Here is a 50980-nt window from a genome sequence, read left to right on the forward strand (position 1 = left end):
GACTGGATTAAAATGCCTCATGAAACCTAACACCCGAATGCCCAACTATCTGGCCTGCCTGCCCTCATATGTAGGGCGTCATGATCTGATTTTAAGCCCTTCATCGACACTTGCAACCGAGACTTATTGCAAGGTGCTGCATTGGCACAGTTATCTCAGTCACTTTTACGAGTAGGCAACCATCGAAAGATGTTCAAAATCAAAAATAGCTATCAATAAGACGAATGAGCACCCGAAACCGCTGGGCACATTTTTTGAAAATTTATGAATATTGTAGTTACCATAAACGGATTGGTAACGCTGATGACAGTAAGGTTACGGAATTAGACAGCTGTGTGCCCTTTGCGCCGCAGTTCAAAAAAACCGGAATACAGGCAGGTCATCATCGTGCGTACCGCATTCAGCAAAGTAGCATATGCCTTGAAAAGAGCGGCGCAAGCCACACTTCTTCTCGCTGTTGTAACAGGCTGCTCTACGGCCTCAACGACAGTTCCTGCTGTGGCAAATGACAGATATGCCGCTATTGTGATCGATGCGAACACCGGAAAAACGCTGTTTGCATCCAACGCAGACGCTAAACGCTATCCGGCATCGCTGACCAAGATGATGACCATGTACATGCTATTTGAAGGCATGAAGTCAGGTCGTATCAATAAAGATACCCGTATTCCTATCTCTTCTTATGCAGCAGCGCGTCCACCGACAAAGATTGGCTTCAAGCCAGGTCAGACCATCCGTGTTGAAGATGCTATTCTCGCCATGGTGACCAAGTCAGCCAACGACGTTGCAACTGCTTCGGGCGAATTCCTTGGCGGCTCGGAAGAGCGTTTTGCACAGATGATGACGGCCAAAGCCCGTCGTCTGGGCATGGCAAACACCACTTTCCGCAACGCGTCGGGCCTCCCGAACATGTCGCAGGTTACGACTGCACGCGACATGGCAATCCTCAGCATTGCGCTTCGTCAGCACTTCCCGCAGGAGTTTTCATACTTCTCGCGTCGTAGCTTCGTGTTCCGTGGTCAGACAATCAATGGTCACAACCGCCTGCTCGGTCGTGTTGAAGGCGTTGACGGTATTAAAACCGGTTACACCAATGCATCGGGCTACAACCTCGCTTCATCGGTCAACTATGACGGTCGTCGTCTCGTTGCCGTTGTCATGGGCGGCAACACCGGCGCCAGCCGCGATGCACACATGACCCAGCTGATCCGCAAGTATCTTCCTGCAGCCACTCGTGGCCGCGTTTCGGAACCGCTTGTTGCAATGCGTGGTGAAGTTCCACAGGTTGTCGCATCGGTTGATCTGCCAAAGGCACGTAATGCACCGGTTCCGGTTGCTCGTCAGACCACTGAAGTTGCTGACGTCATCAACAACGAAAGCGGCGAAGGCGATATTGACCAGCCACAGGTTCTGGCTCTCGCCGCACCGACACAGCGCCCAGCTGTAATGGCAGCGCAGGCAGCTGTGCGCCCAACGCCAAAGGCCGCAGTTCCATCGGCTCCAGCACACGATATCGACCCTGTAACGACAGCATCAGCACCCGCTTCCGGTGGTTGGGCCATTCAGGTTGGCTCGCTGCCAAGCGAAGGCCAGGCACGCGATATGTTGACCAAGGTCTCTTCATCAGTCGGTGCGCCACTTCGTTCCGCATCGCCTTACACTGAAACATTCGTGAAGGGTAACTCCACTTTCTACCGTGCTCGCTTTGTAGGCTTCTCCTCGAAGCAGGCTGCATGGGATGCATGCGCATCGCTCAAGAAGAAGAACTTTGGCTGCTACGCAGTCGCCAATTAATCCGAGCGAGAGGGGAAGCTCTCTCGTAACCGCTTTAAACCCGGAAATAGTATTGCGTAGAGGGTTTCGAGATGTCGAATATGAATGAAACGATCGGACAATATGCTCTGAAGTCCAGCATATGGACTGAACAAGCGCCTCGCCCATCCGGACTTGGTTCACTGTTCTCCGTTCAGGCTCTTAAGCAGGCTGCGATTCGTCTTGCCGATGTGCGTCATGGAAAAGGTTTCCATACGCGTGATCTGGTTGGATTGCTGGTTGGCCACGCCGCTCGCAATCGCCGCATGGTGCAGCCGCGCACTATGATGCGTATGACCCTGCCGGTTACGTCCGACAAAGTGGCAGTACGCATCACGATTGAGAGCTGAAATATCTCACCTACAAAAAAGGCCCGTCATTTCGACGGGCCTTTTTTGTTTGTAAACTAAAGCAATCCCAGCGCTGCAAGTTCCTGCCGAAGCTCTGGCGGCAATGCTGCCCTGCCCGACTTACCAGCGGCTTCATCAAGCGGAACCTCGTTTTCACTGAGATAACGCCAGCCCTGAAAAGCGCGACGTGGTTGCCACTGAGTCGGATGGATTTTCGGCTCCAGTACCAGAAGGCAGCGATTGATGCCCTGCTCATCCGTAAACGGGCGAATATCGAGCAAGCGCTGGCGGCATTGAACATTGCTTTTGATCACCCAGTAAAGCGATCCGCCTTCAAGCAGTTCATCAGTACGTTTGGGAACCATGCGTGTCGTGTGAAACTGTTCCGGGACAAGCCCGGCAGCGCGCTGCTCCGCAAGCCTGAAATCGATCCAGGCTGCGAGATCTTCGATGCTATCGCAGCCGACGCAAAGTTTGACGAGATTAAGTGCCATGAGGCTGATTTAGCCAAGCTGAATGCAGGCTTCAAGTGATAAGAATGTTATCCTCAGCAGGCAACCACATTGACGGCCAGTCCGCCCTGACTGGTTTCCTTGTAGCGCTCGCTCATATCGTGACCCGTCTGACGCATTGTTTCGATACAGGCATCAAGCGGCACGAAATGCTGGCCATCCCCCTTAACAGCGAGCGATGCAGCCGTAACAGCCTTCACAGCGCCAAGCGCATTGCGTTCAATACAAGGCACCTGCACGAGACCGGCTACCGGATCGCAGGTCATGCCCAGATGATGCTCAAGCGCTATTTCAGCTGCATTCTCAATCTGCTCAGGCGTGCCGCCCATAACAGCCGCAAGACCGGCAGCGGCCATAGCTGATGCAGAACCGACCTCACCCTGACAACCGACTTCTGCGCCTGAGATCGAAGCATTGTGCTTGATCACGCCACCAATTGCCGCTGACGTCAGCAAGAAGTCTCGAATGCCCTTTGCATCGGCATCGTCGTGGAAATGAAGGTAATATCGCAGAACAGCAGGCACGACACCCGCCGCACCATTGGTCGGTGCGGTTACAACACGCCCGCCCGAAGCATTCTCTTCGTTGACGGCCATCGCATAGACGGACAGCCAGTCATTTGCGAGCAGCGGATTCAGCTTGTTGTTGCGCCAATCGTCTTCCAGACGCTCAAATAGCTGACGCGCACGGCGACGGACCTTCAAGCCCCCCGGCATGATACCATCGCGGCTCAGGCCACGTTCGATACAACCGCGCATCGCACCCCAGATGCGATCAAGACCTTCGTCGAGATCAAGGCACGACATATGGCACTCTTCATTGGCGCGCTTCATGTCGGCAATGGAAAGCCCACTTGAACGTGCCATAGCGAGCATTTCAGCTGCATTGTTGAACGGATAAGGCACATTGGCCTTTTCCTCGCGCTTTCCACCACTGGTCTGCACGCGGCTCAATTCTTCCGCAGTCACAACAAAGCCGCCGCCAATCGAAAAGTACACACGGCGGAGCAGCAATCGGTCACTTTTGTCGTATGCCTCGAAAGCCATGCCATTCGCATGGCCGGGCAAAGGCGTCTTACGATCAAGAACCAAATCGGTCTTAGGATCAAACTGATATGCCGGATGCCCAGCGGGCTGAACCGTCCTGGCACGCGAAACCTTCTCGACTTCGCTATCCATAATATCCGGATCAATCGAATCAGGTGTGAAACCACAAAGGCCCAAAATCACAGCGCGATCCGTGGCGTGGCCGACGCCGGTATAGGCGAGTGAGCCATGCAGGCTCGCCTTCAATCGATAAACCTTGGCATTGGCGGGCTTCGGCCAATTGCCGCTGACCAGTTCATCGAGGAACATATGGGCAGCCGTCATCGGACCCATCGTGTGCGAACTCGAAGGCCCAATACCAATTTTATACAGATCGAATACCGACAGAAACATTCTACACCTATTTCGCCCCGCAAACGGGCAGCGCAATGTCACGCGCCAATGCGCAATAATATTACACCATTAACAGATAGTGTAGGAGAGGAACAACGCCAACAGAATGCCGAAATGCGGCATTAAATTTCCGGTTTACGCAACTCCATAGCACGTCGAACCTCAATTAAGATACGAACGCACGTTCTGTCCATTTTCAATGCAAAGCCATATCCGAAAAGCCATTCAACTTTTCGGGACCGAATGCATCTGCATCAAGCGGAGAAAAGATAAGCCATGAGAATGATTGTAGCGAGGCCAACGACTGCCCAGAGCGTCACGCCCCAGCAGGATTTTTGAACGGTTTCGTCCATGGAGATTTTTTTACAACCTTGTTGTGCAACTCTTATAAGCAGCGTCCTTCACAACGCTGTTACCGGAGATATAATCCTGACGCAGATGAAACGCAACTGTGAAAAATGGCGGAAATGCGGCGCATTTCATCATCTCGCAACAGCACGATTCAAAAACTGATTTAGTATCAGAACCTTAACAACAGCTATGCTTAACAAAAGCTTTAAAGTCACGGCAGAAATGGGGCATCAGGGTTGAGGCAGCAGCATATCTGTCTTGCCGGTCATCCAATAGGCTGTAAGCCCTACCCATTCACGCATTGCTACACTAAAGCGCGACAAGGCTTCGTTCGGCGATTCAAGATAGATTGAAAGGCCCTGCTTTGCTGGTGTCTTATAATCAACCGGCCATGCAACAACGTCAAAGCCTGCTTTGCGGAAGCACCCGATAGACCGCGGCATATGATAGGCCGACGTCACCAGAAGCCATGTTTCACTGGGCTTTGGTTCAGCGAGCGCCTTGGAAAACTCCGCATTTTCTACTGTATTGCGGGATTTGTTCTCAAAAATGAAGCGATCACCTGAAAAGCCCAGATCAGACAACATTGTGCGTGTGCTATCGGCTTCGGGCTTGGCGTCTTCAAAGAAAGCACCGTCCCCACCGGACACGATGACTTTCGCGTCGGGATAAAGTCGTGCAAGCCGCATCGTCTCAAAAATTCGATCGGCAGCGCTGTTCAATTCAAATCCGGGACGCCCCTCATTGATGTCACCATTCATGTAGCCGCCCAGAACCACAATGCCATCAACACGTTGCGGGAGCTCGGTCTGTTTTGCAAAGCGATCTTCCAGCGGCGCAAGCAACACGGTGCCAAGCGTTGTATAAGCGCTGATAAACAACACCAATACAGCGGCAATAAGCGTTGTAAGCCCGAGTTTTCTAAAGCCGGTCCAGATCAGCAAAAGTGCGATCAACAGAAATACGAGGATGATTGTCAGCGGCTGAAAAAACAGCCAGAAAAGCTTGGAAACACTGAAAAACAACGCGATCTCCACCGATAAGCTGCACGATATAACTCGAACCGAACGAATCCGGTCCTTTGACATAGTTCAATTCGGTGCATCGCGCTTTCCAAAAATCATTCTGATTTTCGTGCCAGTGCTACAGCCATGCAATCGCATGTGATAGGAATCGGCTCGACTCTTAGTGTCACAGCTCAGGAAATAACATGCAGAGCAATGCTGAAATGACTGTAACGCCCGCAAGCCGTCCTCGCCTGACGCGCATTGATATTGCGCGCGGCGTCGCGCTTATTGCGATGGCGATCTATCATTTCGGCTGGGATCTTGAGTTCTTCGGCTACATGGCACCGGCAACGACAGCACATGGCGGATGGAAGCTCTTTGCGCGCTGCATCGCATCAAGCTTCCTGTTTCTGGTCGGTTTTAGTCTTGTGCTCGCGCATGGCAGAGCCATCCGCTGGGAAGCAATGGGAAAGCGTCTGTTGCAGATCGGAGCGGCAGCAGCAGCCATTTCCGCTGTGACATTCTATATGTCACCCGATAACTTCATTTTCTTCGGCATTCTGCATCAGATCGCACTGGCAAGCGTGCTGGGTCTACTGTTCTTGCGCCTGCCACCTGTTGTTACACTGATCGTGGCAGCTTTCGTCATAACCGCACCGTTTTATGCGCAGTCAGATATTTTCAACCAGATGTGGCTTGCATGGATCGGGCTTTCGACAGTCCCGCCTCGCTCCAACGATTACGTGCCGCTGTTTCCATGGTTTGGCGCTGTGCTGATTGGTATAGCGGCGGCACGTATCTTCAAGCGCTTTAACTGGCTCCCGATACTATCCGGCGACATTAAGCCCGCCTTTCTGCAAAAGCCGCTCACCTTTATCGGTCGCCACAGTCTTGCATTCTATCTGATCCATCAGCCTGTACTGATCGCGCTTGTCTATCTGTTCTCGCAGATCATGCCGCCAGCACAGCCAGCGCCACGCCAAGCCTTTATGCAATCCTGCGTCGCATCCTGCATTCAGAATGGAAGTGAAACGCTATGCACGCAGTTCTGCGGCTGTGTTGTGAGCGAACTCGACAAGGCAAAACTGTTCGACGACGTCTTTAACGGCAAGGCTGACCAGAACAATAACAGCACGGTTCAGCAGATCGCCGAGATGTGCTCACCAGTGCCGGATAATCAGCCTTAAATCAGGTAGAAACACCAAGTTCTGCAAGACGTTCAATGCAGGCTTCTTCAACCTGATCGAGTTCGGAAAGCGTTTCGTCAATGTCGCGACGCTTCTGGCGCAGATCGGCACGCTTTTCCTCAACGCGCTTCATCAATAGCTTGAGCTGGCCGGTTTCACCCGGCGGCTCGCGATACATCTGTACGATTTCGTGTATCTCGGCGATTGAAAAACCAAGACGCTTTCCACGCATAATCTGCTTCAGAAGATGCCGATCAGAAGGCCTGAACAAGCGTGTGCGACCACGCCTTACCGGCGAGATCAGCCCCTCATCCTCATAAAAACGCAATGTCCGGGTCGATATCCCGAATTCCCGCGTCAGTTCTGTGATCGTATAATATTCGCGCACCACAATATTCCAATCTTGCAATATGCAGGCGAATGTTGTGCAACCGCATTTACGTAAAAGTCAATATTAAACCGTCACAATCCCGCACATTGGCTAATACAAGCCACTACATTTAACGTATGACCTTGCCATCATAGTGCCACCCATGCGTTATGAAATGACAATAGGATCAATAACTGACGGCGATTCATGCGGCGCTCTATCAAATTTACCCTTATTGGACTGGTTATTGTTGCGCTTGCCGGGGCAACTCCCTTTGCCGTCGAACCAATCGTCCAGAAGATCGGCAAAGGCTCAATCCGTCAACTGGCAAAAGATGGCAATTTCTGCACAACTGAGAATTGCGAAGAAGGTATAAACTATGCCATTGGCTTCCTTGAAACCAATTACGGTCTCTCACCGCAGAACGTAAAATGGTGCATGGGCGTCGATGTCATCGCTCATTATGAATTGCCATTTGCGAACGGGCTGAAAAAAGCAATAACCGATCGCATGTATCAGCGCTGCGGCGACCCTAGTCAGGACGAACCTGTCGGCAACTATACGGCAGAATAGAAGGCCTTTATTTAATGACGCGACTTTTGCGTATCGCTGCCTGGTCGATTCTGGTTTTAATCCTCGTGGTAACGATCAGCCCAATCCAGTTCCGTCCGATCACCGGCGAGCCTGCTGATCTGGAACGTTTTGCTGCTTTTTTTCTGGTCGGTTTTCTCTTTGCACTGGCCTACCCCCGCCAATGGCTGGCAGTCCTGCTACTGACGGTCGGTTGCGCAGGCATGTTTGAGCTGCTTCAGCGGCTCGCACCCGGACGGCACGGTGAATTTGCCGATTTCCTTTTCAAAGCGGTTGGTGCCCTTGCGGGCGTTTGTATAGGCCGAGGCTTGAGCCTCCTGCCTTTCTTTGAAAGCAAATTGAAGAGGTAAAATCTCTTTCCTCTAATGGAACCAATTGGTTGTCGGTACGTTTTATCCGCATCAATTCCAATGGAGGTTTCAAATGGCCGACAATAAGACTGCTAGCGACGTTCAACAGGCTCTGGAACAGCAGATTTCTGATCTTCGTGGTGAACTGAAGCGCCTGTCGAAATCCTTGGCATCCCGCTCAAGCGATCTGAGGGATTCTGCCGAAGATGCGTTTGATGATGCATCCGGACGTTTTCGCCACGCGGCACAGGTTGTTCGTGAGCGTGGTCAGGCTGTCGCGGAAACAGTCAAGGAAAACCCTGGTACGGCAACGACGCTTTTCGGCACCGCTGGTGTACTCGGAATTTTGATCGGCGTTGCAATTGGTTGCGTGATCTCCTCCGATCGCCGCTGATCAAAAAAAATCCTCCCGACTAACCCGCGCCCTCCCAGCGCGGGTTTTTCTATGGGCTTTACCTGCTTGTACAAGACTGCTACTCGAAGCCATTGGCAATCTGCCACCGGTCGCAGCCTACCCGGTCAAAACAAGGACAAACGCTTGATATGCAAGCGTGAAGACTGCACCGTGGCTTTTAAAAAGGCACGCAAATGTCTGAAAAGACGATATATTCCGATCTCAAGCAACTTGGATCGAACAGCACGATACCACAATCTCCCGAAGAGGCCATCCTTGAAAGGGTTGCAAACCCGCAAGCAGGAACGCCGTACTGCGTTCGCTTCACAGCACCAGAATTCACCTCTCTATGTCCTATGACCGGACAGCCGGATTTCGCTCATCTGATGATAGATTACGTTCCGGGCAAGTGGCTGGTCGAAAGCAAGTCGCTCAAGCTTTTCCTGTTCTCATTCCGCAATCATGGTGCTTTCCATGAGGATTGCACGGTTACAATCGGCAAGCGACTTGTTGAACTGTTGGACCCGGAATGGCTGCGCATTGGCGGCTATTGGTATCCGCGTGGCGGCATCCCGATTGATGTGTTTTATCAGACGGGCGAAACACCAAAGAATGTCTGGATCCCTGAACAGTCTGTACCCAATTATCGCGGTCGCGGCTGATCACAAATCCCTGTAACTATTGCCGCTCGAAGTCACGATGCTTATTATTAAGTCCCGTGATTGGCATCATTTCGAAACCGGAAACGCTCCAGATGAACAAAGTCGTCCTACTGATCTCGCTGGCCGTTCTTTCCGGCTGTGGTGCCGGAAAAGCGGCAATGGATGCAGGCAAAGGCTTTGATCGATTCGCTTGCATGTCTCGTAACATGAAGGGCGAGACGCCCTGCCCGCAGCCCGACAGTCCAAACCAAAATCCATAACCTGAAAAGAGGCAGTAATGGCCATTCAACCCCAAGATGTCCTCGATTTCTGGTTTTCTGCAAAGATGCGCGAAAACTGGTTCAGCAAAAGCGATGACATCGATGCGGAAATTCGCGAAAAATTTCTGGCAGCTTATGAAGATGCTCGCGCTGACAAGCTGGAAGACTGGAAACAGCAGCCGGAAAGTGCACTCGCGCTGACCATCCTGTTCGACCAGTTCCCGCGTAATATGTTCCGCGGCTCTCCACGCTCATTTGAAAGTGACGGCCTCGCCCGTGATGTTGCAGCGCAGGCGCTCGATCATGACTTCGACCGCAAACTTTCAGCTGAGCAACGTCAGTTCTTCTACCTGCCATTCATGCACAGCGAACATCTCAGTGATCAGAAACGCTGTGTCGATCTTTACGAAAAGCTGGGTGATGAGTTCTCGTTGGGCTTTGCCCGTCAGCATCACGATATTATCGAGCGTTTTGGTCGTTTTCCCCATCGCAATAATGTTCTGGGTCGCGAAACGACCAGCGAGGAAGCCGAATTCCTCAAGGAACATGCTGGTTTTTAAAGCATGTCTCCCAAAAGTGGGAACCGGTTTTGGATTAAGACATGCGTAAAAACAAAGCCTAAAGAAGTTTGTAAGGCAAGATACCACGGCGGTCGTGATCGACCGCCAGTTGGCTTTTCAGAGGCGGGACCGCACGCTGCACACATTCAGCTCGGTCACAGATACGGCAGGAAACACCAATCGGATCAAATGCCGAGCGTGTCGCAATATCCAGCCCATCCGCATAGACAAAATCCTGCGCGTGTGTGACTTCACATCCCAAAGCGATAGCATAACGACGCTGTGGTGCGTGAAACCCGCCCTCGCTCTTGGTTAGCTCGGTGGCAACGCAGAGGTAACGCGCGCCGTCTGGGGTTTCGGCCAACTGACGAATGATCCGCCCCGGCGTCTCGAATGCCTGATGAACATTCCACAACGGACAAGCCGCACCATAACGCGCAAATTGCAGCTTGGCCGCACTATGTCGCTTGGTGATGTTTCCGGCACGGTCGATTCGCGCAAAAAACACCGGCACGCCGCGCTGGCCTGAACGTTGTAAGGTGCTGAGACGATGCGCGACCTGCTCCAGACTTGCCCCAAAGCGCGAGGCTAGCAATTCCAGATCGTGCCGCAGCTCTTTGGCGGCTGAAAGAAACGTCTGATAGGGCAAGACCAGCGCACCAGCGAAATAATTGCGTAAACCAATTTTGCAAATCTCGACCGCTTCCAATGAGCGAAAATCCGCACGCTTAGCAATTGCAGTCACAAGCTCTTCCATCTCCAGTTCGGCAATTTGAAACGCTATTTGGAAATTGCGGGTCGACGCTGGCGAATAGGGATTAAGATAAAGAACGCGAGCAATTGGATCGAAGCGACGCAGAATAGCTTCATCGGGATCAGCGCGTGCAACACGAACACGATAGCGCTCCTCCATATATTGCGGTAGGGCAACACCGATATCGCGCGCCGGTATCTTCAGCTCATCCGCGAGCTTTTCTGCTGCAATATCAAGCTCATGAACATAGTTATCGATAAAATGAAAGAAGTCTCGCACTTCTTCATATGGCGCGGGCTCGGCGATAGAAGGCGCGCGACCGAGCTGGTTATCGAGACTTGCAAGCTGCTCACTGTTGCGCCGATAGGCCTGATGACAAGCAATCAGCGCATGAGCCAAACCCGGCGCATTTTGCGTGATGAGCTTCAGCTCCTGCAAATTCGGCTTGTAATTATCGAACACCGGATCGGCCAGCGCCTCGGATACTGCCGATAACAGCCGATCATCATCACCAAGCGAAATCGCACCAATATCGATCTGATAGTTTTCGGCCAATGCCAACAGCACAGCCGCCGAAACCGGACGCTGATTGTTCTCGATTTGATTCAGATAACTCGTTGAAATACCTAAGCGTTCAGCAAAGCCCGACTGTGTCGTCTTGTGCTGCTCACGTATTTCACGGATCTTCCTGCCAACATAGAGTTTTTTTGGTGCCATATTTGCAAATTCGCATTTCGCTATTTGCAAATTTATAAATTACACAATCGCACCTTTTCAAGCTTTCAGAATGCGGCATACTGGCTCTAAGCAGTTAGACAAATTCATAGCTTTCAAGGTTATAGCGAATGCAAGAACTTCTCGAACAGCTTGAAGCCCGTCGCGCCGAAGCCCGTCTTGGCGGCGGACAAAAGCGTATCGATGCGCAACACGGCAAAGGCAAGCTCACCGCCCGCGAAAGAATCGAAGTGCTTCTCGACGAAGGTTCGTTCGAAGAGTTCGATATGTATGTCACGCATCGCTGTACCGACTTCGGCATGGAAAAACAGAAAGTGGCAGGCGACGGCGTTGTGACCGGCTGGGGCACGATCAACGGTCGGCAGGTCTATGTCTTCAGTCAGGACTTCACGGTTCTTGGTGGCTCTCTGTCTGAGACGCACGCGCAGAAAATCTGCAAGATCATGGATATGGCCATGCAGAATGGTGCCCCTGTGATCGGCCTTAATGATTCCGGCGGCGCGCGCATTCAGGAAGGCGTTGCTTCGCTCGCAGGCTATGCCGATGTTTTCAAACGCAATGCCGATGCATCAGGTGTTATTCCGCAGATTTCCGTGATCATGGGGCCATGCGCCGGTGGCGCGGTCTATTCGCCCGCCATGACAGACTTCATCTTCATGGTGCGCGACAGCTCTTATATGTTCGTGACCGGCCCTGATGTGGTCAAAACAGTCACCAACGAAATTGTTACGGCGGAAGAACTCGGCGGCGCTTCGACCCATACGAAGAAATCTTCCGTTGCCGATGGTGCATTTGAAAACGACATCGAAGCGCTGGAACAGGTACGCATCCTGTTTGACTTCCTGCCGCTCAACAATCGCGAAAAGCCGCCCACTCGCCCTGTCTTCGATGACCCGGCGCGTCTTGAAATGCGGCTTGATACGCTGATCCCGGATAGCGCCAACAAGCCTTACGACATGAAGGAACTAATCCTCGCACTGGCGGATGAAGGCGATTTCTTTGAGATTCAGGAAGCCTTCGCCAAAAATATCATCACCGGCTTCATCCGTATGGAAGGCCAGACAATCGGCGTAGTCGCCAACCAGCCGATGGTATTGGCTGGCTGTCTCGATATTGATTCATCACGCAAGGCAGCGCGGTTCGTGCGTTTCTGCGATGCTTTCAGCATTCCGATCCTCACGCTGGTCGATGTTCCGGGCTTCCTCCCCGGCACAAGCCAGGAATATGGCGGCGTGATCAAGCACGGCGCGAAGCTTCTATTCGCGTATTCACAAGCGACCGTCCCAATGGTCACTCTCATTACCCGCAAGGCCTACGGCGGCGCATATGACGTGATGGCATCAAAGCATATCGGCGCTGACATCAATTATGCATGGCCGACTGCCGAAATCGCCGTGATGGGTGCCAAGGGTGCCACCGAAATCCTCTATCGCTCAGAACTGGGCGATACGGAAAAGATCGCCGCCCGCACCAAGGAATACGAAGAGCGTTTCGCCAATCCTTTCGTTGCCGCCGAGCGTGGCTTCATCGACGAAGTAATCATGCCGCATTCTTCCCGCCGCCGTATCGCCCGTGCGTTTTCTGCGCTTCGTAACAAAAGCCAGAACACGCCATGGAAGAAACACGACACTATTCCGCTCTGATAGCCACGGGTACGATACAGATGATCAAGAAAATCCTCATTGCCAATCGCGGCGAAATCGCGTGTCGGGTTATCAAAACCGCAAAGAAAATGGGCATTGCCACGGTCGCTGTCTATTCCGATGCGGACCGCAATGCGCTGCATGTCAAAATGGCCGACGAGGCCGTGCATATTGGACCAGCGCCCTCAAACCAGTCCTATATCGTGATCGATAAGATACTGGCGGCGATCAAAGAGACGGGTGCTGATGCGGTGCATCCGGGTTACGGCTTCCTGTCCGAAAACCCACGTTTTGCGGAAGCACTGAAAGCGGCCAATGTCACTTTCATCGGCCCGCCAGTGAATGCCATCGAGGCCATGGGTGACAAAATCACGTCCAAGAAGCTCGCGTCCGACGCTGGTGTATCCACCGTTCCCGGCCATATGGGACTGATCGAGGATGCAGACGAGGCGGTAAAAATCGCAAGTACAGTCGGCTATCCCGTGATGATCAAGGCTTCCGCTGGCGGCGGCGGCAAGGGAATGCGTATTGCATGGAATGATGACGAGGCGCGAGAAGGCTTCCAGCTTTCACGCAACGAAGCCAAAGCATCGTTTGGTGATGATCGCATTTTTATCGAAAAGTTCGTCACCCAACCACGCCATATCGAAATTCAGGTACTCGGCGACCAGCACGGCAATGTCACCTATCTGGGCGAACGCGAATGCTCCATTCAACGCCGCAATCAGAAGGTGATTGAAGAAGCGCCCTCGCCGTTCCTCGATGAAGCAACCCGCAAGGCTATGGGCGAACAGGCCGTGGCTCTCGCCAAGGCTGTTGGCTATTATTCTGCCGGTACGGTCGAGTTCATCGTTGATGGCGAGCGCAATTTCTACTTCCTTGAAATGAACACGCGCTTGCAGGTCGAGCATCCGGTTACGGAACTCATCACGGGCATCGATCTGGTTGAGGAAATGATCCGCGTGGCGTCGGGCGAAAAGCTGCGGATCAATCAAGCCGATGTAAAGCTCAACGGCTGGGCCATCGAAAGCCGTCTTTATGCCGAAGACCCGTATCGCAGCTTCCTGCCCTCTATTGGCAGGCTGACCCATTATCGTCCACCGGTCGAAGGTCGGCGCGATAATGGCTCTGTCATCCGCAACGATACCGGCGTCTTTGAGGGTGGCGAAATCTCAATGTATTATGACCCCATGATTGCAAAACTTTGCAGCTGGGGACCGGACCGGACCAGCGCTGTTGAAGCCATGGGCGACGCACTGGATGCGTTTGAAGTGGAAGGCATCGGTCACAACCTGCCATTTCTTTCCGCCGTTATGGAGCATCCGCGTTTTTGCGCAGGCGCGCTGACCACAGCCTTCATCGCTGAGGAATATCCCGACGGCTTTGCGGGCGTTACCGTGTCTGAAGAAGACGCGCATGTGCTGGCCGCGGTTTCAGCGCAGATCAACATGGCGATTGAACAGCGCAATGGCCTGATTTCCGGCCGTATCTCTTCACAGGCTCAGTCTGTATCAACCGATTGGGTCGTCACCCTGGGCGGCTTCAATTTGCCCATCAGGATCGCTGAAGGTGAAGGCGGCACAATAATCAACTTCGCTGACGGTAACAGCCTCCCCGTCGCCAGTGACTGGCATCCGGGGAAACAGCTCGGCTCGTTCACGGTCGGCGGCAAGTCAATTGCTGTCAAGGTTTTGCGCTCCGGCACCGGCTGGCGTTTGCGCTGGCGCGGCATTGATGTGATCGCTCATGTTCGTAAGCCACGCGTGGCAGAGCTCGCAAAGCTGATGCCTGTCAAGCTGCCACCAGATACGTCGAAGATGCTGCTCTGCCCTATGCCGGGCGTGATCACCTCAGTTCTCGTCAAAGATGGTGATACGGTCGAGGCAGGCCAGCCACTGGCAACAGTTGAAGCCATGAAAATGGAAAATGTTCTGCGTGCGGAACGCCGCGCCACCGTCAAACGAATTACCACGGAAGCAGGTGCGAGCCTCGCAGTCGACGAACTGATCATGGAATTTGAATAAGCTTTGAGGAGGCGCGCTTGCGCCTCTTGGAGGCAAAGCTTTATGGGATGGAGAATAAGCCAATGACGCAGAAAACCCGCGCGGATTGGGAGGCGTTGGCCGAGAAGGAACTGAAGCGTCCTGCCGATAGCCTCGTCTGGCACACGCCCGAAGGCATTGATGTGAAGCCGCTCTATACCGCCGACGATTTGGAACAGGTAGACCACTTAGGCACCCTGCCCGGCTTCGAGCCATTCCTGCGTGGCCCGCGTGCAACCATGTATGCGGGCCGTCCGTGGACCATCCGCCAATATGCGGGCTTTTCGACTGCCGAAGAGTCCAACAACTTTTACCGGAAGGCACTTGCGGCTGGTCAGCAAGGCGTATCGGTTGCTTTTGATCTTGCAACCCATCGCGGTTATGACAGCGATCATCCGCGCGTTGAAGGCGACGTCGGCAAGGCGGGCGTGGCAATTGACTCCGTCGAAGATATGAAAATCCTGTTCGACGGTATCCCGCTTGAGAAAATCTCCGTCTCCATGACGATGAACGGCGCTGTGATCCCGATCCTCGCCAATTTTATCGTCGCTGGTGAAGAACAGGGCGTTTCGCGCGATCTGCTGTCTGGCACCATTCAGAATGACATTCTGAAAGAGTTCATGGTCCGCAACACCTATATCTATCCGCCGGAACCATCGATGCGGATCATTGCGGATATTATCGCCTATACGGCGACAGAAATGCCGAAATTCAACTCGATTTCCATTTCCGGCTACCACATGCAGGAAGCCGGTGCGACGCTAGTGCAGGAACTGGCTTTCACGCTGGCTGACGGCCGCGAATATGTGCGCGCAGCTTTGAACAAAGGCCTCAATGTCGATGAATTCGCAGGGCGTCTGTCGTTCTTCTTCGCCATTGGCATGAACTTCTTTATGGAAATCGCCAAGCTACGAGCAGCGCGCCTACTCTGGTCGCGCATCATGAAGGAATTCGACCCGAAGAAGCCCGGCTCGCTGATGCTGCGCACCCATTGCCAGACATCGGGCGTCTCATTGCAGGAACAGGACCCGTATAACAATATCGTCCGCACCGCTTTTGAAGCAATGTCGGCAGCCCTTGGAGGTACGCAGTCCCTGCACACCAATTCTTTTGACGAAGCCATTGCTTTACCGACAGAATTTTCCGCCCGTATCGCCCGTAATACACAGCTCATTCTACAAAACGAAACCGGCGTCACCAAAGTCGTAGATCCACTCGCAGGCTCCTATTACATCGAAAGCCTGACGAATGAACTGGCAGAAAAAGCATGGGCTTTGATCGAAGAGATTGAAGGTCTTGGCGGCATGACCAAAGCCGTTGAAAGCGGCTTGCCCAAGCGGCTGATTGAGGAAGCAGCCACGCGCCGACAGGCGGCAGTCGACAAGGGCGAGGAAGTCATCGTCGGCGTCAACAAGTTTCGTCTGGAACAGGAAGACAATATCGACATTCTTGAAATCGATAACACCGCCGTCCGCAATTCACAGATCGCACGCCTCAACCGGATCAAGGAAACCCGCAACAAGGACAAAGTCGAAGCAGCGCTTTCTGAACTGGAAAAGGTCGCGAAAACCGGAGAAGGCAACATCCTTGCGGCGGCAGTCGAAGCTTCACGCGCCCGCGCAACCGTTGGAGAAATCTCCGATGCCATGCGTAGCGCCTTCGGTGATCATGCAGCTGTGCCGAAGGTCGTTAGCAAGGTTTATGGCACCGCCTACGAAAATGAGCCGGAATATCTGACCCTTGTAGAGCGTCTCGAAGAGTTCTCCAGACATAGCGGCGACAACCCCCGTCTGATGGTAGCCAAGCTCGGTCAGGACGGCCATGATCGTGGTGCGAAAATCATCGCTTCCGCCTTTGGCGATATCGGCTTTGAAGTGCTGGCTGGACCTCTGTTCCAAACGCCAGATGAAGCCGCAGACATGGCAATCAAGGCCAAGGTACATGTACTTGGCGTGTCTTCGCTCGCAGCCGGACACAAGACACTGTTGCCGCAGCTAGTCGAAACACTTCGCAAAAAAGGTGCCGAAAATATCATCGTTGTATGTGGCGGGGTCGTACCGCGCCAAGACTATCAATATCTTTTCGACCATGGCGTATCAGCAGTATTCGGCCCCGGCAGCAATGTACTTGATTGCGCGCGCGCCGTGCTTGACCTCATGGAAGGCAAGCGGCGCAATTTATAATATTATCAATAATATACGGGCACTATGAGACTCATTTTATGAGCCGTTTCAGAAGCCGGATGAATTGTCCGGCTTCTCATTGTCTAGATCCAATCAGTTCTTCGGCCCCGCGAAACCTGCAATGGCAGAACTTGTCACGGACACTGGATCACTAGCCGGAAAAGTATCTTCCAAACCCTCGTCCAGCTGTCGTTCAAGCTCGGTACGATCACCGGCGCGACGCGCACTTGGAATGGTGATCTGGCTTGCCGGTTCAATACCACATTCAATACAGGCAACGCTTAGAGCTTCACCGAGCTTGAGTGCTGCTTTGCGGATCACAGCATCGCGTGAAAGCTCGGCACCTGTGTCGTTCTCGACCTTGACGGTAATGCGTTCTTCGCTCTCGGTTACAAATTCGACCATATAGGTCGCGAAACCGCCAAGCGAACTGACACGGGTTTCAACGATATCCATGGCTTTTACCTCCGTGTTTCACCTGCTGAAACAACGGCAAACGACCACGATAGTTCCCGAAAAGGAACCTGTGTCATGCTGAAACGTTTTCTGGCAAATTGTGGGAGGAAGCGATGTCTCAATTTTTCACGCGAGTGAGTGAGAAAGCCGCAGAACTTGCCGGGCACTATGCTGCATTTATTCTGGCAACAATGTTCATTGTCGTTTGGGGTATCAGCGGGCCATTTTTCGATTTTTCTGACACCTGGCAGCTGGTGATAAACACATCGACCACGATCATCACTTTTCTGATGGTGTTTCTTATCCAAAATTCGCAGGACCGCGAAGCCAGCGCCACCCAGGCAAAGCTCGATGAAATCCTAAACCTCGTTTCCAAAACACGAAGCGAGACGATTGGTGCAGAGCATCTCCCACTCGATAAGCTCAAGTTGATCTTAAAACATCTCGAACAGGAAGGCGAAAAACGCGCAACTGCCGCCGCCGTGCAGGAAGAGAATGAATGAAACGACGTAGCCGCCTTTTCCTGAAACAACTCGTGCCTATATCCAAAATGTGGACGAATTAATCAAAAACAGAAAGGACGTCTTATGGCCATTACAAGAAAGGAAGAAGCCCGCGCCCTCAATGCTGAAGAGAAGGAGCTGGTCGAGAAATCTCATCACCCTCACCTTCAGGACGTACCAGACTCCGAGCTATCACAATTGGCAAAGCTATTGCGCGACCGTCGCAGCAAGGCGCGCGATCAGGCCCACCAGCGGCGTCGCGAAATGCGTGGAAAAACTGCCGCAAGAGGCGCTTCTGCATCCAAGGCTGATGAAGGTTCGCATGTGAAGGTGTCTGTGCTGGCAATGGCAATGCGCCGCATCAATGCAGAAGTTGATCGCCGCCGCAGCATGTCAGCCAGCAACGAACTTATAGCAAATGCGCAAAAAGCATTGGCAACAAAGAAAGCCAATGAAAAGCCGGATAAGTCATTCAACACGCGTCATGCGCGCCATGGGATGCGCAACATACCGAATGAAAAGACCGATAGCTTGATCCGACCCATGGAGCGTGGCCGTCTGAAAAAGGCTGCAAGTGTCGCTCAGGCTAAGCGCGATTCCAGACAGGAAGCCGCCAGCTGATCCTGTTCTTATCCATGCCTCTCTCGAGCGGAGTCGTATTGAGAGAGGCAATTAAAACAATATATTGAAGTCTTTTCTTGTAAAATTACCTACAGCATTTCCAATGCCGTTTTCCGGGTTGGTGGCGCGAAAGTCCGATCCAGCAAAGTTACCTGCTCTTCCGTTAACTTGATATCTGCAGCATTTCGATTTTCGCGAACATGACTGAGCTTCGACGTTTTTGGAATAGCAATGACATTGCCATTTCGCATGGTCCATGCAAGCGCGACTGCAGCAGGCGATACGCCGATTTCATCCGCAACTTCATGAAGAACGCTGTTGCCCAAAAGCCTCCCCTGTTCGATCGGAGAATAGGCCATCAATGGCACTTCGCGAGCGGCACACCATGGCAACAAATCGAATTCTGGTCCGCGCCGGATAAGATTATACAAAATCTGATTGGTCGCGACCGCCTTGCCGCCAGCAATATTGGTCAGCTCCTGCATGTCATCCGTGTCGAAATTGCTGACACCCCATGCGCCGATTTTGCCGGCCCGCTGTAGCTCTTCAAATGCAGAAAGGGTTTCTTCCAATGGATAGCGACCACGCCAATGCAACAGGTAAAGATCAATCTTTTCTGTGCCAAGGCGCTTAAGGCTGCGCTCACAGGATTCAATCGTTCCCTGAGCAGAGGCGTTATAGGGAAGCACTTTGCTGACGAGAAATACATCATCGCGACGGCCTCCGATCGCCTCGCCGACGACCTCTTCCGCTCCACCGTCTGCGTACATTTCTGCGGTGTCGATAAGGGTCATGCCAAGTTCGATACCGCATTGCAGCGCCTCAACTTCAAGCCGTCGCTGCCGCGCATCCTCACCCATATACCATGTGCCCTGCCCAAGCGCTGGCACATGGGTGCCCGACACCATTTTCACTTGCGGAATTTGTCCGGTCATGGTTCGCCTCTTGATGCTTCAGTAAGCGCATAAAATCGCGACTACGAAAAACATAGGCTAGATCAGGCGAACTGCAAGCCAAAGCCTTGCATCAAGCGGCGGATGGCATAATCCGGCTTCTGCGATGTAAATACCGCCAGATCATCGTGATGGTGCAATTCCTCATCAATCTGTCTTGGCTGCAATAGCGATACAGTACGGCGCGCTATGGCTTCTGCCGGATCAAGCCAATCCACCGGCCATGGCGCCAGTCTGCGGAAAACATTTGCGAGGAATGGGTAATGCGTGCAGGCCAACACGACGATATCCGTCCGTTCACCATCTTTTTCGACAAAACATGGCGCGATCTGCTCAACGACCAGCGCCTCATCGATCTTTTCACCGCGAATATGGGCTTCCGCAACGCCTGCAAGCCTGTCAGCTCCCACCAGGCGCACATGGCATTGGGTGGCGAATGACTGGATAAGGTCGCGTGTATAAGCGCGCTTGACCGTGCCCGGCGTTGCCAGAACCGAAACAAGCCCCGACGACGTACGTTCAGCGGCAGGCTTGATTGCAGGCACCGTACCAACAAATGGCACAGCAGGATAAGCGCAACGCAAATCGTCGAGCACCAGTGTAGAGGCCGTATTGCACGCAATAACCGCGATTTCAGGATCATACTCGGCGATAAACCCGCCAAAGAGCTCGACAATGCGTGCGCGCAGTGCTTCCTCTTCCCAATCGCCGTAAGGGAAACCGGCATCGTCGGCGATATAGACAAATCGCCGGTCCGGCATCATCACCCGCAACTCGCGCAGAACGGTCAATCCGCCAATACCGCTATCGAAGACCAGAACGGGTCTTTCATCTGTCACCAGCGGTTTGGCAGAAACGTCTGCTGCGGGCGCGTGTTTCATTCAGCCTTGTCCTCTGTTGCAGGCTTGCGGGCCCGGCTTTCCGGTGCGCCTGAGCCGCGCGGCTTTTTTGGTGTGAAAACATCAAGCGAAGTGATGACGCCACGCAGAAGCTTGAGCTCTGCGGATGCAAAACCTGCGCGCGTCAGCACCGAGCGCAGATTGTTGACCATGATTTCTTTCTTCGCCTCGGGGCGGAAATAACCCCGAATATCAAGCGCTTCTTCCAGATGATTGAAAAGACTCTGCAATTCCAGCTTGGGCGCTGCTTCCATTTCCGGACCACGGAAAACCGTATCGGTATCGCTCTCAAGGCCCGACTTCATCCACTCATAAGACATAAGCAGTACAGCCTGCGCGATGTTGAGCGATGCAAAGGCCGGATTAACCGGAAATGTCACCAGTTCATCTGCGAGGCCAACTTCCTCATTGCTGAGACCAAAACGCTCGCGTCCGAACATGATGCCAGTCTTTTCACCAGCGGTAAAACGACGACGCAATTCGCCATTTGCTTCGACAGGGCTGCGCACCTGTTTAAAACCATCGCGCTCGCGTGCTGTGGTGGCATAAACGAAATTGAGGTCAGCAAGCGCTGATGGAAGATCGTCATAAACAACGGCATTGTCGATGATGTGATCGGCCTTGCTTGCGGCTGCGCGTGCCTTTTCACTCGGAAATTCTTCGCGCGGCTCAACCAGACGCAATTCGGCAAGACCAAAATTCGCCATAGCGCGCGCCACCATGCCGATATTCTCCGGCAATTGCGGGTTCACCAGAATGATCGCCGGTCCCTCGGTGATCAAAGGGCGCTGTTTGTCTGTTCCTGCCATGGTAATTTCCGTCACTACTTTATAAACACGGCGCTTCCCTGACATAATTGACGAAAAATCGCAAAGATTCCCCTTACATTCCATATCGAAAATCGCGTGTAGTAGCGGAATAACACCAGTCTTCTTCCCATCCATGTCAGACTGTCGGCACCGACATTGACGTTTACAGGGAGGAAAATCATGTCCGGCAAAAAGATTCTCATGATTTGCGGCGACTTCTGCGAAGATTACGAAACCATGGTTCCGTTTCAGACGCTGCTCGCTGTGGGCCACAAAGTCCATGCCGTCTGCCCCGGGAAAAAGGCAGGCGATGCCATTGCTACCGCTATCCACGACTTTGAAGGCCATCAAACCTACACCGAAAAGCCAGGCCATAATTTCACGCTCAACGCTACTTTCGCGGACGTCAAAGCCGACAGCTATGACGCACTCGTCATTCCCGGTGGTCGTGGCCCTGAGTATCTGCGCCTTGATGAAAAGGTCATCGCCATCGTCAGACACTTCTTTGAAGCTGGCAAACCCGTTGCAGCCGTCTGCCACGGCGCACAGTTGCTCGCGGCTGCACGCGTTCTGGAAGGTCGCACCTGCTCGGCATATCCCGCCTGCCGCCCTGAGGTAGAGCTGGCTGGCGGCACTTATGCTGATATTCCGGTGGATCAGGCAGTCACTGATGGCAATCTGGTAACAGCGCCCGCATGGCCGGCCCATCCGGAATGGTTGTCACAATTCCTCGCCGTTCTCGGCACCAAAATCACACACGCCTGATTGTAAGCTGCCTGCAATGCTAAGCTGGTTGCAGGCAGCTCCAAACTGCGCGACATTGGGACGGGAGATATTTCGGGAGGAACATATGTGCAGATTGTTCATTGGGGCGGATACCGAACTCTGGCAAAGCGTCACGCGCTCACTGCGCATTGATGGCGTCGTAACCAGTGTGCGGCTCGAAAATTTCTTCTGGTGGACGCTGGAAGATATAGCCACGCATGACGATCTGACCGTCAATCGCCTTCTCGGTCGCCTCTATGAGGAATCCCGCACGGAAGGCCACGACCTCGATAATTTCGCATCGTTTCTGCGCGTTTGCTGCGGGCGCTATCTGGCACTACAGGTCAATGGTTTGATACCTACAGAAAAATCGACTGCGATCTCGACGCTGGATGCAGATGCCATTCTGCTGCTTGAGCAGGAAACTTATCGTGATCAGCGCTCAGAATGGCGAAAATCCACCCATCACGCCGCCTGAAAATGTGCCTATAGGCCAAAGAATAAGCCTCTTACGCTTTGCCTTCGCGTTTACCGATGCTATACGAGCGCGACGCATTAAATGAGAGGCATTATCAATGGCAAAAATCAAGGTTGCAAACCCGGTCGTTGAACTCGACGGCGATGAGATGACCCGCATCATCTGGCAGTTCATCAAGGACAAGCTGATCCATCCATACCTCGACATCGATCTGAAATATTACGATCTGTCGGTCGAGCACCGTGATGCTACCAATGACCAGGTTACCATTGATGCTGCAAACGCCATCAAGGAACACGGCGTTGGCGTCAAGTGCGCAACCATCACGCCGGACGAAGCCCGTGTTGAAGAATTCAAGCTCAAGAAGATGTGGAAGTCGCCTAACGGCACCATCCGTAACATCCTCGGCGGCGTTATCTTCCGCGAGCCAATCATCTGCAAGAACGTTCCTCGCCTGGTTCCAGGCTGGACCCAGCCAATCATCGTTGGCCGTCACGCTTTTGGTGACCAGTACCGCGCGACCGATTTCAAGTTCCCTGGCAAGGGCACGCTGTCGATCAAGTTCGTCGGTGAAGACGGCGAAACCATCGAGCACGAAGTCTATCAGGCTCCGGCTGCTGGCGTGGCAATGGCCATGTACAATCTCGACGAATCGATCCGCGAATTTGCACGCGCTTCGCTGAACTACGGCCTGCAGCGCAACTATCCGGTCTATCTCTCGACCAAGAACACCATTCTCAAGGCCTATGACGGCCGCTTCAAGGACATCTTCGAAGAAGTCTATCAGGCTGAATTCGCTGAGAAGTTCAAGGAAGCAAAGATCTGGTACGAACATCGCCTGATCGACGATATGGTTGCTTCGGCCCTCAAGTGGTCTGGCGGTTATGTCTGGGCTTGTAAGAACTACGACGGCGACGTTCAGTCCGACATCGTGGCACAGGGCTTCGGCTCGCTCGGTCTGATGACCTCGGTTCTGATGACGCCAGATGGCAAGACCGTTGAAGCGGAAGCTGCACACGGCACCGTGACCCGTCACTATCGCCAGCATCAGAAGGGGGAAGAAACTTCGACCAACTCGATTGCTTCGATCTTCGCATGGACCCGCGGCCTCGCACATCGTGCAAAGCTCGACAACAATGCCGAGCTGAAGCGCTTTGCCGACACGCTGGAAAAGGTCTGCGTCGATACTGTCGAAAGCGGCTACATGACCAAGGATCTGGCGCTGCTCATCGGTCCAGATCAGCCTTGGCTCTCTACCACTGGCTTCCTCGACAAGATCGACGAAAACCTTCAGAAGGCAATGGCTGCGTAAACGCAAGCAAAGTCACATAAAAACGGCGGGATTTTCCCGCCGTTTTTTGTTCGCACAAGACTATTTATCGCTCGTAAGCGCAAATGCTCCCCGATAGTCTGTTGATTCAGAAAAAGGGAGAACTGATATGTCGACAATTCGGGCGTTAACGCCGCAAGACCGGACTGCGTGGGAGCCATTATGGAAAGCCTATCAGGTCTTTTACGAAGTCGACATTCCCGTAGAGACAACTGACATTACATGGGGTCGCTTTCACGATGCGTCTGAGCCCATGCACGCACTGGGCGCGTTTGATGACGATGGACGCCTTGTTGGCATCGTCCATGTGATCTTTCACCGCTCCTGCTGGTTGCCAAAATGGACCTGCTATCTCCAGGATCTCTATGTCGAAAACTCTCAGCGTGGAAAAGGCACAGGTGCCGCACTGATTGAGGCTGTGGCCAGTCTTGCTCGTGAAGAAGGTGCTGGCCGCCTCTATTGGCTTACGCATGAAAGCAATGCGAAAGCGCGTCGTCTTTATGACAGCATCGCGCAAGAGTCTGGTTTCATTCAATATCGCAAGGCGCTCTAAAAAAGCTGGTTTCCCGTTTCTTTTTGCTGCAAGAAAGAGCATCCTTGCTCAGAGTTTGCAGGGAGGATCAGCAATGAGCGATCTGAAGCTTTACACCAATCCCATGTCACGCGGACGCATTGCACGCTGGATGCTCGAAGAGATCGGGCAACCCTATGATGTTGAAATACTGGATTACGGCCCACCCATGAAAGGGCCAGACTATTGCGCCATCAATCCGATGGGCAAAGTGCCTGCCCTTCGTCATGGCAACGACATCGTCACGGAAGTAGCAGCCATCTGTGCCTATCTTGCGACCACCTTCCCTGAATCTGGTCTTGCCCCGCATCCGGACGAGCGCGCCGATTTCTATCGCTGGCTTTTCTTCACATCTGGCCCGGTCGAAGCCGCTCTGTCCAACCACGCGCTGGGTTATGAAGTGCCAGCCGACAAGCAGGGTATGGTCGGCTATGGCAATTACGATACGGTTGTTAGTACGCTTGAAAATGCAGTGTCACGCCATACCTACATCACCGGATCACGCTTTAATGCGGCTGATGTCTATGTCGGCTCACATATCGGATGGGGTTTGCGCTTTGGCACCTTGCCAGCGAAGCCTGCCTTTAAGGCTTATTGGGATCGTCTGAAAGATCGCCCTGCGATGAAACGTGCCAATGACCTGGATGATGCCGCCGCAGCCGCAGCGGCTTCAAAACATTAGTTAAAGCATTTCCACCAAAAGGGCGAAGCGGCTTTGCGCGGGATAATGCTATAAAAACAAATAGATAGAGAGGTTTCAATGATTCAATATTAACTGGAACCGCTCTAAAGCTGAAAAGCCTTAGCAAAGGCCTGGGCGCCATTGAGTGAGAAGGCAATAACACGACCTTCCTCCCGACGCGCCCAACCTTTATCGATGAAGTTTTTCAGAAGCGCTGCACCGAGCGCACCGCCCAAGTGGTTGCGTCTCTCACTCCAGTCTAGACAATGACGGCACAGTGGCCGTTTGCCCTTTTGCAGCGTATCAACATCGATGCCCATGCAAGAGAAGAATGACTTTCCTTCATCAGTAAGCAGTGGCTCGTTGGCATCATTGATCATACCGAGCTTATACGATGCATCAAGCATTTCCACGCCGCGCTCGCCCGCCAGATGATCGTAACAAATCCGCGCCTTACGCAGCGCATGATCTTTCGGGCCAGTGCGAACACGCACGGCGCCGGTTCGCTGTGCAAGCCCCATAAGCCCTTCGAGCACCTGCGCCACATCCGTACCTGATAGCCTGAAATAACGATGCCTGCCCTGCTTCTCAGCCACCAGCAAATTGGCAGCATCAAGCTTGGAAAGATGACCGCTAGCTGTCTGAAGTGTCACGCCTGCGGCGGCGGCAAGTTCGCTTACCGTCAAAGCACGACCGTCCATCAGCGCAGTCAGCATGTTTGCGCGCGCCGGATCACCCAAAAGTGCTGCAACAGAAGCTATGATCGGTCCGTCTTTCATACTTCGATGCTAACCGAAGCATGGATGAAGTTCAATACGCTAAAACATCTCCAGCAAATCAGCCAATTTCAGGAGATAAGAATGATTACCTGCTTCATCCGCTATCAAATCGACCCGTTCAAAGCCGATGCTTTCGCGGAATATGCACGCAATTGGGGACAGGCAAGCCCACGTTGTGGCGCGAAGCTGATTGGCTATTTCGGCCCGCATGAGGGCTCCACCACAACCGCTTATGGTGTTTATTCAGTCGAAGACCTTGCTGCCTATGAACAGTTTCGCGCACGTCTGGCCGCAGACCCAATCGGCCGGGCAAACTATGAATTCGCGAAGCGAGAGCAATTCATCCGGTCTGAAGAGCGCATATTTCTTAAGCTTCAATCAGCTCCACATGCGGAGTTTATCAAGCCATGATCGCTGTCATCTTTGAAGTCTGGCCAGCAGATGATGAAAGGCGCGAGCAGTATCTCGATATCGCCGCAAGCCTGCGCGCCGATTTGGCAAAAATTGACGGCTTCATATCCATTGAACGCTTTCAAAGCCTGGTTGAGCCAGAAAAGCTGCTGTCTCTCTCCTTCTGGCGTGACGAAGATGCCGTAAAGCAGTGGCGTAATCTGCCAACACATCGGATCGCACAGACGAAAGGGCGCGGCGGTGTGTTTGAAAACTACCGTCTACGTGTTGCGAATGTCGCTCGCGATTACGGGCTCGATCAACGCGAAGAAGCTCCTGACGATAGCCGCAAGATTCACGCAGCATAAAATAGGCCGGGAAAATCCCGGCCTTTTCATTCTTATAAGAAATTTATCAGACGATAAGCGCTTTAACCGCTGCGATTGCATCATTTGCCTTGGTGCCATCGGGACCACCGGCCTGAGCCATATCCGGACGACCGCCGCCGCCAGCGCCACCGAGCGCACCAGAAGCAGCGCGAACCAGATCAACTGCACTGAACCTACCAACCAGATCTTCGGTCACAGCAGCAACTGCGCTTGCCTTGCCATCTTCACCAACACCGATGAAGAGGACAACACCAGAGCCAACCTGCTTCTTGCCTTCGTCGGCAAGCGGCTTGAGATCACGCGGCGAGACACCTGTCACAACCTTGCCAAGGAAATTGACACCGTTGACGGTTTCCACAGCGCTACCACCGTCCGAAGAACCACCGCTCAACGCAAGCTGTCTGCGTGCTTCGGTAAGTTCTCGTTCGAGTTTCTTGCGCTCATCAACCAGAGCATTGACGCGCTCCAGTGCTTCCGATGGCGTGGTTTTCAGCACGCCGGCGATTGCCTTGACGCGCTCGTCCTGTTCTTCGAGGTAAAGGCGAGCCGCCTCACCCGTCAGAGCTTCCATACGACGGACACCGGCGGCAACACCGCTATCAGATAGAATGCGAACGAGACCTATATCACCGGTCTGGCGCACATGCGTACCACCACAAAGCTCAACCGAGTAAGCCTTACCGGCCTTTTCGCCGTGCTTCGCCGTGCCCATGGAAACGACGCGGACTTCATCGCCGTATTTTTCGCCAAAAAGCGCCATCGCACCTTCGGCAATCGCATCATCCACAGCCATCAAGCGCGTGGTGACTTGTGCATTCTGCAGAATGATCTCGTTGGCGAGATTTTCAACAGCTGTCAGTTCCTCAGCCGAAATCGGCTTTGGGTGCGAGAAGTCAAAGCGCAGACGATCAGGCGCGACGAGCGAACCCTTCTGTGCAACGTGAGAACCCAAAGTTTCACGCAGCGCTTCATGCAAGAGGTGAGTGGCCGAGTGATTGGAACGGATGCGCGTGCGACGCTCTCCATCAACCTTTAACTCAACCGGTTCACCAACCTTTGCCGAACCCTTGGTAACTTCGCCGGTGTGAACGAAGAGGCCTTCACCCTTCTTCTGGGTGTCTTTGATCGTGATGACAAAGCCTTCGCCGGAGATTGTTCCGGTATCGCCCTGCTGACCACCAGATTCACCGTAGAATGGCGTCTGGTTGACTACGACGGACACGGTTTCGCCTTCGGCAGCCGATGCCACTTCTGCGCCATCACGCACGAGGGCAGCAATAACACCTTCCGCACTTTCGGTTTCATAGCCGAGGAACTCGGTCGCGCCGACCTTATCCTTGATGCCGAACCAGATGGTTTCGGTTGCAGCCTCGCCCGAACCGGTCCAGTTGGCACGAGCTTCGGCCTTTTGGCGCTGCATAGCGGAATTGAAACCATCAGTATCGACCGTCACGCCGCGCTGGCGCAAAGCGTCCTGCGTCAGATCAAGCGGGAAACCATAGGTATCGTAAAGTTTGAACGCGGTTTCGCCATCAAGACGATCACCTTCAACCAAGTTTTCCGAAGCATCGGAAAGCAGGCCGAGGCCGCGTTCCAACGTCTTGCGGAAACGGGTTTCCTCCAGCTTGAGCGTTTCGGAAATAAGCGCTTCTGCGCGGATGAGTTCCGGGTAGGCCTGGCCCATTTCGCGGATCAGCGCTGGCAGCAGACGCCACATCAATGGCTGGCTCGCGCCAAGCAGCTGCGCATGGCGCATAGCGCGACGCATGATGCGGCGCAGAACATAACCGCGACCTTCATTAGACGGCAGAACGCCGTCGGCAATCAAGAAGCTCGATGCACGCAGATGATCGGCAATCACGCGATGGCTGGCGCGGAAATCGCCTTCAGCCTTAACGCCTGTTGCTTCTTCCGAAGCACGGATAAGCGCCTTAAACAGATCGATATCGTAGTTATCGTGCACGCCCTGAAGGACGGCCGCAACACGCTCAAGGCCCATGCCTGTGTCAATCGACGGGCGTGGAAGATCAATGCGCTGATCAGGAGTAACCTGCTCGAACTGCATGAAAACGAGGTTCCAGATTTCAATGAAACGATCGCCGTCTTCATCAGCTGATCCGGGAGGTCCACCCCAAATATGATCGCCATGATCATAGAAGATTTCCGAGCAAGGACCGCAAGGCCCGGTATCACCCATAGCCCAGAAGTTGTCATTCGTTGCAATGCGGATGATACGATCATCCGAAAGACCGGCAATCTTCTTCCAGAAATTCGCAGCATCATCATCCGTGTGATAGACGGTGACGAGCAGCTTGTCCTTGTTAAGGCCAAATTCCTTGGTGATCAGGTTCCAGGCATGGCTGATCGCTTCTTCCTTGAAGTAATCACCAAACGAGAAATTGCCGAGCATTTCAAAGAAAGTGTGGTGGCGTGCTGTATAGCCCACATTATCCAGATCGTTATGCTTGCCGCCAGCGCGTACGCATTTCTGCGAAGTGGTCGCGCGGCTGTAAGGGCGCTGCTCAAGACAAGTAAAAACGTTCTTGAACTGCACCATACCCGCATTGGTGAACATCAGCGTCGGGTCGTTACGAGGAACGAGCGGGCTTGATGAAACGACTTCATGTCCGTTTTTGCGGAAATAGTCGAGGAATGTGGACCTTATCTCGTTGACGCCAGCCATAATTCACCCTTGGACATTTTCTGCCCTGCATGAGATGCGCAAAAAAATACGCATCAATTATATAATCTCCACCCGCAGGAATGCGGCGATATACGGCACATTTTGCCGCCACGCTTCGACTACCCGATAATGGAAAGCCCGTAAGGTAGAGTTTCGGTTGTCCGCTTTTAGCGGCGTGCTGCTTTTCTGTCCAGATAAGCAGTGTGCGCTATAAAAGCAATTTCGCCCGGAAACCTAGAAAACGGCATCTATGCAACAGTGTTGAACCATAGGAGAACCAATAATTCGGCTTCACCGTAAATGCTGCGCGTAATGTCTGACGCGATGCGCCCCAGCTCAAAAACAAAAGCCCCGCATTTTCGTGCGGGGCTTTTGTCAAATTATAGAGCCAGGAAACTTATGCTTCGGCTGCGTCTGGACCGTCATCCGCTTCCGGACCACCATCTTCAAGGAATTGCTCGGCGATCAAGCCGGCGTTCTGACGGAGTGTCGTTTCGATTTCTTTCGCGACTTCCGGATTATCCTTGAGGTACTGCTTGGCGTTTTCGCGGCCCTGCCCGAGACGCTGGGAATTATAGGAGAACCATGCGCCAGACTTCTCGACCACACCGGCTTTAACGCCAAGGTCGACCAGCTCACCAGTCTTGGAAACACCTGCACCATACATGATGTCGAACTCGACCTGCTTGAATGGAGGGGCAAGCTTGTTCTTGACCACCTTCACGCGAGTCTGGTTACCAACGACCTCGTCACGTTCCTTGATCGAACCAATACGGCGAATATCAAGACGTACAGAAGCATAGAACTTCAGTGCATTACCGCCGGTCGTTGTTTCAGGCGAACCGAACATAACGCCGATCTTCATACGAATCTGGTTGATGAAGATGACCATGCAGTTTGAACGCGAAATCGAAGCGGTGAGCTTGCGCAGAGCCTGGCTCATCAGACGCGCCTGAAGGCCCGGCAAAGAATCGCCCATTTCGCCTTCAATTTCAGCACGCGGCGTAAGAGCAGCAACCGAGTCGACAACCAGAACATCGATAGCACCGGAACGCACAAGCGTATCCGTGATTTCAAGTGCCTGTTCGCCAGTATCAGGCTGAGAAATCAGCAGGTTTTCAAGATCAACGCCAAGCTTGCGGGCATATACCGGATCAAGTGCGTGTTCCGCATCCACGAATGCGCAAATACCACCCTTCTTCTGTGCTTCTGCAATCGTATGCAGTGCGAGAGTGGTTTTACCCGAACTTTCCGGGCCATAGATTTCTACGATACGTCCCTTGGGCAGACCGCCGACGCCCAATGCGATATCGAGAGAAAGCGAGCCGGTTGGCACAGTCTCAATATCGACGACCTCGTTCTGACCGAGCCGCATGATTGAGCCCTTGCCGAACGCACGTTCAATTTGCGACAGCGCCGCATCAAGTGCCTTAGTCTTGTCCACTGAATTTTCCTCAACGAGTCGCAATGATTTCTGAGACATCTTACACCATCCTCTTGCCTCGCTAGAAGCCCATAGGGCTCATCGCCAATATCTATTTGTATCCGTTTTGTTCCAATTTAGCAACCTAGTCAAGCAATTGATTTAGATAGGTATAATTTTTTTGTTCTATTATTGTTCTATAATATTAGAAATGGCAAATGTGAATCGCTATCCACGCATTAGTTAAGAAAAACTGAAGTTTTTGATACACGATTCTTCAAAATACAAAACGCAGCCCTTCTTCCGAAGGACTGCGCTGAAAAAGAATCTGACTGATTCTTGATTTATCAGCTTGCGCCACGAAGCGGCGAAATCTGAATTTCAACGCGGCGGTTCTGCGCGCGGCCATCCGGCGTCGCATTGGTCGCAACTGGCTGGCTAGCGCCGTAACCGATAACCGCAAAGCGACGTGGATCGATACCCTGCGAACCCAGATAGCTTGCAACAGACGACGCACGGCGCTGCGAGAGACCTTGATTGTAGCTAGCACTACCGGTCGAGTCAGTGTGACCGAGAACGTCAACAAGAGTCTGGTTGAACTTACGCAGAACAATCGCAACCGAGTTCAGCGTTGGGTAGAACTGGCTCTTAACCTGATCCTGATCTGTATCGAAGGTAATGGCTGAAGGCATGTTCAGGATAATCTGGTCGCCATTACGCGTAACTGAAACGCCAGTGCCCTGCAGCTGATTGCGCAGTTCGGATTCCTGACGATCCATGTAATTGCCGATTGCGCCGCCACCCAAAGCACCAATACCGGCGCCGATCAGGACTGCATTGCGCTGAGCGCGGCTGGAGCCGCCGACCATGAGGCCGCCAAGCGCACCAACAGCGGCACCGATTGCAGCGCCACCGGCGGTGTTTGATACCTTCTGTTCACCGGTATAAGGATCGGTGGTGCAGCCTGCCAGAAATGTGGCACCAATTAGGGCAATCCCGATTTTCTTCAGCATGTATTGGTAATCCTCAATTGTCGATTCGTCGCGAATGATAGCTTCGATTAAGGCCGGATGGTGTCTTTAAATCCCCATCCGCGACTTTTAGAACGCAATTTGGCTTGTTTACAACAGCTTGCCGACATTTGATCGCCGCGCGTTAGCCAATCCGCCCACATTGACGCAGCTGAGTTGCGTAACGGTTGGCCATGGATTGGGCGCGTCTCGCACCGTTCAACGCTGTCGCATTGCCGCGCCAGACTCCACGGGAATATCCACCATGTCCCGAGTAATACGCGAGATAGAGACTGTAAGCGTCAGCCCGATTGATACCATTCTTCTGATAGCTCTGATTGTGATACCAGCCGATGAAGTGGATCGCGTCGCCGAAGTTGCTGCGAGAAGCGGTCCAGCGACCAGTCTCACGCTTATAGCGATCCCAGGTTCCGTTCAGTGCCTGCGAATAGCCATAGGCGCTCGAAGCACGTTTCCACGGGATAAAGCCAAGCAGCTTGGTACGCGGTGGACGAGCATAAGGGCGGAATCCGGATTCAGTATAAATTGTCGCCATTAGAACATGGACCGGCACACCGAACTCGCGCGAAGCGCGGGTCGCGTCTTTCTGCCAATTATTTATCCAACCGTCGCGTTGATCAAAGACTGCGCAAACATTGCTGACCTGTCGTGGAGCAGTGGCGCAGCCGCCAAGAATAACGAGCGCGACGAGAAGCAAAACGCGCGTCATGGGAAACCTCATTGCAATTACAAAAATTGATAAATTGTAAAAATTAAAGAGGACTTAAACTAAGGCATTGATTTCTTTATGGTTACTACAATGTTTACAGCCTCTTCCGTTGGTTGCTGAACGTTTGAATTCATTGGTAAAACCAATCTCAGCACGGCCACCGAGTACAACCCTTAATTGCTTACACATTGACTGCGGCTCGCAGGATGAAGGCCGAATTGTGACTAAAGTCAAAAACGCTGTTAAAACGTGTCTGATGCAGAGTGTGTTCATGCATAGAACAACGGAGGAGCTTTCATGAATGTGCAAAAGCTGCGTGAAGTTTACGAAGCATATATATCCTGTCTTAATGCTCAGGATTGGCCATCGTTAAAGCTTTATGTGGCTGAAGATGCTCAGCATAATGGTCAGAGATTGGGCGTTGACGGATATCGCGACATGCTCATTCGAGATTATCAACAGATACCGGATCTACAGTTTAAGATAGGCTTGTTGGTTGTTGAGCCACCAGTTGTCGCAAGCAGATTAGATTTTGATTGCACGCCTGTCGGGCAATTTCTCGGCCTTCCCATAAATGGCAGGAATATCCGTTTTTCCGAGAACGTCTTTTATGAGTTTTCGGACAACAAAATCAGCAAGGTCTGGTCTGTTCTCGATAAAGCGAGCATCGAAGCACAACTCTGACGTCACGCAAGAACCATCCGTTCAACGGCGTGTTTGACGTTCGGCCCTTAGGCGTGACCAATAATCAAGCCGCTTGCGAATATCGCGCTCAAAGCCTCTTTCCGGCGGATCATAGAAAACCTGCCGTCCCATGGCTTCCGGGAAGTAATCCTGACCCGAAAATGCGTCAGGTTGATCATGATCATAAGCATAACCATCACCATAGCCTTCATTCTTCATCAGCTTCGTCGGCGCGTTGAGAATGTGCTTCGGCGGCAACAATGAGCCATTCTCTTTGGCGGCACGCATCGAAGCCTTATAAGCCATGTAAACCGCATTGGATTTGGGTGCTGTCGCGAGATAGACGCAGGCTTGGGCAAGCGCCAGTTCCCCCTCGGGTGAACCCAGATAGTCATAGGCATCTTTCGCGGCATTGCAGATAACAAGCGCTTGTGGATCAGCCAGGCCAATATCTTCAACCGCCATGCGGACAAGACGACGCCCAAGATAGAGCGGATCTTCACCGGCATCGAACATGCGGCTGAGATAATAAAGAGCGGCATCAGGATCAGATCCCCGCACCGATTTATGCAAAGCGGAAATCAGATTGTAGTGGCCGTCTTGTCCCTTGTCATAAACTGGCGCGCGACGCTGAACAACATCCTGAAGCTTTGCAGCGTCAAACACCTCGTCAGGCCGTGCTGCACGCCATACTTCTTCTGCAAGTGTTAGCGCGGCACGACCGTCACCATCGGCCATGCGAACCAGGCTTGCTCGTGCTTCTTCGTCCAGCGGCAGCGGACGTGCTTCCTGTTCTTCTGCACGCGTGAGAAGCGTAGCGATGCTTTCGCCATTATGCGGATGAAAAGTCAGCACCCTCGCCCGCGACAACAAAGCGGCGTTGAGTTCAAACGAAGGGTTTTCTGTCGTAGCGCCAATCAGGATGACCGTGCCGTCTTCCATTACCGGCAGAAAACTATCCTGTTGCGCGCGATTGAAACGATGAATCTCGTCTACAAAGAGCAGTGTTTGGCGACCCGACATGCGTCGTGCGCGCGCTGATTCAAAAACCTTCTTGAGGTCAGCAACACCGGAGAAAATCGCTGAAATTTGCTCGAAAGCCAAATCAGTCTCTCCGGCAAGCAGCCTGGCAACTGTTGTCTTGCCAGTGCCCGGAGGGCCCCAGAAGATCATCGAGCCGAGCGAGCCGGACGCGATCATGCGTGTCAGCACACCTTCTGGTCCTGTCAGGTGTTCCTGCCCCGTCACTTCCGAAAGGTGGCGCGGGCGCAAGCGATCAGCGAGTGGCCTGTTACGGTCCGCATTCGGATCAACCGCAGTTGAAAAAAGGTCGCTCATTTCGCTTCGCTCAATGCCAGAAAAACAGATGTCGTCTCAGGCATAGTCCCGCCTGAAACGACATGCAACTTTAAATGCTTGGCGATGAGGTCAGCGAACAAACTGTCGGATCAGCGCGCCATTACGCTCAACTTCCAGTCTCCAGGCCAAACCTCGGCCATCATTAAGCGCTGCAGTCAGATCATTAATCGTGCGGATCGGGTTACCATTGATACCTCTGATAATATCACGTTGACGCAAACCAAGTCGTGCGGCCTGCGAATTAATGACGACATCAGTCACAATAACGCCCCGCGCCCCATCACGCAGACGCATTTTTGAAGCCGTTTGTGGTGTTAATTCTTCAACCACGGCACCTGCAAAGGGATTATCACCCTCTATGGTCTGCTTCTGTTGCGGCTTGGCTTCAGGCTCTTTTGCAAGCTTAACAGGCAGTTTGCTGTCCTTACCGTTACGCACAATATCCAGCGTCACTGTATTGCCGATGCCAGCTGTCGAAAGACGATAACCGAGCACATCGATATTATCGGCCCTGACACCCTGTACCGAAAGCACCACATCGCCAACTTTCAAGCCAGCTTGTTCGGCAGGGCCATCTTTGGTGACGGCTGTTACGAGAACGCCAAAGGACTTATCCATGCCGAGACCTTCAGCAACGTCAGGCGTGATGTTCTGGAAAGTCGCACCGATAAATGGACGCTCGAAGCTCGTGCTCCCGCTCAGTGCGGCATCAACAACGGCGCGTACCATATTGGAAGGAATAGCGAATCCGATACCGACAGATCCACCTGAGCGGGAATAAATTGCGGTATTGATACCAATCAGGCGTCCACGCATGTCGATCAGACCGCCGCCCGAATTTCCGGGATTGATAGCGGCATCAGTCTGAATGAAGAAGTCAAAATCTGAAACGCCAACCTGCGTACGAGATTGGGCGGAAACAATACCGTTGGTAACGGTCTGGCCTACCCCAAACGGATTGCCGATAGCCAGCACAAGATCGCCAACTTCAACACCATCCGAATCACCCAGCGACAGAACCGGGAATTTGTCATTCGCGTCGATCTTCAACACCGCAAGATCGGTCGTTTCATCGCGCAGCAGCACCTTGCTTTCGAACTGGCGGCCATCTGAAAGCGCCACCTTAATTTCGTCGGCGTCCTTAATGACGTGATTGTTTGTGACAACAATACCAGACGCATCAACGATGACGCCCGAACCGAGCGACTGCTCAGTGCGCGACTTGCCACCGCCGCCAAACTGCTTCCCGAAAAACTGCTCAAAAAACGGATCGCCTGCAAATGGTGATGCCTGCTGCTGCACCTGACGCGCGGCGTAGACGTTAACGACTGCAGGCGCTGTTTCCTTCACCAGAGGCGCGAAGGAAAGCTGCATATCGCCACGGCTTAGAGGGATCTGTTTGCCCTGAGCTGGAACGGCTGTTTCCTGCGCGATCGCAGGCAAAGTGACTGTGCTGATCGACGCGATAAGCAGACCCGCAATTCCATAACGCCGCCAATTCATTCGCAAACTCCAGTTTTCCTCATCTCGCATCCGATTCCTCGGAGCTAATATCGGCAATATGGAGCTAACAAGGCCAAGTATAAAGGGCTGGAATATGGCAAAGCGCATTACAGCTTCGTAATGAATTACGTTACGCTTCTCCTAACCTCGCAACAATTCAATAAAAACTATCTGCAAACGAAAAAAGGGCCGCACGAGGCAGCCCTTTTCAATAAGTACGAAGCGTAGATTACGCTGCGTCAGCTTCTGCAGCAGCTTCAGCTTCAACGCGTGCGCGGTCAGCTTTGCCCTTGGCATCAACATCGCGTTCAACGAATTCGACAACTGCGAGTGGCGCATTATCGCCAGTGCGGAAGCCTGCCTTCATGATGCGGATGTAGCCGCCGTTGCGGGTTGCATAACGTGCAGCCAGCGTATCGAACAGCTTAGCAACCAGCTTGACGTCGCGGATGGCGGAAATCGCCTGACGACGTGCATGCAGGTCACCACGCTTGCCGAGAGTGACAAGCTTTTCTACGATTGGACGGATTTCCTTAGCCTTAGGAAGCGTGGTCACAATCTGTTCGTGCTCGATGAGCGAAGCCGCCATGTTGGCGAACATTGCCTTGCGATGCGAGGCAGTGCGGTTCAGCTTACGCTGTCCATTACCGTGGCGCATGGCCTTCTCCTTTTAACTCAGTTCTGCCGGAAACGTCCGGTCTTAATATTGGTCTTCGTAGCGCTTAGCGAGATCTTCGATGTTTTCAGGCGGCCAGGCTGGGATTTCCATACCAAGATGGAGACCCATCGACGCCAGAACTTCCTTGATCTCGTTGAGCGACTTGCGGCCGAAATTCGGAGTCCGCAGCATCTCGGCTTCCGTCTTCTGGATCAGATCGCCGATATAGACGATGTTGTCGTTCTTCAGGCAGTTTGCCGAACGTACCGACAGTTCGAGCTCGTCCACCTTCTTGAGCAGAGCCGGATTGAAAGCCAGTTCCGCAACCTGTTCCTGCGGAGCTTCCTTCTGCGGCTCTTCGAAGTTGACGAAGATCGCCAGCTGGTCTTGAAGAATACGAGCTGCATAAGCAACTGCATCTTCACCGCTCACGGAACCATTGGTTTCGATGTTGAGCGTCAGCTTGTCGTAATCAAGAACCTGACCTTCACGGGTGTTCTCGATCTTGTACGATACCTTGCGGATCGGCGAATAAAGGCTATCAACCGGAATAAGGCCGATTGGAGCATCTTCCGCACGATTACGGTCGGCAGGCACATAGCCCTTACCGGTGTTGACAGTGAATTCCATGCGGATTTCAGCGCCTTCATCCAGCGTGCAGATGACGTGATCCGGATTAAGGATCTCGACATCGCCAACAGTCTGAATGTCACCAGCCGTAACAACGCCAGGGCCTTCCTTACGGACAACCATGCGCTTTGGGCCTTCGCCTTCCATACGGATAGCGATTTCCTTGACGTTCAGAACGATATCCGTGGTGTCTTCGCGGACGCCCGGAATGGAAGAGAATTCATGCAGAACGCCATCGATCTGAATGGCGGTTACAGCAGCGCCGCGCAGCGACGACAGAAGCACGCGACGCAGTGCGTTACCGAGCGTCAGACCGAAACCGCGTTCCAGCGGTTCAGCAACGACGGTTGCATGCGTGCGTGAGCCGTTGGTGATAAAATCCACCTTGTTCGGCTTAATCAGTTCCTGCCAGTTCTTCTGGATCATTTTATTTTCCTCTATCAACCGTCGCTACCATCCAATCGTAGCGATCTTGTGAAGAACCGTAGAGGAACCCCGGACACATGGTCCGAGGTTCATGCGGCATATAAAAGAAATTAGACCCGGCGCTTCTTGCGCGGACGGCAGCCGTTGTGCGGGATCGGCGTAACATCGCGGATCGACGTGATCACAAAGCCGGCAGCCTGAAGGGCGCGCAGCGCAGATTCACGACCAGAACCCGGTCCGCAAACCTCGACTTCGAGGGAGCGCATGCCATGTTCCTGAGCCTTCTTGGCGCAATCTTCAGCAGCGATCTGTGCGGCAAACGGGGTCGACTTACGCGAACCCTTGAAACCCTGAGCACCTGCAGAAGACCAGGCAATCGCATTGCCCTGTGCATCCGTAATGGTGATCATGGTGTTGTTGAACGTCGAATTAACGTGGGCAACGCCCGACGAGATGTTTTTGCGCTCGCGACGGCGAATACGCTGGGCTTCCTTAGCCATGATAGTCCTCTCAAAACTCGATCTCGACACCGCCGTAATTCCAGCGGCTCCACCGGCCCTATGAAAAGGACCAGCACCGAACCCACCCGATTATCGGGCAAGCCCGGCAGAACGATTGGTTCTGCCGAAAATTACTTCTTCTTACCTGCAATAGCCTTTGCAGGACCCTTACGGGTGCGTGCATTGGTATGCGTGCGCTGACCACGAACCGGCAGCGAACGACGATGACGCAGACCGCGGTAGCAGCCAAGGTCCATCAGACGCTTGATGTTCATGGAAACTTCACGACGCAGGTCACCTTCGACGCGGTATTCAGCATCGATAGCTTCACGAATCTGAAGTACTTCAGCATCCGACAGCTGGTTTACGCGACGATCGTCAGCAATGCCGACCTTCGTTACGATTTGACGAGCAAATTTAGGTCCAATCCCGTGGATGTACTGAAGCGCAATGATTACGCGCTTGTTCGTCGGGATGTTGACGCCAGCGATACGTGCCACGTCTGTTCTCCTTGAGTTACATAAAAATCGATCTGGCAGATGCGATCAACCAGACAGCATTGTTTGACCGGTCCCGGCCTCTTACTATTTCCGCCAGAACCGACCATTCAAACCAATTGAAGTGGGGCAGTCTTTGACGGAATCGCCCGAAAAAGTCAACTCTTAACTGTCCGTAAAGCTGCCAAAGCAACTGCACAGACATTAAAAGCAACTCTTGAAAGCGAGAAGCGGACAGAAAAACGCTAAACGTCTTCCTGTCCGCAATTTTTAAACGACTTTTTCAAGCCTCAAGCCGGAACGAGAATTCTCTCAATTTCGGCAGTAACTTCTTCAACCGGAGCCATACCATTGATGACGCGAAGTTCACCGGTTCCAGCGTAATAGCTGGAAAGAGGCGAAGTCTTCTCACGGTATTCAACGAGACGCTTACGGAAGGCTTCAGGGTTATCGTCGGAACGAACCTGACCACCCTTGGCAATCGTTTCAGCCACGCGGCTTTCCATCCGCTTGACCAATGCATTCTCGTCAACCTTAAGCTCGATGACCGCATCAAGCTTGAGACCTTTGCCAACCAGCATTTCGCCGAGGGCCTGCGCCTGAGGCACAGTACGCGGATAACCGTCCAGAATGAAACCGCTTGCGCAGTCCGGCGCATCAATGCGCTCTGAAACGATCTGGTTGACGATTTCATCAGAAACCAGCTGCCCGGCATCCATCACTGCCTTGGCGCGCTTCCCGATCTCGCTCTGCTGAGCGACTGCTGCACGCAGCATGTCGCCAGTCGAAAGCTGAGGTATTCCATGCTTCTTGGTAAGAAGTCCAGCCTGCGTCCCCTTACCTGCTCCGGGCGGCCCAAGAAGTATCAGTCTCATTTATTACGTTTCCCACCTCTGAGTTTGGACTTCTTGATCAGCCCTTCATACTGATGGGCGACAAGATGTCCCTGAATTTGCGCAACCGTATCGAGCGTTACGCTGACCACGATCAACAGCGAAGTACCGCCAAGATAGAATGGTACACCGGTCGCGGAAATCAGGAATTCCGGCAGAAGACAGACAAGCACAATATAGATGGCGCCGACAACAGTGATGCGTGTCAACACATAGTCTATGTACTCAGCTGTACGTTCACCCGGACGAATGCCCGGAATAAAGCCGGAGTGCTTCTTAAGCTGGTCAGCTGTGTCCTTGGGATTGAACACGATAGCCGTGTAGAAGAAGCAGAAGAATGCCATCAAGCCCGCATAGAACAGCATGTAAAGCGGCTGACCATGACCGAGAGCATTGAGAATAGTTGTGCCCCAAGCCGGCATTTCAGCTGTATTTGCGAAGCCAGCAACGGTGGCAGGCAGAAGCAACAGCGACGACGCGAAAATCGGAGGGATAACGCCAGCCGTATTGAGCTTGAGAGGCAGATGCGAAGTATCGCCCTGGAACATGCGATTGCCAACCTGACGCTTCGGATACTGGATCAGAAGACGACGCTGTGCACGCTCAACAAAAACGATGATAGCGATCAGCGCGATAGCCAGAACGATAACGCCGAGGATCAGACCAGTCGAAAGAGCGCCAGTACGACCTAGTTCCAGCGTACCGGAAATAGCATGTGGAAGGTTTGCAACAATGCCGGCGAAGATAATGAGCGAAATACCGTTACCAATGCCGCGAGCAGTGATCTGCTCACCAAGCCACATCAGGAACATGGTACCGCCAACAAGCGTAATCACCGACGAAATCAGGAACATCGGTCCAGGATTGGTGACAATCCCATTACCCGACTGCAGACCCACCGAAATGGCATAAGCCTGTACGATTGCAAGAAGCACCGTACCATAGCGGGTATACTGATTGATAATCTTGCGACCCGACTCGCCTTCTTTCTTCAGCGCTTCAAGCGTCGGAACAACCGACGTCATAAGCTGCACGATGATCGAGGCAGAGATGTACGGCATGATGCCAAGAGCGAAGATAGCCATACGGCCAACCGCACCACCGGCGAACATATTGAAAAGTCCGAGCACACCCTGGCTATGCTGCTGGAAAGCCTGCGCAAGCGCATCAGGATTGATGCCGGGCAGCGGAATATAGGTGCCGAAACGGTACACCAGCAAAGCGCCCAGTGTGAACCAGATGCGCTTCTTGAGTTCTTCAGCTTTAGAGAAAGCCGAAAAATTGAGATTGGAAACTAGCTGTTCAGCAGCCGATGCCATTAAATTTCTCCGGTGAAAAGTCTCCGGTCCCCCACTCCCATCGACGCGCGTTTTTCCAACTCGCATCCCTTCGGACAAGAAGACCCTACCCAGATATGCGCATTGGCATAAATGTGCAAGCGGCGGCACAAGGGCCGCCGCTTTTTATTTTTATGTCGATGCCTTATTCGGCAGCAGCTTCAGGAAGCTTTACGCTACCACCGGCCTTTTCGATCTTTTCGATCGCAGCCTTGGAAGCACCAGCAACCTCGAAGGCTACCTTTGCCTTCAGTTCGCCGTCCGCAAGAACGCGAACACCGTCCAGAGCGCGACGAATCACGCCAGCAGCCTTAAGCGAATCGCTATTCACAACTGCCTTTGCATCCAGCTTACCAGCGTCGATCGCAGCCTGAACACGGCCGAGCGAAACAACGTTGAAGCTCTTTGCAAAGATGTTGGTGAAGCCGCGCTTAGGCAGACGGCGGTAGATTGGCATCTGGCCGCCTTCAAAGCCGTTGATCGCTACGCCAGAACGGGACTTCTGTCCCTTGACGCCGCGGCCAGCGGTCTTACCGGTGCCGGAGCCGATACCACGGCCGACGCGCTTACGCGCCTTTACTGAACCTGGCTTATCACGCAGATCGTTGAGTTTCATGTCTCTATCCCCTGCGTTATCAGGCCTCGTCCACAACGCGGACGAGATGCTGAACCTTGGCGATCATACCACGAACTGAAGGAGTATCCTCCAGTGTGCGGCGGCGGTGCATTTTGTTAAGTCCGAGTCCGATCAGCGTTGCACGCTGTTCGGCTGGACGACGGATAGGGCTTCCGATCTGTTCGACCGTAACCGTCTTACCCTTCTTCTCAGCCATCACTCAAATCCCTTGTCTATGGCGTATCCGGTGTTTGTGCACCGGACTGGCACAAACTATCGGCTATTCTTCCGAACCGACCACATCATGGCGGCGAGCCTGAAGGGTCGAGTACTTGATACCGCGCTGTGCAGCGATGTCCTTTGGATGCATCTGATGCTTCAGAGCGTCAAAGGTTGCACGAACCATGTTGTAAGGGTTCGAGGAGCCGAGCGACTTAGCAACAACGTCCTGAACGCCAAGCGTTTCGAACACTGCACGCATTGGACCACCAGCAATGATACCCTTACCGGCAGGAGCTGCACGGAGGAGAACCTTGCCAGCGCCGTGACGGCCCTGCACATCGTGATGCAGAGTACGGCCCGAACGAAGCGGAACGAAAATCATGTCGCGCTTAGCAGCTTCAGTTGCCTTACGGATCGCTTCAGGCACTTCGCGTGCCTTACCATGACCGAAGCCAACGCGGCCCTTCTGGTCGCCAACTACGACGAGCGCAGCGAAACCAAAACGACGGCCACCCTTAACAACCTTGGCGACGCGATTAATGTGAACGAGCTTGTCAACGAATTCGCTGTCGCGCTCCTCACGACCGCGATCTTCGCGGTTACGTTCTTTCTGTGCCATATCCTATTCCTTTATTTTTTTCCGGAAGCACAAAATTATTAGAAGCTAAGTCCGCCTTCGCGGGCAGCTTCGGCGAGAGCCTTCACACGGCCGTGGTAAATGAATGCACCACGGTCGAACACTACTTCACTGACGCCTGCTTTCTTAGCACGCTCTGCAACCAGCTTGCCAACTGCAGCTGCTGCTGCGGAGTCGGCGCCGGTCTTGAGCTTGCCCTTCAGGTCGCCATCCAGGGTCGAAGCAGCTGCGATGGTAACACCGCGAACGTCGTCGATAACCTGAACGTAGATGTTCTTGGAAGAGCGGTGTACGCTGAGACGTGGACGGCCGTTTGCGACAGCCTTGACCTGACGGCGTACACGAGCAGCGCGACGCTGCAAAGTTTCTTTTGGCGATGCCATGACGCGCTTCCCTTACTTCTTCTTGCCTTCTTTGCGGACGATCTTCTCGCCAGCATACTTGACGCCCTTGCCCTTGTAAGGCTCGGGGCCGCGATATTCGCGGATCTCAGCCGCGACCTGACCGACCTGCTGCTTGTCGATACCAGTGACGACGATTTCCGTCGGCTTAGGAACCGCAACAGTGATGCCAGCAGGCACGTCATAGACCACTTCGTGGCTGAAGCCGAGCGAAAGCTGGACATTCTTGCCCTGCATAGCAGCACGGTAACCAACGCCGCTAATCTCAAGCTTCTTTTCAAAGCCCTTTTCGACGCCTTCGAAGATATTAACGATCATCGAACGCGACATGCCCCACTTGGAGCGAGCTTCTTTGGACTGGTCACGAGGATCGACGCTTACAGCGCCGTCTTCGAGCTTAACCAGAACTTCATCGTGCACTACGAAAGACAATTCGCCTTTCGCGCCCTTAGCCTTGACGGTCTGACCTTCAACGCTGGCGGTCACGCCCGCCGGGACCGGCACGGGTTTTTTACCGATACGAGACATTTTTATACCTGTCTTTTATCTGTTCACTGTCGGCCGCATCAGAAGATGCGGCAGAGCAGCTCACCACCAACGTTTTGTTCACGAGCTTCATGATCAGCCATCACACCCTTAGGGGTGGACAGGATCGAGATGCCAAGGCCATTCGCAACCTGCGGGATCGACTTGACCGACACGTAAACGCGACGGCCAGGCTTCGAAACGCGGGTCAGTTCACGAATGACTGGAACGCCTTCATAATACTTCAGTTCGATTTCGATCTCGGCTTTGCCGTTCACGAATTCACTCTGCGTGTATCCGCGGATGTAACCTTCAGACTGAAGAACATCCAGTACGCGAGCGCGCAGCTTCGAAGCCGGGGTCGAAACCTTGGTCTTCTTGCGGCCAACTGCGTTGCGGATACGGGTCAGCATATCGCCGATAGGATCTGACACAGACATATGCTACTCCTTACCAGCTCGACTTAACTATGCCTGGAATCTGTCCAAGCGAACCCAACTGGCGAAGCGCAATACGCGACATCTTCAGTTTACGGTAATAACCACGCGGGCGACCCGAAACTTCGCAACGATTGCGAATACGGACCTTAGCAGAATTGCGCGGCAGTTCGGCGAGCTGGATAGTAGCGCGGAAACGCTCATCCAGCGGAAGGCTCTGATCCATTACGATCGCCTTCAGACGTGCACGCTTTTCAGCATGACGCTTAACCAACTTTTCGCGGCGCTTGTTGTTTTCGACTGCGCTAGTCTTGGCCATATTAATATACCTCGCTACGCTTGCCGTTACTGCCGGAACGGGAAGTTGAAGGCGCGCAGAAGAGCGCGTGCTTCATCATCCGTCTTAGCGGTCGTGCAAACGATGATGTCCATGCCCCAGATCTGATCAACTTTATCGTAGTTGATTTCTGGAAACACGATGTGTTCCTTAATACCCATGGCGAAGTTGCCGCGGCCATCAAAGCTCTTCGGATTCAGACCGCGGAAATCTCGAACGCGCGGAAGCGCAATCGTGATCAGACGATCAAGGAATTCGTACATGCGGTCCGCACGAAGAGTTACCTTCGTACCGATTGGCATGTCTTCACGCAACTTGAAGGTCGCGATCGAATTACGGGCGCGAGTAATGACAGCCTTCTGACCGGCAATCAAGCCCAGATCTTCTGCTGCAACAGCTGGCTTCTTCGAATCAGAAGTCGCTTCGCCTACGCCCATATTGAGAACAACTTTGGTGATGCGTGGGATCTGCATCTCGTTGTCATATTTGAATTCTTCAAGAAGAGCCTTGCGGATCGTATCCAGATAAACTTTCTTGAAGCGTGGAAGTGCCTTAGCTTCAGCCATCAGATCACTGCTCCCGAACGCTTTGCGACGCGAACCTTCTTGCCGTCCTCAACGCGGAAACCAACGCGAGTTGGCTTGCCGTCCTTAGGATCAGCAACTGCCAGGTTCGACAAATGAATCGGCGCCTCTTTCGAGATGATGCCGGCTTCCTGAGTCTGTGTCTGGCGCTGATGACGCTTCACAACATTAATGCCACGAACAACGGCTTTGTCGTCCTTAGGCATAACCTGAAGAACTTCGCCTGTACGGCCCTTGTCCTTACCGGACAGCACGACAACGCTGTCGCCTTTGCGAATCTTTTGCATCATCTTGCTTCCTTACAGAACTTCCGGAGCCAGCGAAATGATCTTCATGTGGCTCTTTGCGCGAAGTTCGCGCGGAACCGGTCCGAAGATACGCGTGCCGATAGGCTCTTTCTTGTTATCGATGAGAACAGCTGCGTTATTATCGAAACGAATAACGCTACCGTCTGCGCGACGGATGTCCTTGGCGGTCCGTACGACCACCGCCTTCATCACGTCACCTTTTTTGACGCGGCCGCGCGGAATAGCTTCCTTGATCGACACCACAATGATGTCGCCAACGGAAGCATAACGCCGCTTCGAGCCGCCCAGCACCTTGATGCACATGACACGACGTGCGCCGGAGTTATCCGCCACGTCGAGGTTTGTTTGCATCTGAATCATGACTGGCCGCCTTCTTTTCCTTCAGCTGGTTAAGGGCTCCTGCCCTACCTAAGCTGCGTGTTTGTAATTTAGCCCGCTGTTACGTTCGAAAGAACGACCCAGCGTTTGTCCTTCGAAATTGGCTTGGATTCTTCAATAGAAACCTGATCACCAATCTTGAACTGGTTGTTTTCGTCGTGCGCCTTATACTTCTTCGACTGGCGAACGGTCTTCTGGAGGAGCGGGTGCGAATAGCGACGCTCAACCTTAACCACAACAGTCTTATCGTTTTTGTCGCTGACGACAACGCCCTGCAGAACGCGTTTAGGCATTATACTTGTTCCTTATGCCTTGCTTTCGGCCGCCTTCTGGCGGGCGATGGTCTTAATACGCGCAATGTCACGGCGAACCTGCTTCACGCGCGCGGTTTTTTCGAGCTGGCCGGTCGCCTTCTGAAAGCGCAGATTAAACTGCTCTTTCTTCAGGGCGCCCAACTCATCGTTCATCTGATCGAGGCTTTTGGCCCGAACGTCTGCGGCTTTCATGACTGCCTCTCTTACTCTGCGATGCGCTGAATGAAGCGCGTCTTGACCGACAACTTTGCAGCGCCGAGTCTCAGGGCTTCGCGTGCCACATCTTCGGGTACGCCGTCAAGCTCAAACATTATACGACCTGGTGCTACGCGGCATGCCCAGTAGTCAACTGAACCCTTACCTTTACCCATACGGACTTCGGTAGGCTTCGATGTTACTGGCAGATCCGGGAAGATACGGATCCATACACGACCGGCACGCTTCATGTGACGGGTGATCGCGCGGCGAGCCGCTTCGATCTGTCGTGCTGTGACGCGGTCAGGCTCAACGGCCTTCAAACCGAATGCACCGAAATTAAGGTCCGTACCGCCCTTCGAGTTGCCGTGAATACGGCCCTTGAACTGCTTACGGAACTTGGTGCGCTTAGGCTGCATCATTGTTCTCTACTCCAAATTTCTCGCCCGCGGCCCGCTTTTTAAGCGTTTTCGCGGCGGCGGTTCTGCTGGGAACCCTGATTGTCACCCTCAACCGCACGACGTTCAGAAGCCATTGGGTCGTGCTCAAGGATTTCGCCCTTGAATACCCAAACCTTCACGCCGCAGATGCCGTAAGCGGTCTGCGCTTCTGCTGTACCGTAGTCGATATCAGCACGCAGCGTGTGAAGAGGAACGCGGCCTTCGCGGTACCATTCCATACGTGCGATTTCAGCGCCACCCAGACGGCCGGAGCAGTTGATACGAATACCTTCCGCACCCAGACGCATTGCTGACTGAACAGCACGCTTCATGGCGCGACGGAATGCCACACGGCGTTCGAGCTGCTGAGCGATCGACTGAGCGATCAGCGTAGCATCGACTTCCGGCTTGCGAACTTCAACAATGTTGAGCGACGCATCGGAATTCGTCATCTCGGAAAGCTTCTTGCGAAGCTTTTCGATGTCTGCACCCTTCTTGCCAATGATGATACCCGGACGAGCCGAGTGAATCGTCACGCGGCACTTCTTGTGCGGACGCTCGATTACGATCTTGGAGATCGCAGCCTGCTTAAGTTCGCTCTTAAGATATTCGCGAATCTTCACGTCTTCATGCAGAAGCTTGCCGTACTCACCGGTATTCGCGTACCAACGCGAATCCCAGGTGCGGTTGATGCCGAGACGAAGACCGATTGGATTAATCTTCTGGCCCATTATGCGGCCTCCCCTTTTTCCGCAACTTCGCGGACAACAATGGTGAGATGCGAAAACGGCTTTTCGATGCGGCTTGCCTTACCACGTCCACGAACGTGGAAACGCTTCATGACAATGGATTTGCCGACATAAGCTTCAGCAACGATCAGCGCGTCAACATCGAGATCATGATTGTTCTCTGCGTTGGCGATAGCCGATTCGAGCGTCTTTTTCACTGTTTCCGCGATCCGCTTGCGCGAGAACGTCAGATCAGCAAGTGCCGCATTTACTTTCTTACCGCGGATCAATGCCGCGACAAGATTAAGCTTCTGCGGGCTGACGCGAAGCGTACGGGCGACGGCTTTCGCCTCGTTATCCTTAAGCTGGCGGGGAGCCTTGGCCTTGCCCATCGTTACTTCCTCTTTGCCTTCTTGTCCGCGCCGTGACCGTAATAGGTACGTGTCGGCGCGAATTCACCGAACTTGTGTCCAACCATTTCTTCGGAGATCGATACCGGCACATGCTTGTTGCCGTTATAAACACCGAAGGTCAGGCCAACGAACTGCGGCAAGATAGTGGAGCGACGGCTCCACATCTTGATGACTTCACTACGACCGCCCTCGCGTACCTTCTCAGCTTTCTTGAGAAGATAGCCATCGACGAACGGACCTTTCCAAACTGAACGAGCCACTTCAGACTACCTCTCTTACTTCTTGCGCTGATGACGCGAGCGCATGATGAACTTATCGGTCGCCTTATTCGAACGGGTCTTCTTACCCTTCGTAGGCTTGCCCCAAGGCGTGACCGGATGACGACCACCGGAAGTGCGGCCTTCACCACCACCATGCGGGTGGTCAACTGGGTTCATTGCAACACCGCGAACGTGAGGACGCTTACCGCGCCAGACCGAACGACCGGCCTTACCGTCATTGATGTTGCTATGCTCTGGGTTGGAAACTGCGCCAACCGTTGCGAAACATGCACCTGGAACCAGACGCTGTTCACCAGAATTGAGACGCAGGATAGCCATACCCTGGTCACGCCCGACGAGCTGTGCATATGCACCAGCCGAACGAGCAATCTGGCCGCCCTTGCCTGGCTTCATTTCCACGTTGTGGATAATGGTACCAACAGGCATCGACGAAAGCGGCATTGCATTGCCTGGCTTAACGTCGACGGACTGGCCGGAAATGACCTTGTCGCCGGCTGCCAGACGCTGCGGAGCCAGAATGTAGCTCAGCTCGCCGTCTTCATAGCGGATCAGCGCGATAAACGCGGTGCGGTTTGGATCGTATTCCAGGCGTTCAACCGTAGCGACGACGTCGTGCTTACGACGCTTGAAGTCAACAAAACGGTAAGAACGCTTGTGACCACCGCCCTGAAAGCGAACAGTGATACGACCGGTGTTGTTACGGCCACCCTTCTTGGACAGACCTTCGGTCAGTGACTTGACCGGCTTGCCCTTGTAGAGTTCCGAACGGTCCACGATGACCAGCTGACGCTGGCCTGGCGTGGTCGGATTAAAGTGCTTGAGTGCCATTGTCTTTACTCCATGGCCTCTCAGAGACCTGTCGAAACGTCGATGCTCTGGCCTTCAGCCAAAGTAACGATCGCTTTCTTGACATCGCTCTGGCGCCCGACAATGCCGCGGAACCGCTTCACCTTGCCTTTGCGCACAGTGGTGTTAACGGCCTTTACCTTGACGCCGAAAAGCGCCTCGATTGCAGCCTTGATTTCCGGCTTCGTCGCCTTGCGAGCTACGTTGAAGACGACCTGGTTATGTTCGGAAACAAGGGTCGACTTCTCAGTAATAACTGGGCTGACGATCACGTCATAATGGCGAAGATCGGTCATTTAAAACGCTCCTCGAGGGCTTCGACAGCTGCCTTGGAAAGCACGAGCTTGCCACGACGCAGGATGTCGTAAACATTGATGCCCTGTACTGGCAGAACATCGATGTTCGGGATGTTCGAAGCAGCGCGCTGGAAGTTCACGTCGATCTCTGCACCACCGATGAGGAGTGCATTTTCAAGACCGAGCTTTGCGAACTGCGAAACAAGCTGCTTTGTCTTGGCTTCAGAGGCAGCCAGATCATCGATGATGATCAGGTCGGATGCCTTAGCCTTAGCCGACAGAGCATGACGCAAGCCGAGAGCGCGAACCTTCTTTGGCAGATCATGATCATGCGTACGGACTACTGGTCCGTGAGCCTGACCACCGCCGCGGAACTGCGGTGCACGAGCCGAATGGTGACGAGCGCGACCCGTACCCTTCTGCTTATACATCTTCGAACCGGTGCGGCTGATGTCGCTGCGGCCCTTGGCATCATGAGAGCCCTGCTGGCGGCGAGCCAGCTGCCAGCGCACGACGCGCTGAAGAATGTCGTCGCGTGGGTCGAGGCCGAAGATTTCTTCGTTCAGCTTGACCTTGCCGGCATCCTTGCCTTCAAGAGTTGTAATCGTGAGATCCATTATTCGGCTCCCTCAGTCGCGACTGCATCCGCAGCTGCATTGTTTGCGCTTGAACGCAGGGCAGCCGGCTTAGGTGCATTCTCAGGCAGCGAAACCTTGACTGCATCACGAACGAGGATCCAGGCGCCCTTGGAGCCAGGAACCGCGCCGCGAACCAGAATAAGGCCACGATCGCTATCTGTAGAGACAACTTCGATGTTCTGCGTCGTCACGCGGGTTTGCCCCATGTGACCAGCCATCTTCTTGCCCTTGAACACCTTACCCGGATCCTGACGCTGACCGGTCGAGCCGTGAGCGCGGTGGGTAACTGAGTTACCGTGCGAAGCACGATGACCAGCAAAGTTGTGGCGCTTCATAACACCGGCAAAACCTTTACCGATAGAAGTGCCCGTCACATCGACCTTCTGGCCGGCGACGAAATGCTCGGCAAGAATCTCCGAGCCTACTTCGAGAAGGTTATCTGGCGAAACGCGGAATTCCGCTACTTTCGCCTTAGGCTCAACTTCAGCCTTCGCGAAATGACCGCGCAGAGCCTTTGTTGTGTTCTTTACCTTGGCAAGTCCAACGCCAAGCTGAACAGCCGTATAACCGTTTTTTTCAACTGTACGCTGAGCTACCACGTGGCAGTCTTCCATACGGAGAACTGTCACTGGTACATGTTCGCCAGCGTCGTTATAGACGCGGGTCATGCCCAGCTTCTGTGCAATAACACCTGAACGCATCGGGTTCGTTCCTTCCGTCCTCAAGCCGATTAAAGCTTGATCTCGACATCAACACCGGCAGACAGATCGAGCTTCATCAGCGCGTCTACAGTCTGTGGAGTTGGGTCAACGATATCGAGAAGACGCTTGTGCGTGCGCATCTCGAACTGCTCGCGGCTCTTCTTGTCGATGTGCGGCGACCGGTTAACTGTGAACTTTTCGATCCGCGTTGGAAGTGGGATCGGTCCGCGCACGTTGGCACCGGTACGCTTGGCAGTCGACACGATTTCCCGCGTCGAAGCGTCAAGGATCCGATGATCAAACGCCTTGAGGCGAATGCGGATGTTTTGACCGTTCATTTCATCTGTTCCTTGTTACGCGGAGCGCCTCCGGAGAGACGCTCCTGCACAAATCTAATTACTCGATGATCGAAGCGACGATGCCTGCACCGACGGTGCGGCCACCTTCACGGATAGCGAAGCGGAGCTTCTCTTCCATCGCGATCGGCACGATCAGCGTGACGTCTACAGTGACGTTATCGCCA

Annotated in this window: 67 protein-coding genes (1 of these 67 only partly in view); 22 read left to right on the forward strand and 45 right to left on the reverse strand. The window is 53.3% G+C overall.

The features are described from left to right. On the reverse strand, nt 1-21 hold the 5' portion of the coding sequence (gene clpS / locus ABWV94_RS03585) for an ATP-dependent Clp protease adapter ClpS (protein WP_171380119.1). The gene continues 330 nt to the left of window position 1, outside the view; 21 of the gene's 351 nt are visible here — the first part of the coding sequence; its start codon is at nt 19-21; the stop codon falls past the left edge of the window. A 366-nt stretch (nt 22-387) separates the two neighbouring features. Between clpS and ABWV94_RS03590 the strand changes: the two genes are divergently transcribed. Both ABWV94_RS03590 and ABWV94_RS03595 read left to right on the forward strand, forming a co-directional pair. Beyond that, the gene (locus ABWV94_RS03590; protein WP_113498527.1) at nt 388-1794 is read left to right on the forward strand and encodes an SPOR domain-containing protein; all 1407 of its coding nucleotides are present in this window, start codon (nt 388-390) and stop codon (nt 1792-1794) included. Nucleotides 1795-1865: 71 nt separating this feature from the next. Next, nucleotides 1866-2162, forward strand: coding sequence for a hypothetical protein (locus ABWV94_RS03595; RefSeq protein ID WP_007875237.1), 297 nt, complete (start codon nt 1866-1868; stop codon nt 2160-2162). Between the two features lie 56 nt (nt 2163-2218). Here ABWV94_RS03595 and ABWV94_RS03600 read toward each other — a convergent pair whose 3' ends face one another. From ABWV94_RS03600 to ABWV94_RS03610, 3 genes are all read right to left on the reverse strand, one after another. Beyond that, complete coding sequence (locus ABWV94_RS03600) at nt 2219-2656, reverse strand: DUF1489 family protein (protein ID WP_113498501.1); 438 nt, start codon at nt 2654-2656, stop codon at nt 2219-2221. Between the two features lie 53 nt (nt 2657-2709). Further along, the gene (locus ABWV94_RS03605; protein WP_079211965.1) at nt 2710-4113 is read right to left on the reverse strand and encodes an L-serine ammonia-lyase; all 1404 of its coding nucleotides are present in this window, start codon (nt 4111-4113) and stop codon (nt 2710-2712) included. A 581-nt stretch (nt 4114-4694) separates the two neighbouring features. Continuing rightward, nucleotides 4695-5489, reverse strand: coding sequence for a YdcF family protein (locus ABWV94_RS03610; RefSeq protein ID WP_079211966.1), 795 nt, complete (start codon nt 5487-5489; stop codon nt 4695-4697). A 203-nt stretch (nt 5490-5692) separates the two neighbouring features. Here ABWV94_RS03610 and ABWV94_RS03615 point away from each other — a divergent pair, with 203 nt between their 5' ends. Next, nucleotides 5693-6658 (forward strand): heparan-alpha-glucosaminide N-acetyltransferase, encoded by a 966-nt coding sequence (locus ABWV94_RS03615; RefSeq protein ID WP_113498529.1) that lies wholly within the window; start codon nt 5693-5695, stop codon nt 6656-6658. 1 nt (nt 6659) lies between these two features. On the opposite strand, the gene ABWV94_RS03620 is transcribed toward ABWV94_RS03615, so the two are convergent. Next, the gene (locus tag ABWV94_RS03620; protein WP_007875253.1) at nt 6660-7046 is read right to left on the reverse strand and encodes a MerR family transcriptional regulator; all 387 of its coding nucleotides are present in this window, start codon (nt 7044-7046) and stop codon (nt 6660-6662) included. 189 nt (nt 7047-7235) lie between these two features. Here ABWV94_RS03620 and ABWV94_RS03625 point away from each other — a divergent pair, with 189 nt between their 5' ends. From ABWV94_RS03625 to ABWV94_RS03650, 6 genes are all read left to right on the forward strand, one after another. Beyond that, nucleotides 7236-7601, forward strand: a complete 366-nt coding sequence (locus ABWV94_RS03625) for a hypothetical protein (RefSeq protein ID WP_113498504.1) — start codon at nt 7236-7238, stop codon at nt 7599-7601. Between the two features lie 14 nt (nt 7602-7615). Next, nucleotides 7616-7969, forward strand: coding sequence for a VanZ family protein (locus ABWV94_RS03630; RefSeq protein WP_064320696.1), 354 nt, complete (start codon nt 7616-7618; stop codon nt 7967-7969). Between the two features lie 73 nt (nt 7970-8042). Then, nucleotides 8043-8363, forward strand: coding sequence for an ElaB/YgaM/YqjD family protein (locus ABWV94_RS03635; protein ID WP_007875256.1), 321 nt, complete (start codon nt 8043-8045; stop codon nt 8361-8363). Between the two features lie 194 nt (nt 8364-8557). Continuing rightward, the gene (gene queF / locus ABWV94_RS03640; RefSeq protein ID WP_113498506.1) at nt 8558-9025 is read left to right on the forward strand and encodes a preQ(1) synthase; all 468 of its coding nucleotides are present in this window, start codon (nt 8558-8560) and stop codon (nt 9023-9025) included. Nucleotides 9026-9117: 92 nt separating this feature from the next. Then, nucleotides 9118-9285, forward strand: a complete 168-nt coding sequence (locus ABWV94_RS03645) for a hypothetical protein (RefSeq protein WP_200635142.1) — start codon at nt 9118-9120, stop codon at nt 9283-9285. 17 nt (nt 9286-9302) lie between these two features. Continuing rightward, nucleotides 9303-9845 carry a DUF924 family protein gene (locus tag ABWV94_RS03650; RefSeq protein WP_079211969.1) on the forward strand — a complete coding sequence of 181 codons (543 nt, stop codon included), beginning with the start codon at nt 9303-9305 and terminating at the stop codon, nt 9843-9845. Nucleotides 9846-9903: 58 nt separating this feature from the next. Here the strand turns inward: ABWV94_RS03650 and ABWV94_RS03655 are convergent, their stop codons facing one another. Next, on the reverse strand, nt 9904-11316 hold the full coding sequence (locus tag ABWV94_RS03655; protein WP_113498509.1) for a helix-turn-helix domain-containing protein: 1413 nt from the start codon (nt 11314-11316) through the stop codon (nt 9904-9906). Between the two features lie 128 nt (nt 11317-11444). Here ABWV94_RS03655 and ABWV94_RS03660 point away from each other — a divergent pair, with 128 nt between their 5' ends. The 3 genes from ABWV94_RS03660 to scpA all read left to right on the forward strand — a co-directional run bounded on the left by ABWV94_RS03660 (nt 11445) and on the right by scpA (nt 17202). Further along, a complete protein-coding gene (locus ABWV94_RS03660) occupies nt 11445-12977 on the forward strand; it encodes an acyl-CoA carboxylase subunit beta (RefSeq protein WP_112812808.1) in 1533 nt (510 codons plus the stop codon). A gap of 20 nt (nt 12978-12997) precedes the next feature. Next, nucleotides 12998-15001, forward strand: coding sequence for an acetyl-CoA carboxylase biotin carboxylase subunit (locus ABWV94_RS03665; RefSeq protein ID WP_353412653.1), 2004 nt, complete (start codon nt 12998-13000; stop codon nt 14999-15001). A gap of 62 nt (nt 15002-15063) precedes the next feature. Then, nucleotides 15064-17202, forward strand: coding sequence for a methylmalonyl-CoA mutase (gene scpA, locus ABWV94_RS03670; RefSeq protein ID WP_113498512.1), 2139 nt, complete (start codon nt 15064-15066; stop codon nt 17200-17202). 93 nt (nt 17203-17295) lie between these two features. Here scpA and ABWV94_RS03675 read toward each other — a convergent pair whose 3' ends face one another. Then, nucleotides 17296-17658 (reverse strand): hypothetical protein, encoded by a 363-nt coding sequence (locus ABWV94_RS03675; protein ID WP_007875272.1) that lies wholly within the window; start codon nt 17656-17658, stop codon nt 17296-17298. 113 nt (nt 17659-17771) lie between these two features. Here ABWV94_RS03675 and ABWV94_RS03680 point away from each other — a divergent pair, with 113 nt between their 5' ends. Further along, nucleotides 17772-18161, forward strand: coding sequence for a low affinity iron permease family protein (locus tag ABWV94_RS03680; protein WP_079211973.1), 390 nt, complete (start codon nt 17772-17774; stop codon nt 18159-18161). Nucleotides 18162-18245: 84 nt separating this feature from the next. Continuing rightward, a complete protein-coding gene (locus ABWV94_RS03685) occupies nt 18246-18782 on the forward strand; it encodes a hypothetical protein (RefSeq protein ID WP_079211974.1) in 537 nt (178 codons plus the stop codon). An 89-nt stretch (nt 18783-18871) separates the two neighbouring features. On the opposite strand, the gene ABWV94_RS03690 is transcribed toward ABWV94_RS03685, so the two are convergent. The 3 genes from ABWV94_RS03690 to ABWV94_RS03700 all read right to left on the reverse strand — a co-directional run bounded on the left by ABWV94_RS03690 (nt 18872) and on the right by ABWV94_RS03700 (nt 21443). Further along, nucleotides 18872-19717 (reverse strand): aldo/keto reductase, encoded by an 846-nt coding sequence (locus tag ABWV94_RS03690; protein ID WP_079211975.1) that lies wholly within the window; start codon nt 19715-19717, stop codon nt 18872-18874. A 62-nt stretch (nt 19718-19779) separates the two neighbouring features. Further along, a complete protein-coding gene (murI, locus tag ABWV94_RS03695) occupies nt 19780-20616 on the reverse strand; it encodes a glutamate racemase (protein WP_079211976.1) in 837 nt (278 codons plus the stop codon). Continuing rightward, on the reverse strand, nt 20613-21443 hold the full coding sequence (locus ABWV94_RS03700; RefSeq protein ID WP_007875278.1) for an RNA methyltransferase: 831 nt from the start codon (nt 21441-21443) through the stop codon (nt 20613-20615). The genes murI and ABWV94_RS03700 overlap by 4 nt, the downstream gene beginning before the upstream one ends. A 180-nt stretch (nt 21444-21623) precedes the next feature. Between ABWV94_RS03700 and ABWV94_RS03705 the strand changes: the two genes are divergently transcribed. The 5 genes from ABWV94_RS03705 to ABWV94_RS03725 all read left to right on the forward strand — a co-directional run bounded on the left by ABWV94_RS03705 (nt 21624) and on the right by ABWV94_RS03725 (nt 25269). Beyond that, nucleotides 21624-22208, forward strand: coding sequence for a DJ-1/PfpI family protein (locus ABWV94_RS03705; protein ID WP_007875279.1), 585 nt, complete (start codon nt 21624-21626; stop codon nt 22206-22208). Nucleotides 22209-22293: 85 nt separating this feature from the next. Next, on the forward strand, nt 22294-22686 hold the full coding sequence (locus ABWV94_RS03710) for a ribbon-helix-helix domain-containing protein (RefSeq protein ID WP_113498514.1): 393 nt from the start codon (nt 22294-22296) through the stop codon (nt 22684-22686). Between the two features lie 97 nt (nt 22687-22783). Further along, entirely contained in the window at nt 22784-23998 is a 1215-nt protein-coding gene (locus ABWV94_RS03715) for an NADP-dependent isocitrate dehydrogenase (protein ID WP_007875282.1), read from the forward strand. Between the two features lie 127 nt (nt 23999-24125). Next, nucleotides 24126-24569, forward strand: a complete 444-nt coding sequence (locus tag ABWV94_RS03720) for a GNAT family N-acetyltransferase (protein ID WP_113498516.1) — start codon at nt 24126-24128, stop codon at nt 24567-24569. Nucleotides 24570-24642: 73 nt separating this feature from the next. Further along, nucleotides 24643-25269, forward strand: a complete 627-nt coding sequence (locus ABWV94_RS03725; RefSeq protein ID WP_079211979.1) for a glutathione S-transferase family protein — start codon at nt 24643-24645, stop codon at nt 25267-25269. Between the two features lie 104 nt (nt 25270-25373). Here the strand turns inward: ABWV94_RS03725 and ABWV94_RS03730 are convergent, their stop codons facing one another. Then, a complete protein-coding gene (locus ABWV94_RS03730) occupies nt 25374-26048 on the reverse strand; it encodes an ArsR/SmtB family transcription factor (RefSeq protein WP_113498518.1) in 675 nt (224 codons plus the stop codon). 81 nt (nt 26049-26129) lie between these two features. Here ABWV94_RS03730 and ABWV94_RS03735 point away from each other — a divergent pair, with 81 nt between their 5' ends. Beyond that, nucleotides 26130-26459 carry an NIPSNAP family protein gene (locus ABWV94_RS03735; RefSeq protein ID WP_079211981.1) on the forward strand — a complete coding sequence of 110 codons (330 nt, stop codon included), beginning with the start codon at nt 26130-26132 and terminating at the stop codon, nt 26457-26459. Further along, on the forward strand, nt 26456-26806 hold the full coding sequence (locus ABWV94_RS03740; protein WP_064320712.1) for an antibiotic biosynthesis monooxygenase family protein: 351 nt from the start codon (nt 26456-26458) through the stop codon (nt 26804-26806). The genes ABWV94_RS03735 and ABWV94_RS03740 overlap by 4 nt, the downstream gene beginning before the upstream one ends. A gap of 46 nt (nt 26807-26852) precedes the next feature. On the opposite strand, the gene alaS is transcribed toward ABWV94_RS03740, so the two are convergent. The 4 genes from alaS to ABWV94_RS03760 all read right to left on the reverse strand — a co-directional run bounded on the left by alaS (nt 26853) and on the right by ABWV94_RS03760 (nt 32673). Then, nucleotides 26853-29510: an alanine--tRNA ligase gene (gene alaS, locus ABWV94_RS03745; RefSeq protein WP_113498520.1), complete on the reverse strand. Its 2658-nt coding sequence runs from the start codon at nt 29508-29510 to the stop codon at nt 26853-26855. Between the two features lie 397 nt (nt 29511-29907). Next, nucleotides 29908-30993, reverse strand: coding sequence for a recombinase RecA (recA, locus tag ABWV94_RS03750; RefSeq protein WP_064320714.1), 1086 nt, complete (start codon nt 30991-30993; stop codon nt 29908-29910). 287 nt (nt 30994-31280) lie between these two features. Further along, complete coding sequence (locus ABWV94_RS03755; RefSeq protein WP_064320715.1) at nt 31281-31946, reverse strand: YiaD family glycine zipper/OmpA-like lipoprotein; 666 nt, start codon at nt 31944-31946, stop codon at nt 31281-31283. A gap of 142 nt (nt 31947-32088) precedes the next feature. Next, nucleotides 32089-32673: a transglycosylase SLT domain-containing protein gene (locus tag ABWV94_RS03760; RefSeq protein WP_007875296.1), complete on the reverse strand. Its 585-nt coding sequence runs from the start codon at nt 32671-32673 to the stop codon at nt 32089-32091. Nucleotides 32674-32970: 297 nt separating this feature from the next. On the opposite strand from ABWV94_RS03760, the gene ABWV94_RS03765 reads away from it, so the two are divergent. Next, nucleotides 32971-33357 (forward strand): ester cyclase, encoded by a 387-nt coding sequence (locus ABWV94_RS03765; protein WP_007875297.1) that lies wholly within the window; start codon nt 32971-32973, stop codon nt 33355-33357. Nucleotides 33358-33378: 21 nt separating this feature from the next. Here ABWV94_RS03765 and ABWV94_RS03770 read toward each other — a convergent pair whose 3' ends face one another. The 30 genes from ABWV94_RS03770 to ABWV94_RS03915 all read right to left on the reverse strand — a co-directional run. Then, nucleotides 33379-34695 carry a replication-associated recombination protein A gene (locus tag ABWV94_RS03770; RefSeq protein WP_105518646.1) on the reverse strand — a complete coding sequence of 439 codons (1317 nt, stop codon included), beginning with the start codon at nt 34693-34695 and terminating at the stop codon, nt 33379-33381. Nucleotides 34696-34785: 90 nt separating this feature from the next. Next, the gene (locus ABWV94_RS03775; protein WP_113498522.1) at nt 34786-36219 is read right to left on the reverse strand and encodes a DegQ family serine endoprotease; all 1434 of its coding nucleotides are present in this window, start codon (nt 36217-36219) and stop codon (nt 34786-34788) included. Between the two features lie 229 nt (nt 36220-36448). Beyond that, a complete protein-coding gene (rplQ, locus tag ABWV94_RS03780; RefSeq protein ID WP_007875302.1) occupies nt 36449-36877 on the reverse strand; it encodes a 50S ribosomal protein L17 in 429 nt (142 codons plus the stop codon). A 42-nt stretch (nt 36878-36919) separates the two neighbouring features. Further along, a complete protein-coding gene (locus tag ABWV94_RS03785; RefSeq protein WP_007875304.1) occupies nt 36920-37933 on the reverse strand; it encodes a DNA-directed RNA polymerase subunit alpha in 1014 nt (337 codons plus the stop codon). Nucleotides 37934-38043: 110 nt separating this feature from the next. Beyond that, nucleotides 38044-38433, reverse strand: a complete 390-nt coding sequence (gene rpsK / locus ABWV94_RS03790; protein ID WP_024897028.1) for a 30S ribosomal protein S11 — start codon at nt 38431-38433, stop codon at nt 38044-38046. Nucleotides 38434-38564: 131 nt separating this feature from the next. Next, nucleotides 38565-38933, reverse strand: coding sequence for a 30S ribosomal protein S13 (gene rpsM, locus ABWV94_RS03795; protein WP_064320719.1), 369 nt, complete (start codon nt 38931-38933; stop codon nt 38565-38567). A gap of 287 nt (nt 38934-39220) precedes the next feature. Then, on the reverse strand, nt 39221-39805 hold the full coding sequence (locus ABWV94_RS03800) for an adenylate kinase (protein ID WP_007875309.1): 585 nt from the start codon (nt 39803-39805) through the stop codon (nt 39221-39223). Then, nucleotides 39802-41142, reverse strand: coding sequence for a preprotein translocase subunit SecY (gene secY / locus ABWV94_RS03805; protein ID WP_007875310.1), 1341 nt, complete (start codon nt 41140-41142; stop codon nt 39802-39804). Before secY ends, ABWV94_RS03800 begins: the two co-directional genes overlap by 4 nt. 163 nt (nt 41143-41305) lie before the next feature. Next, nucleotides 41306-41776 carry a 50S ribosomal protein L15 gene (rplO, locus tag ABWV94_RS03810; protein WP_064320720.1) on the reverse strand — a complete coding sequence of 157 codons (471 nt, stop codon included), beginning with the start codon at nt 41774-41776 and terminating at the stop codon, nt 41306-41308. 19 nt (nt 41777-41795) lie between these two features. Continuing rightward, on the reverse strand, nt 41796-41993 hold the full coding sequence (rpmD, locus tag ABWV94_RS03815; protein ID WP_007875314.1) for a 50S ribosomal protein L30: 198 nt from the start codon (nt 41991-41993) through the stop codon (nt 41796-41798). A 63-nt stretch (nt 41994-42056) separates the two neighbouring features. Further along, the gene (rpsE, locus tag ABWV94_RS03820) at nt 42057-42617 is read right to left on the reverse strand and encodes a 30S ribosomal protein S5 (RefSeq protein WP_007875318.1); all 561 of its coding nucleotides are present in this window, start codon (nt 42615-42617) and stop codon (nt 42057-42059) included. A gap of 38 nt (nt 42618-42655) precedes the next feature. Beyond that, nucleotides 42656-43018 (reverse strand): 50S ribosomal protein L18, encoded by a 363-nt coding sequence (gene rplR, locus ABWV94_RS03825; RefSeq protein ID WP_064320721.1) that lies wholly within the window; start codon nt 43016-43018, stop codon nt 42656-42658. A gap of 12 nt (nt 43019-43030) precedes the next feature. Continuing rightward, on the reverse strand, nt 43031-43564 hold the full coding sequence (gene rplF, locus ABWV94_RS03830) for a 50S ribosomal protein L6 (protein ID WP_007875324.1): 534 nt from the start codon (nt 43562-43564) through the stop codon (nt 43031-43033). Between the two features lie 38 nt (nt 43565-43602). Continuing rightward, nucleotides 43603-44001: a 30S ribosomal protein S8 gene (gene rpsH, locus ABWV94_RS03835; protein ID WP_007875325.1), complete on the reverse strand. Its 399-nt coding sequence runs from the start codon at nt 43999-44001 to the stop codon at nt 43603-43605. A gap of 10 nt (nt 44002-44011) precedes the next feature. Continuing rightward, a complete protein-coding gene (gene rpsN / locus ABWV94_RS03840) occupies nt 44012-44317 on the reverse strand; it encodes a 30S ribosomal protein S14 (protein ID WP_007875326.1) in 306 nt (101 codons plus the stop codon). Nucleotides 44318-44343: 26 nt separating this feature from the next. Then, the gene (rplE, locus tag ABWV94_RS03845) at nt 44344-44901 is read right to left on the reverse strand and encodes a 50S ribosomal protein L5 (protein WP_007875327.1); all 558 of its coding nucleotides are present in this window, start codon (nt 44899-44901) and stop codon (nt 44344-44346) included. Next, the gene (gene rplX / locus ABWV94_RS03850; RefSeq protein WP_007875328.1) at nt 44901-45206 is read right to left on the reverse strand and encodes a 50S ribosomal protein L24; all 306 of its coding nucleotides are present in this window, start codon (nt 45204-45206) and stop codon (nt 44901-44903) included. The genes rplE and rplX overlap by 1 nt, the downstream gene beginning before the upstream one ends. A 12-nt stretch (nt 45207-45218) precedes the next feature. Next, nucleotides 45219-45587: a 50S ribosomal protein L14 gene (rplN, locus tag ABWV94_RS03855; protein ID WP_007875329.1), complete on the reverse strand. Its 369-nt coding sequence runs from the start codon at nt 45585-45587 to the stop codon at nt 45219-45221. Nucleotides 45588-45655: 68 nt separating this feature from the next. Further along, nucleotides 45656-45898 (reverse strand): 30S ribosomal protein S17, encoded by a 243-nt coding sequence (rpsQ, locus tag ABWV94_RS03860; protein WP_007875330.1) that lies wholly within the window; start codon nt 45896-45898, stop codon nt 45656-45658. 12 nt (nt 45899-45910) lie between these two features. Next, the gene (gene rpmC / locus ABWV94_RS03865) at nt 45911-46111 is read right to left on the reverse strand and encodes a 50S ribosomal protein L29 (protein ID WP_007875331.1); all 201 of its coding nucleotides are present in this window, start codon (nt 46109-46111) and stop codon (nt 45911-45913) included. An 11-nt stretch (nt 46112-46122) separates the two neighbouring features. Beyond that, complete coding sequence (gene rplP, locus ABWV94_RS03870) at nt 46123-46536, reverse strand: 50S ribosomal protein L16 (protein ID WP_007875332.1); 414 nt, start codon at nt 46534-46536, stop codon at nt 46123-46125. Nucleotides 46537-46574: 38 nt separating this feature from the next. Then, complete coding sequence (rpsC, locus tag ABWV94_RS03875) at nt 46575-47285, reverse strand: 30S ribosomal protein S3 (RefSeq protein WP_007875334.1); 711 nt, start codon at nt 47283-47285, stop codon at nt 46575-46577. Next, nucleotides 47285-47674 (reverse strand): 50S ribosomal protein L22, encoded by a 390-nt coding sequence (gene rplV, locus ABWV94_RS03880; protein ID WP_007875336.1) that lies wholly within the window; start codon nt 47672-47674, stop codon nt 47285-47287. Before rplV ends, rpsC begins: the two co-directional genes overlap by 1 nt. A gap of 2 nt (nt 47675-47676) precedes the next feature. Further along, on the reverse strand, nt 47677-47955 hold the full coding sequence (gene rpsS / locus ABWV94_RS03885; RefSeq protein ID WP_007875339.1) for a 30S ribosomal protein S19: 279 nt from the start codon (nt 47953-47955) through the stop codon (nt 47677-47679). 15 nt (nt 47956-47970) lie between these two features. After that, complete coding sequence (rplB, locus tag ABWV94_RS03890) at nt 47971-48804, reverse strand: 50S ribosomal protein L2 (RefSeq protein ID WP_007875341.1); 834 nt, start codon at nt 48802-48804, stop codon at nt 47971-47973. A 20-nt stretch (nt 48805-48824) separates the two neighbouring features. Continuing rightward, complete coding sequence (locus ABWV94_RS03895) at nt 48825-49118, reverse strand: 50S ribosomal protein L23 (RefSeq protein ID WP_007875343.1); 294 nt, start codon at nt 49116-49118, stop codon at nt 48825-48827. Continuing rightward, entirely contained in the window at nt 49115-49735 is a 621-nt protein-coding gene (rplD, locus tag ABWV94_RS03900; RefSeq protein WP_007875344.1) for a 50S ribosomal protein L4, read from the reverse strand. The genes ABWV94_RS03895 and rplD overlap by 4 nt, the downstream gene beginning before the upstream one ends. Next, a complete protein-coding gene (rplC, locus tag ABWV94_RS03905; protein ID WP_007875345.1) occupies nt 49735-50457 on the reverse strand; it encodes a 50S ribosomal protein L3 in 723 nt (240 codons plus the stop codon). The genes rplD and rplC overlap by 1 nt, the downstream gene beginning before the upstream one ends. Nucleotides 50458-50486: 29 nt before the next feature. Continuing rightward, nucleotides 50487-50795, reverse strand: coding sequence for a 30S ribosomal protein S10 (gene rpsJ / locus ABWV94_RS03910; RefSeq protein ID WP_002964363.1), 309 nt, complete (start codon nt 50793-50795; stop codon nt 50487-50489). A 58-nt stretch (nt 50796-50853) separates the two neighbouring features. After that, on the reverse strand, nt 50854-50980 hold a 127-nt coding region (locus tag ABWV94_RS03915; protein ID WP_445558004.1), incomplete at its 5' end, for an EF-Tu C-terminal domain-related protein.

Origin of the sequence: Brucella sp. NBRC 12953, from assembly GCF_040369775.1 — a bacterium.
Lineage (GTDB): Bacteria > Pseudomonadota > Alphaproteobacteria > Rhizobiales > Rhizobiaceae > Brucella > Brucella pseudogrignonensis.

Coding starts and splice junctions, on each gene's coding strand:
- ABWV94_RS03595 (WP_007875237.1), top strand. CDS start 1,866: ATGTCGAATATGAATGAAACGATCGGACAATATGCTCTGAAGTCCAGC.
- ABWV94_RS03600 (WP_113498501.1), bottom strand. CDS start 2,656: ATGGCACTTAATCTCGTCAAACTTTGCGTCGGCTGCGATAGCATCGAA.
- ABWV94_RS03605 (WP_079211965.1), bottom strand. CDS start 4,113: ATGTTTCTGTCGGTATTCGATCTGTATAAAATTGGTATTGGGCCTTCG.
- ABWV94_RS03615 (WP_113498529.1), top strand. CDS start 5,693: ATGACTGTAACGCCCGCAAGCCGTCCTCGCCTGACGCGCATTGATATT.
- ABWV94_RS03625 (WP_113498504.1), top strand. CDS start 7,236: ATGCGGCGCTCTATCAAATTTACCCTTATTGGACTGGTTATTGTTGCG.
- ABWV94_RS03630 (WP_064320696.1), top strand. CDS start 7,616: ATGACGCGACTTTTGCGTATCGCTGCCTGGTCGATTCTGGTTTTAATC.
- ABWV94_RS03635 (WP_007875256.1), top strand. CDS start 8,043: ATGGCCGACAATAAGACTGCTAGCGACGTTCAACAGGCTCTGGAACAG.
- queF (WP_113498506.1), top strand. CDS start 8,558: ATGTCTGAAAAGACGATATATTCCGATCTCAAGCAACTTGGATCGAAC.
- ABWV94_RS03645 (WP_200635142.1), top strand. CDS start 9,118: ATGAACAAAGTCGTCCTACTGATCTCGCTGGCCGTTCTTTCCGGCTGT.
- ABWV94_RS03650 (WP_079211969.1), top strand. CDS start 9,303: ATGGCCATTCAACCCCAAGATGTCCTCGATTTCTGGTTTTCTGCAAAG.
- ABWV94_RS03655 (WP_113498509.1), bottom strand. CDS start 11,316: ATGGCACCAAAAAAACTCTATGTTGGCAGGAAGATCCGTGAAATACGT.
- ABWV94_RS03660 (WP_112812808.1), top strand. CDS start 11,445: ATGCAAGAACTTCTCGAACAGCTTGAAGCCCGTCGCGCCGAAGCCCGT.
- ABWV94_RS03665 (WP_353412653.1), top strand. CDS start 12,998: ATGATCAAGAAAATCCTCATTGCCAATCGCGGCGAAATCGCGTGTCGG.
- scpA (WP_113498512.1), top strand. CDS start 15,064: ATGACGCAGAAAACCCGCGCGGATTGGGAGGCGTTGGCCGAGAAGGAA.
- ABWV94_RS03675 (WP_007875272.1), bottom strand. CDS start 17,658: ATGGATATCGTTGAAACCCGTGTCAGTTCGCTTGGCGGTTTCGCGACC.
- ABWV94_RS03680 (WP_079211973.1), top strand. CDS start 17,772: ATGTCTCAATTTTTCACGCGAGTGAGTGAGAAAGCCGCAGAACTTGCC.
- ABWV94_RS03685 (WP_079211974.1), top strand. CDS start 18,246: ATGGCCATTACAAGAAAGGAAGAAGCCCGCGCCCTCAATGCTGAAGAG.
- ABWV94_RS03690 (WP_079211975.1), bottom strand. CDS start 19,717: ATGACCGGACAAATTCCGCAAGTGAAAATGGTGTCGGGCACCCATGTG.
- murI (WP_079211976.1), bottom strand. CDS start 20,616: ATGAAACACGCGCCCGCAGCAGACGTTTCTGCCAAACCGCTGGTGACA.
- ABWV94_RS03700 (WP_007875278.1), bottom strand. CDS start 21,443: ATGGCAGGAACAGACAAACAGCGCCCTTTGATCACCGAGGGACCGGCG.
- ABWV94_RS03705 (WP_007875279.1), top strand. CDS start 21,624: ATGTCCGGCAAAAAGATTCTCATGATTTGCGGCGACTTCTGCGAAGAT.
- ABWV94_RS03710 (WP_113498514.1), top strand. CDS start 22,294: ATGTGCAGATTGTTCATTGGGGCGGATACCGAACTCTGGCAAAGCGTC.
- ABWV94_RS03715 (WP_007875282.1), top strand. CDS start 22,784: ATGGCAAAAATCAAGGTTGCAAACCCGGTCGTTGAACTCGACGGCGAT.
- ABWV94_RS03720 (WP_113498516.1), top strand. CDS start 24,126: ATGTCGACAATTCGGGCGTTAACGCCGCAAGACCGGACTGCGTGGGAG.
- ABWV94_RS03725 (WP_079211979.1), top strand. CDS start 24,643: ATGAGCGATCTGAAGCTTTACACCAATCCCATGTCACGCGGACGCATT.
- ABWV94_RS03730 (WP_113498518.1), bottom strand. CDS start 26,048: ATGAAAGACGGACCGATCATAGCTTCTGTTGCAGCACTTTTGGGTGAT.
- ABWV94_RS03735 (WP_079211981.1), top strand. CDS start 26,130: ATGATTACCTGCTTCATCCGCTATCAAATCGACCCGTTCAAAGCCGAT.
- ABWV94_RS03740 (WP_064320712.1), top strand. CDS start 26,456: ATGATCGCTGTCATCTTTGAAGTCTGGCCAGCAGATGATGAAAGGCGC.
- alaS (WP_113498520.1), bottom strand. CDS start 29,510: ATGGCTGGCGTCAACGAGATAAGGTCCACATTCCTCGACTATTTCCGC.
- recA (WP_064320714.1), bottom strand. CDS start 30,993: ATGTCTCAGAAATCATTGCGACTCGTTGAGGAAAATTCAGTGGACAAG.
- ABWV94_RS03755 (WP_064320715.1), bottom strand. CDS start 31,946: ATGCTGAAGAAAATCGGGATTGCCCTAATTGGTGCCACATTTCTGGCA.
- ABWV94_RS03760 (WP_007875296.1), bottom strand. CDS start 32,673: ATGACGCGCGTTTTGCTTCTCGTCGCGCTCGTTATTCTTGGCGGCTGC.
- ABWV94_RS03765 (WP_007875297.1), top strand. CDS start 32,971: ATGAATGTGCAAAAGCTGCGTGAAGTTTACGAAGCATATATATCCTGT.
- ABWV94_RS03770 (WP_105518646.1), bottom strand. CDS start 34,695: ATGAGCGACCTTTTTTCAACTGCGGTTGATCCGAATGCGGACCGTAAC.
- ABWV94_RS03775 (WP_113498522.1), bottom strand. CDS start 36,219: ATGAATTGGCGGCGTTATGGAATTGCGGGTCTGCTTATCGCGTCGATC.
- rplQ (WP_007875302.1), bottom strand. CDS start 36,877: ATGCGCCACGGTAATGGACAGCGTAAGCTGAACCGCACTGCCTCGCAT.
- ABWV94_RS03785 (WP_007875304.1), bottom strand. CDS start 37,933: ATGATCCAGAAGAACTGGCAGGAACTGATTAAGCCGAACAAGGTGGAT.
- rpsK (WP_024897028.1), bottom strand. CDS start 38,433: ATGGCTAAGGAAGCCCAGCGTATTCGCCGTCGCGAGCGCAAAAACATC.
- ABWV94_RS03800 (WP_007875309.1), bottom strand. CDS start 39,805: ATGAGACTGATACTTCTTGGGCCGCCCGGAGCAGGTAAGGGGACGCAG.
- secY (WP_007875310.1), bottom strand. CDS start 41,142: ATGGCATCGGCTGCTGAACAGCTAGTTTCCAATCTCAATTTTTCGGCT.
- rplO (WP_064320720.1), bottom strand. CDS start 41,776: ATGAAACTCAACGATCTGCGTGATAAGCCAGGTTCAGTAAAGGCGCGT.
- rpmD (WP_007875314.1), bottom strand. CDS start 41,993: ATGGCTGAGAAGAAGGGTAAGACGGTTACGGTCGAACAGATCGGAAGC.
- rpsE (WP_007875318.1), bottom strand. CDS start 42,617: ATGGCACAGAAAGAACGTAACCGCGAAGATCGCGGTCGTGAGGAGCGC.
- rplR (WP_064320721.1), bottom strand. CDS start 43,018: ATGGCATCGCCAAAAGAAACTTTGCAGCGTCGCGCTGCTCGTGTACGC.
- rplF (WP_007875324.1), bottom strand. CDS start 43,564: ATGTCTCGTATCGGTAAAAAACCCGTGCCGGTCCCGGCGGGCGTGACC.
- rpsH (WP_007875325.1), bottom strand. CDS start 44,001: ATGTCTGTGTCAGATCCTATCGGCGATATGCTGACCCGTATCCGCAAC.
- rpsN (WP_007875326.1), bottom strand. CDS start 44,317: ATGGCCAAGACTAGCGCAGTCGAAAACAACAAGCGCCGCGAAAAGTTG.
- rplE (WP_007875327.1), bottom strand. CDS start 44,901: ATGGCTGAAGCTAAGGCACTTCCACGCTTCAAGAAAGTTTATCTGGAT.
- rplX (WP_007875328.1), bottom strand. CDS start 45,206: ATGCAAAAGATTCGCAAAGGCGACAGCGTTGTCGTGCTGTCCGGTAAG.
- rplN (WP_007875329.1), bottom strand. CDS start 45,587: ATGATTCAGATGCAAACAAACCTCGACGTGGCGGATAACTCCGGCGCA.
- rpsQ (WP_007875330.1), bottom strand. CDS start 45,898: ATGCCTAAACGCGTTCTGCAGGGCGTTGTCGTCAGCGACAAAAACGAT.
- rpmC (WP_007875331.1), bottom strand. CDS start 46,111: ATGAAAGCCGCAGACGTTCGGGCCAAAAGCCTCGATCAGATGAACGAT.
- rplP (WP_007875332.1), bottom strand. CDS start 46,536: ATGATGCAGCCTAAGCGCACCAAGTTCCGTAAGCAGTTCAAGGGCCGT.
- rpsC (WP_007875334.1), bottom strand. CDS start 47,285: ATGGGCCAGAAGATTAATCCAATCGGTCTTCGTCTCGGCATCAACCGC.
- rplV (WP_007875336.1), bottom strand. CDS start 47,674: ATGGGCAAGGCCAAGGCTCCCCGCCAGCTTAAGGATAACGAGGCGAAA.
- rplB (WP_007875341.1), bottom strand. CDS start 48,804: ATGGCACTCAAGCACTTTAATCCGACCACGCCAGGCCAGCGTCAGCTG.
- ABWV94_RS03895 (WP_007875343.1), bottom strand. CDS start 49,118: ATGACCGATCTTCGCCATTATGACGTGATCGTCAGCCCAGTTATTACT.
- rplD (WP_007875344.1), bottom strand. CDS start 49,735: ATGGATCTCACGATTACAACTCTTGAAGGCAAGGATGCCGGCAAGGTC.
- rplC (WP_007875345.1), bottom strand. CDS start 50,457: ATGCGTTCAGGTGTTATTGCACAGAAGCTGGGCATGACCCGCGTCTAT.
- rpsJ (WP_002964363.1), bottom strand. CDS start 50,795: ATGAACGGTCAAAACATCCGCATTCGCCTCAAGGCGTTTGATCATCGG.